Genomic DNA, 57671 nt, shown 5'->3' with positions numbered 1-57671 from the left:
TCCCGGGTTCTTGACGACCAGTTCAAAACCTTCGTCCATCAATTCGATTGGGTGGCTTCCACAAACAACCTTAATTCCCTGCTCAAGCAATCCTTGCGCTTCTGGATTTTCAGCAAGAGGCTTGCTGTCATTGACCGTTACAAAAGCCCCTAATTTATGTAGTAGAGCCGCTGCACTGACTCCACTCTTGGCAAGGCCAAGTACAAGTATTTTTTTATGTTGATATGTTTTAATATCTTTCATTTAGATCCACACCTCAATATAAATTCCTAGGATCGCAAAAAGCAGGCCGACAGTCCAGAATGTGACAACGACACGCCATTCTGACCAGCCAATCAACTCATAGTGATGGTGAAGCGGACTCATCCTGAAAATTCTTTTCCCTGTGGTTTTAAAGGAGATAACCTGAAGGATAACAGATAATGTTTCTATTACGAAAATACCGCCAATGATGATCAGGATTATCTCAAGCTTTGCCAGGATGGCGACAGTTGCGATCGCCCCACCCAAGGCAAGCGAACCCGTGTCTCCCATGAACACTTTCGCCGGATGCGCATTAAATACCAGGAATCCCAAAACAGCGCCCACGACCGCTACCGAAAAAATCGACAGCTCGTATTGAGATTGGCTCCAGGCAAGTACTGCGAATGCACCAAACGCAATGGCAGCAGTACCGGAAACCAGCCCGTCAAGCCCGTCCGTCAGGTTAACAGCATTTGAAAACCCGACCATCCAGAAAATAATAAATAGGGCATATCCCCATCCAAGATCAAAAGATATGTCAGTTAATGGGATGCTGACTTCTGTTGAAAAATCACTCTGCTTGAAGATGAAATAAAAAATAACGGAAATAATAATCTGGCCAAGCAGCTTTTGTTTTGAAGTCAAGCCAAGGTTTCGCTTCATAACAACCTTGATGAAGTCATCCATAAACCCAAGCAGGCCAAATCCTAAAGTAACAAATAACAACAGATACGTTTCCACTGAAGGCTGAGAGAACTTCCCTGTCATCACAAGTGTCGTAATTGTGATAGAGATTAAGATCATCACGCCGCCCATAGTTGGTGTACCTGTTTTTTTCTGATGCGATTTCGGCCCTTCTTCTCTGATGCTCTGACCAAATTTAAGCCTTCTCAAAAAAGGAATAAACACTGGAGAAAGCAGGACAGTGATCAGAAAACCCATTAATATTGTGAAAAAGATAACTTGCTCCAGCATTCTATTCCTCACCTGCCTTATTCTTATTGCTGCCAAGACCATTGATGTTTTCAGCCATCACAGCTATATCATATGTTTCATCAGCTTCATTAAGAAGTGCTTTGTTCAGGAAAATGAATTTAGTTCTTTCCTTGATCTCTTCGTGTTTTGATAAGTAATCATAGTATGAGTTCATAATTTTCTCTAAGCCTTTCAAATTATCTTGTGTGTAAAAAATCGGGAAGTGGTTTGGCGCATATGCCGGCACCTGCTCTCCTTCAGGCCAGACAGCTGCCACAGCGCCATTCGAAATCGCTTCCTGCAGAGTACCTGAATCATTCAATACAGGGACAAACAGCCCTTTAGGCTGCTTGGCGTCAGCGAGACTGCTTACAGTATGAAAGCAGATATTCTCACCCTTTATTCCAGTTGTTCTTGAAAAAAGACTTGAAACATCCTGGTATGTCAGCATATTACCTCTCCTCTATCGCCTCGCGTGCCACAATTCGGTCATCAAAGTCAAATGTTCTGTCACCAATTTGCTGGTATGTTTCGTGGCCCTTGCCAGCAATCAGGATGACATCTCCTGACTTCGCATTTTTCACGGCATGCTGGATAGCTTCCTTCCTATCAATGATTGAAGTATACACTTCACCCTTTACTCCTTCTTCCATATCCTTGATGATTTCTGCCGGATCCTCGCTTCGCGGGTTATCCGATGTGAAGATAGCATCTGTAGAATATTCACAGGCGATTTTCGCCATAAGCGGACGCTTGGTGCGATCACGGTCACCACCACAGCCTACTACACAAAATACCTTTTTCTGGGCAAATTGCTGTATGGTTTTAAGGACATTCTCAAGGCTATCCGGTGTATGGGCATAGTCAACAATCACAGAGAAATCCTGTCCCGCATCGACTACTTCAAACCTTCCCGAAACTCCCTTTACACCTTCCACAGAGGCGATGATATCATCTAAAGATAAGCCGGAGACGACGGCAGCTCCGATGCTGGCGAGTACATTATAGATGCTGAACTTGCCAATCAACTGGATGTTTACCTTTTTCACGCCAAAAGGACTGACCAAATCAAATGATGTACCGCTTGCTGTCATCGCGATGTTGATCGCCTGCAGGTCAGCATGGTTATCAATGCCGTAAGTTAATATATGGGCAGTTGTCAGCATGGCGAATTCGTCACTTGCCGGGTCATCTGCATTCAGGACGGCAAATTTAGGTTTATCATGATTAAAGGCATTTCCGAGCTGTGAAAACAGAAGCCCCTTCGCTTTTCTGTATTCTTCCATAGTCTTGTGGTAGTCCAAATGGTCCTGCGTCAGGTTTGTGAAAACAGCAACATTGTAATCCGTACCATGGACACGGCCATAAACGAGCGCATGCGATGATACCTCCATTACTGCTGACTCAACCTGTTCGTCAACCATCCTCTTGAATGTCTTTTGCAAAGTCAGGCTTTCAGGAGTTGTATTCTTGACTTCAAAGATTTGCTCGCCGATCTTGGTGTACATCGTTCCAATCAGACCGGTCTTCTGGCCGGCATCCTTGAAAATCTGTTCAATAATATGGCTGGTCGTCGTTTTTCCATTGGTACCCGTTATCCCTACCATATGAAGCTTCTGGCTAGGCTGGCCAAAGAAAGCATCAGCAAGCACTGCCATTGCCCGGACAGTGTCCTTGACAACAATTACCGGGACATTCACAGGTAATTCCCGTTCAGCGAGAACAGCTGCAGCTCCATTTTTCACTGCTGAACCTGCAAAATCATGACCATCAACTGTATAACCTTTTATGCATATGAATAAACTTCCAGGAGTCACTCTGCGGTTATCATTTTCAATTGAAGTAATTTCGGGATTTTCTCCCTTGTAATCCACGAACGGGCGCAAGTAACCAATCAATTCGTGTAATTTCATAAATATCAAATCCTCTCAAACAACATGGCGACTCTTATTTTACATGATTAGGCTGAAATTAGCCATTGTGGAGATGAAAAGAACAAGCCCTTTTTACGTGGTAAAGTGCAGAAATATGCGCGAGCCTAAAACAGGCGGCGGATGATAATCCTGCCGCCGCCTGCTCGCTTACACTATTGTTTCTAGCATATCTTCGTTAATCGTTCATATAAACCCTGATAGTTGACCCTTCCTTGATTTTCACTCCTGGTGAAGGAAGCTGTTTAACAACTTTCTCCCCATCACCTGCAATATCTAGTTTGAAGTTGATCAATTGCTGCCTGAGTTCCTGTTTTGTTAAGCCAATCAGGTCAGGGACCTCCACCATCGGCGTATCCATCCACGTCAATTCTTTTTCAATCTGTTCCTTTCGTGGAGGAACCTCCATCGCGCGCAGGCTGTCTTCCATCATATCGCCAACGATAGGAGCTGCCACTACCCCACCGAATTGCACTGTACCTTTTGGGTTATCTACCGCTACATAGATAACAATTTGCGGGTCATCCGCAGGGGCAAAGCCTATGAAAGATACGATATGGTTATTTTCGAGATATCGTCCATCCTTCGCCTTTTGGGCCGTACCAGTTTTGCCGCCAACCCTGTAAGAGTCTACATAAGCATTTTTACCCGAACCCTTAGCTACGACACTTTCAAGCGCATGCCTTATCTCTTTTGAAGTCTCTTCAGAGATTACTCTTCTTTTAGCCTGCGGGGATTTCTTCATGACAACCTCCCCTGTAACAGGGTCAATCAACTCTTTAGCAATATAAGGTGTATAAAGTATTCCACCATTTACTGCCGCTGAAACCGCAGCAACCTGCTGGATCGGTGTGACTGAAACACCCTGCCCAAAAGCAGTTGTTGCCTGTTCGATCGGACCGACTCTGTCCAGGTTGAAGAGGATTCCTTTACCTTCCCCTTGAAGGTCAATGCCTGTTTTCTCACCAAAACCGAAATCCTTCACATATTTGAACAATTTTTCTTTTCCGAGTCTGTCCCCAAGTTCGACAAACCCTGGGTTGCAGGAATTCTCGACAACTTCAAGGAAGGATTGGCTGCCGTGTCCGCCCTTTTTCCAGCAGCGTATCCTTGCCCCGGCTACTTCTACTGAACCGGAATCGTGAAAATGGTCTTTTTCCAAATCGACCTTACCTTCCTGAAGGGCTGCTGCCAGGGTTACGATTTTAAAAGTGGATCCTGGCTCATATGTGCTCCATATCGGCAAGTTACGATTATAGACCTCCGGTGCGACATTACGGAAGTTAGCCGGGTCGAAGTCCGGCCTGCTCGACATTGCCAGGATCTCACCGTTATTTGGATTCATGGCAATGGCAATAATGCCATCAGGATTGTATTTAGCCTGGGCAATATCCAGTTCCCTCTCTATGATGGTCTGTACCCTGCTGTCAATTGTCAGCCTCAGATCCAGCCCGTCCACCGGCGGCTCATAGTCATCCGCCATATTATTCATCCGCTGCTGTTTGGCATCCGCATAAAATTGAACCGAGCCCTTTTGCCCTTGCAATTCCTTATCATAATAGAGCTCAAGCCCCATCAATCCTTGATTATCAATTCCCGCAAAACCGAGGACATGGGATAGATAGCTGCCGTATGGATAATGACGCTTTGAATCCTCGCCGATGTAAACACCTTTGATATCCAGCGCCCTTATTTCCTTTGCCTTCTCATGAGAAATTTTCCTTCCCTCTGGAATTCTCTCAATCATTGCTTTTTTCGTAATATGTTGGTAGGCCTTCTCCTTAGACATATTTAGGGCTTTCGCCAATACTTCTGCAGCTGCTTCAGGATCTTTTACCTGGCGCGGCACTACGTAAACAGTCGGCGCACTAATATTCGTTGCCAGCGCGATCCCGTTCCTGTCCGTGATCTCCCCTCGCTGCGGTTCAAACGGTACATTCCTGCTCCATGAATCCTTTGCTTTTCCCGTCAAGAAATCTCCTAGCATAAATTGCACATAGCCAAGACGGACATCTATGATAAAAAACACCAAAATCCCGATTACCAAAACGAGCGCCAGCCTCTTTCTGACCGTCACATTTGATACACGCATATATTGAACAAACCTCCCCTATAGTCGTTCCAATAGTAGACTAAGATACTCTCAGACACTCGTTCAAATATATGCTTGTACGAATTTAAATATAACAAGAAGTAGAGACAAGCTGAGGTTTGTGCAGGTACAGCGTGAAGGGATGTTTCAGCATAAGTTAGATATGTCAGAAATCTTCGGTGTGCTAAGGTGGGGGGACACTTCTGACAAAATGAAGAGCTTCGGCTGCATTTTTGTCCGAACCCAGTGTGACTTAAGACAAAATGAGGAGCTAAGAATGCTGTTTTGTCCGAACTTGATAACACTTCGGACAAAACAAAAAAACAGAGGAAGGGCTTATCCGCCCACTTCCTCTGTTTCTTCATTATCTTCCTCAGTCTTTAATGATTTCTCAAATTGCTGAAGCGGGGTTTCCAGCTCGACAATCAGGTTCTCCCCTTCATTGATTGGTACTCCTGGCTTAAGGCTTTGCTTTGTGACGTAACCGCTGCCGGCTTTATTCAGCTTAATCTCTGCAATCTGCGCCAGCTTCATGACATCTCTAAGTGACCAGTCTGTCATGTCCGGGTATGTCATGACTCCGGATGATCTGATAAAGACTTTTTCACCTTCGAGTGCCATTATATCAGCCTTAGGCAACTGCTCCTCCACCTGGTTTCCGTCTCCGATAACAACTGTTTCAAACCCTTTGGATTCAAGCAAGCTCTTCGCTTCTGCGGCACTCATACCCGTTACATCCGGTACCGGGCTGGAATCCGCCTTTTCCACAGAGGCAGGTTTAATATTTAAATATTGCAGGCTGCTTTTCATCACTGATTTAAAAATCATGGAGGTTGGAATAGAACCTTTATAATAATGGTCTATTTCCGGCTGCTGGACTGCGACATAGACGATCAATTTTGGATCATCTTTTGGTGCCATTCCAAGGAATGAGAACAGATAATCGCTTGCACCATCTAAATAACTGCCATTTGCTGTTATGTTCGCAGTACCTGTTTTACCGGCAACCTCATACCCATCGATTGCGTATGATTTCCCTGTACCATGCTCACCAGTGACAACAGTCCCTAAAACATCCCTAACTGCCTTGGCAGTTTCAGCAGATATAGGCTGGCCAACAGAATTTGGTGCCTCTTGCTTGATCACATCACCAGTGTTTGGATCGACTATCTTATCAATCACTCGCGGTTTCATCATTTTCCCGTCATTCGCTACTGCTGTGGCTGCCTGTATAAGCTGGATCGGCGTGATTGTGGTTCCCTGTCCATATGAAGTCGTAATTTTCTCAATCGGCCATTTATAGACAATTGTTCCAGATGTCTCGTTAGGAAGGTCAATACCCGTAGGTTGGTCAAAGCCAAAATCAGTCAAATACTCACGGAATTTTTCCGTGCCGATTTTTTCATTTACCAGCTTTGCAACTGCTACGTTAGAAGAACGCTGGATGCCTTCCAAATAAGATATTGTTCCCCAACCACTGCCGTTATGGTCGCGAATTGCTCTTGAATTTTCGGTAACTTTATAAGAACCTGATTTATAGAGTTCATTCGGATTCCATTTATTTTCCTCCACTGCTGCAGCAAGTGTGAAAATCTTCATCGTAGATCCTGGCTCGATCGGTGTTTCGACCACCTCATTATGCCAGCTATTATCCAGCCCTTCCCTTGTCGTCGGGTGGAAGCTCGGTCGCTGGGCCATTGCAAGGATATCTCCGGTCTTCGGATCAGCGACGACCGCAATGATTTTCTTTGGTTTATATTCCTCATCAACACGATCGACGGCATCCTCCACAAATGTTTGGATTTTTTTATCAATCGTTAAAAATATATTGCTTCCATCCTTGGCTGGTGTGACTTTCTTTTCTCCATCAGGTAAAAGAAAACCCCATAAATCACTTTCAAATGATAGAGAGCCGTTCTTGCCAGTCAATTCGTCATTAAGCGTTTTTTCAATGCCCAGCTGACCGGCAGTAACTGTTTTCTTATCTTTTGTTTCTTCCTTCTCTACAAATCCGACTAAATGAGATGAAAATACACCGTTCGGATAGAACCTCTTTGAATCTCGTAAAAAAGTGATCCCAGGAAGTTTCTCCTCTTCGATTTCCCGCTTGGTCTGATGAGAAATATCGCGGCCGGCTTTTCCGAATTCAACCTGCCATGCTTTTTCTTTGGTCAGTCGTTTGTATATCTCCGATTCGCTCATATCTATATACTTTGCCAGCACTGCCGCGGTCTTCGCAGGGTCGCTTACATGCTTCGGCTTCTTCTTATTCGTTGTTACTGAATCGTTTAGGATGGCCACAAGCGTGTAGGCAGTCGTATCCTCCGCAACCACTTCACCTTTGCGGTCAAAGATCGTTCCTCTGGTCGCCTCGATTACTTTTTCATTCGTGTACTTTTGCTGTGCCCTTGCAGCCAGGGCTTGCCCGTGTACTTCTCCCGTAACCTGGATCGTTACGAACCTGAAAATCAAGATAAAAAAGAGCAGGCTGAATATTACGAATAATACCGCTGCTCCCGCATTCATATTTGGCTGTTTCTTAATCATCAGTTTTCAACACCCTTAACATTGTCTTCGTTCAATGTTAAACCGAGCTTCTCTGTTACCTTTTTGATTCTTTCATAGGTACTTAATTCGCTAATCTGGACTTCAAGGTCACCGTTAATCTTTTGCTGCTCCTGAATGCTGCCTTCAATGATTTGAATTTCTTTATTGACTTCGTAAATGGCTGCCTGTTTTGAAACCATGAATGTCGCGCCGAAGCAAACAATTGCCCCAAAAACAAACATCAGGATTTTTTCGCCGGGCGTCAGTATCGAATTGCGTTTTGCCGGCGCTTTTGCCGGTGCCTGAACAGTGCGCTGCTGCTGTTCTTGCTGCAATTTTCTAGCCAGATTGCTCATCATTTTCCCTCCTGAAAATTATATTTTATATTTTTTTTTTTTATTTTTTTACTTTTTCAGCGATGCGCAGCTTTGCGGATCTTGCCCGGTTATTGAATTCCAGCTCTTCCTCTGACGGAAGGATCGGCTTCCTTGTAATCAGCTTCAATTTTGGCTGGTATTCTTCAGGTATGATCGGCAAGCCTGGTGGAAGCGGAGGTGTTTCACTCGCTTTTTTCAAGGTTACCTTGCAAATCCTGTCTTCAAGTGAGTGGAAGGTGATGACGCTGATCCTACCTCCAACGGACAGGAGATCGATTGCCTGCTCAAGCGATTTTTCAAATACACCAAGCTCATCATTAACCGCAATCCTGACTGCCTGAAAAACTCGTTTGGCCGGGTGACCGCCTTTTCTCCTTGCAGGTGCAGGAATCGCATCCTTGATCAATTCGACAAGTTCACCAGTTGTTTCAATGGGTTTACTTTCCCTCGCTGCCTCAATCTTGCGGGTAATTTGCTTTGAAAACTTCTCTTCCCCATACTGGAAAAAGATTTTGACCAATTTTTCATATGGCCATTCATTAATCACATCATAAGCGGACAATGGTGCATCCTGGTCCATCCGCATATCAAGCGGAGCATCATGGTGATAACTGAAGCCACGTTCCGGTGTATCCAGCTGCGGTGAGGAAACTCCCAAATCATACAGAATTCCATCCACTTCTGTTACACCCAATTTTTCAAGCTCTTCCTGTAAATAAAGGAAATTGCTCTTGATAATCGTCAGCCTGTCGCCATAAGCAGCAAGCTTCTCTTTTGCATTCGCAATTGCAATATCGTCCTGGTCAAATGCGTATAGCTTTCCTTTTTCCGAAAGCTTGGACAAAATTAATTCACTGTGGCCTGCGCCACCGAGAGTGCAATCCACATATGTACCGTCAGGCTTGATATCTAGCCCGTCTACTGTTTCTTCCAGTAAAACTGTTGTATGTTTGAACATCATGATCCACCTTTCCAATCGAGGAGCAGGTAATATTATATCAGAATAATGTTACCCTTAAATATCAAATCCAATCATATTTTCCGCAATTTCAGCAAAAGATTCCTCAGATTCTGCGAAATATTCTTCCCAGATGGCTTTGCTCCAAATTTCAATTCGATTGGAAACACCTAAAATCACACATTCTTTCTCAAGCTTGGCGTATTGCATCAGCGGGGAAGGAATATTTACTCTCCCCTGCTTGTCAATTTCACTCTCGGTAGCACCCGAAAAGAAAAAACGGGTAAATGCACGTGCATCTTTTTTAGTCAGCGGAAGTCCTTTAAGCTTTTCTTCAATCACTGACCATTCAGAAACGGGGTAACCAAATAAACATTGGTCAAGTCCACGGGTAAGAATGAACATTTCTCCCAGGTTTTCACGGACCTTGGCAGGGATGATCAATCGGCCTTTGCTATCAACATTATGATGGTATTCACCCATGAACATGCCACTACCCCCACTTTCTAAATACAATGTACCACATTCCCCCACTTTTCACCACCTTATTTTAATTATTCTCCCCACGCCCCTAAAATCCTTCTAGTAATATTCATTTCCATCAATTTCTTTCATTTCAAAAAAGTTGCTTTTACCGTATCTCGTCGTTTCTCTTCATTTTGGGTAATGCAGTGGGGCTCCTTTTACCGTAATCCAGCTTTTCACTTCTTTTATGGCAAATGCAGAGCCGTTGCTTTTACCATAATCCCGCTTTTCATTTCATTTTGGGCAATGGAGAGGCGCAGCTTTTACCATATTTCATCTTTCCACTTCATTTCGGGCAATGCAAAGCCGTTGCTTTTACCGTAATTCACCCTTTCGCTACTTTTCGGGCAGTGTAGAGTTGTTTATCTTTTCAAACAGAAAAGCTCCATCCTCAAAGGATGAAGCTTAAACTTAAAGCTTAATAATTTTATGTGTTCCATCGAATTCATAATCCATCTTTAGTAAATCTGGTATTAAATCCAATCCGAACTTATTTAAATAGTAGAATGGGTTCCAGACTCTTTCCTGAGGTGAACCGCCTGGCCTTAATGCATTTTCTACTCTTGTGAATTTGCGCAGAATATGGTCATGCTTTCGGCAAATTGCCTCTACGATTTTATCCTCCATGAATTCAACCTGCTTAATCAGGATGGATTCGTTCTTCTGGAGCATAGGCATCAATACGGGGTCGATTCCGTTGGATTTTTCACGGATGACTTTATATTGATCTGACAGCATCGTTTTTACATTCTCGAAAAGTTCTTCTACTTCACGATCCTTTAGAGAATCGATAAATTTCAGCTCATGACCATTTGTTCCAGAAATTAAAACCTCTTTCAAATCAAGGTTCAGTTCTTCAAGGTCAGACTCAATCGACCTTTCGAGAAGTGTTATGTTGAGTCTTGGAACAAGCGGCGGCATTTTTAGACTAAAATGTTCGAAAGCAAGTTTCAGCTCAGCCCAATAGGCAATTTCCCCGGGTCCGCCAATGAACGCCAGCGTTGGGAACAGCCACTCCTGCATTAGCGGACGAGTAACGACATTATTGCTCAGCTTTTCAGGATATTCGTTCGCAATCTCCACCAGCTCTTCATATGTGAAGCTGACTTCTCCATTTTTACCTGAAAACCCTCCACTTTGTGGGTCAAACTGGAGCAAAATCCGCTCATTTACTTTTTCATCGTAAAAGAAAAGGTTTGCTGCATTTTCGCTAATATCGATCATATTCGCAAATCCAGCACCAGCTGTCCGTTCCTGCTGGCCAAGAACAGCAGACGTGATTTCACGATGATTTTTGATTTGATTGATGAAATAGTCTTTTTCAAGCCTGCGCAGCTCTTTATTTCCAGAATCTACGATCAGCAAGCCTGAATCTTTGAATAGCTCCATAATGATGGTTGCAAAAAAATCAACGAAGGATTCAGCAGTCCTCAACGATTCAAGAGCAAAGTCCAATACCTCTTTCGTGTGCTTCGTCTCTCCATAGGTTTCGATGATTTCTTCAACCCAGGAATAGCAAAGGTCCCTGTTTATACACACTTCTGAAATCATTTTTTTCTCCAGGTTCTTTTCAGGATAAACCCACTTTTCCTGCTTATTGTCCTTCATGACATACACATGGTTAACTTCCTGATAGTCATGGTCTTCCCCGGCAATCCAGAATACGGGTACGACAGGAACGCCAAGCTCAGCCCCTTTTTGCTCAGCAAGCTTGATAATTGAAATCACTTTATGGATTGTATATAGCGGACCAGTCAGAATACCGGCTTGCTGGCCTCCGATGACAGCAACGCTATTTTCTTTTCTCAGCTTATTGATATTATCAGTGATTTTTTCGGAATTCGCATAACGGGACATAAAGGACTGGATATGGTCTGCAAGTTCCTGCCTCATAAAGCTTCTATTTTTCAATTCATCCAGGCGGTGGATATATGCGTTTTTATCGTTGAAATTATAATGAAAGAAGCTCTGCAGCCCAGGGCTTCCAGTTAGATAATCTGTCGCAAACCGGTTCGCAGCCGGAAGAGAGAGATTCAACATCTCCATTAACTTGTACTTCCTTTCTCGTAAGCAATTTTCACTGTTATGAGTATAGCATTGTTTGAATCGAAAAGAAAAAAACTTTGCCTTTCGAAATTTCTAAAATCAAGATTTTTTTTAATCAAGATTAGGATAAGCTAAAAAAAAATGCTGGACCCTCTATTAGGACGGTCCAACACTAGTTTAAGCAAACAGGAATGTCAGTCGTTTGAACAAACCATATAACACGAGGACGATGTAGGCTGAAAAGAAAAGCAGGAAATTGAAGCGCCAAAAGCCCTTGAAAACCTTCGGCAACAAGATTTCCTCTTTATATTTCCAGTGAATCAAAACAAATATAGCCGCTAGCCCAAATAAGATGATCAGGATCAGCCATAGGTACGATTTGTTCCAGATGGTGATGATCAAAAAATGGACAGACAGTACCAGCAAAAAGGTGCTAAAGTCAAGGGCCATATTGACCGAACGCCGATGGTTGCCTGTAATTTGCTTACTGATAATGAACACAGTGAGGTAGCCAATCATTGGAACTGTGATCAATGTGGCAACAAGTGCGGAGAAGAATCCCGGCATTATGCTCCCTCCCTTTCGTGCTCCTTCCCCTTTATGCAGTGATAGTAGTTATGTATTAATGGAGCTTTTTTATTTTTGCTTCTGGCTAATTCCAGCAAATACCCGAGAATGGCATCATTTTCTGTCTGCCTGCCATTTTCAATATCCTTATACATGGATGAATAGTTATTTGCTGTTTTTTCGCAAACTGCCATAAGATTACTGAAGTACTGTTCCCGATTAGGCAGTTCAAGTACATAAGCGCATTCATCAAACAATTGCTTAAAGATCTCAAAATAAAAAGGATTTTGGATCAGCATTCCATTTTTCACTTTAAGGATTGCCGTCAATGGATTGATCACCGCGTTGACCACCAATTTTTTGACGAGCATCTCTTTGTAGTCACGTTCCATGATAAATGGAAAACTTGTTATTGTAGATAATTCTCCAAGGAAGCCTGAATCTCCTCTAAAAACTGCAGTTCTGGTTACACCCACACCATTGTGCTGAACTGTATATCCGTTCACTCTGACAGCTCCATGTTCAACAGAACCAACCAAAATATCATTTGCTGCCAGCTCCGAGAGCATTTTAATATGGCCATAGCCATTTTGAAGGAAAAGGATGCTTCCTTTGGCCTTATCTTTCAGGTCAGATATTAAACTGGAGAGCTGGTACTGCTTCACCGCAACAACAGTTAAATCTTCGCTCCCCCTCCATTTCTGGATTGGAGCAGCAGCTACCTGTAATGGAGCCTGCTCTATTCCACCTTTTACAAGACGAAGACAGTGTTCGTTAATTAGGTCTGCTTGTTCCTGTGTCCTTGTGTAGACAGAAACCTCATTGTGCAAGCTTAGGTAATAAGAGAATAATAATCCTATTGAGCCGCCGCCGATTATTCCTATTTTCATAAAAACCCCTCATCCTGCCCTTAAAAAATAAAATGAAAGAACATTTGTGCTTTTATAATGAAAATCTATTAAATTTGACACCGATATACAATGACTTTAGTCATATTTTAGCAGAAACAATGGTTTATTAGGAAGAAGGGATTATGGTTATTTGAATTAATTTTGATAGAACCTTCATTTTTCCTCCCCGTAAAAGCAAACGGAGACCCAATAGGATCTCCGTTTACTTTTTTGCAGGTAATTATAAAAATAATTGCAATGTGGATAACTGTATGGGTTAATCCAGCTCCAGCGCCTAGCCCCTCGAGTCGCTTGTCTAGCTGCGGCGCCTAACTCCTCGAGACGCTTGCGCTTTTTGTTTTTATACCGGATATACAGGATGTTTTCTGACGCTGAATTCCATATCTTTTGTTTCGTATAGTTTGAAGCGATCGATCAGTGCATTCCTCAAGTCGTTGGCTGCAACGATGTCGTCAACGATCAACTCAGAGGCTAGCTTATAGATGTCGATGCTTTCTTTATATTCCTGGTGTTTTTCCTGGACAAATGTGATTTTTTCTTTAGGGTCTTCAATTTGATTGATTTTATTGGAGTAGACTGCATTGACAGCAGCTTCCGGACCCATCACCGCGATTTGGGCAGTCGGCAGAGCGATGCAGCAATCCGGCTCAAATGCTGGTCCTGCCATCGCATACAGGCCTGCTCCATATGCCTTACGGACAACTACAGATATTTTCGGTACAGTAGCTGAACTCATCGCAGCAATCAGCTTCGCACCATGGCGGATGATCCCGGCTCTCTCCACTTTCGTACCAATCATGAATCCTGGTACGTCAGCAAGGAACAGCAAAGGGATATGGAAGGCATCACAGAGCGTGATGAATTTAGCAGCCTTATCGGCAGAGTCCACGAACAATACTCCGCCCTTCACCTTTGGCTGGTTGGCAATGATTCCAACTGCCCTTCCATCTATACGGGCAAGCCCTGTGATAATTTCAGGAGCGAACAGCTTTTTGATTTCAAAGAAACTTCCTTCGTCAATCAGCGCATCGATGCCTTCATACATATCAAATGGAGCGTTTTGGTTTACTGGAACAATCTCTTCTAGACTTCTTCCAGCCTTGGGAGCCACTCCCTCAACCAAATCTGTCTTCGACTGGAAATTTGCAGGGAAATAGCTCAAGTAGCGCTTCGCTGATTCAATGGCTTCTTCCTCGCTGTATACGAGCATATCGCCTACACCACTGACAGAGCAATGCATCCGGGCGCCGCCCATTTCCTCAAGCGTTACCTTTTCGCCGATTACCTTTTCCGCCATCCTTGGTGACCCCAGATACATCGAAGCATTCTGGTCAACCATGATCACGATATCGCAGAAAGCAGGAATATATGCTCCGCCTGCTGCAGAAGGCCCGAAAAGAAGGCAGATTTGCGGGATAACTCCAGACAATTTTACCTGATTGTAAAAGATTTTGCCTGCTCCCCGTCTGTTCGGGAACATATCAAGCTGATCGGTAATTCGGGCACCAGCCGAATCGACCAGATACAATAAAGGCACCTTTAATTTTTCAGCTGTTTCCTGGATCCTGATGATCTTTTCAACAGTCCTGGCACCCCATGAGCCGGCTTTTACTGTTGAATCGTTCGCCATGACACAAACTGTTTGCCCGCCGATTTTTCCGATAGCCGTTACAACACCATCTGCCGGAAGGTCACCAGCCTGGAAGTTGGCGAATTTGCCATCTTCCTCATAGACTCCGTCGTCAAATAATAGATTCAAACGCTCACGCACAAATAATTTATTTTGTTCAGCCAGCTTTTCATGATATTTCGGTTGTCCGCCAGCCTCGATTTGTTGGACTTTTTCCTGCAATGAATCAGTTAATGTTTTCGCGGTAGTCATTCTACTCCTCCTTAAAATCTATTATTCTAATACAAGCAGGACATCGCCTTCGTTAACAAAGTCTCCAATGTTCACCTTAACTTCCGCAACGGTTCCTGCGCCCTGGCTTTCAACAGGGATTTCCATCTTCATTGTTTCAAGCATTAGGACTTCCTGCCCCTCTGTTACCGTATCTCCTGCTGCTGCCATCACATTAAGAACTGTTCCTGCCATATTTGCTGTAATTTCTTTCATGTCTTTTCCTCCTCTATTTAGATGCCATTTTTCTTTCTGTTAAATAGGCTGTTGTGTAATTGCCAGATTTGAAGCCTTCTTCACTTAATATCTCGGCAAACAATGGGGCATTGGATTTAATGCCTTCGAGTTTCAGCGTCGCGAAAAATTCCTGTGCAAGCTGTATTGCTTCTTCCCTGGTACTGCCTCCTACAATGCATTTGGCAACCATAGGATCATAAAAAGGGGTTACCGTCGAACCGGATTCATATCCAAAATCAACTCGAACGCCTTCTGCCTCCAGCCATGAAAATTCACTGATCTTACCAGGTGAAGGCAGGAACCTTACAGGATCTTCCGCATATAAACGGAATTCGATCGCCCAACCATTCTTTTTGATTTCATCCTGAAGCAGCGGCAGTTTTTCACCGCGGGCAACGAGGATTTGCCACTTAACAAGATCCAGGCCTGTAATCGTTTCTGTGACTGGATGTTCAACCTGCAGTCTGGTGTTCATTTCAAGGAAATAGAAGTTCTCGTTCTCATCGACAATGAATTCCACCGTTCCTGCGTTGACATAGTTCATTGCCTTAGCAGCTTTAACTGCTGTTTCATACATCTTTTGTCTCGCTTCTTCTTTCAGGAATGGCGAAGGAGCCTCCTCAATCACCTTTTGGTGGCGGCGCTGTACAGAGCAATCACGTTCAAACATATGTACATGGTTGCCATGGGTATCGCCAAAAATTTGCACCTCGACATGACGGGCATTTTTGATGTATTTCTCAATGAATACTTCATCAGAGCCAAAATAAGCCTTTGCCCTGCCCTTCGTTGAATCATAATTCTTAACGAGCGCTTGCTCATTTTCACAGAGCACCATGCCAATGCCGCCCCCGCCGCCGCTAGCCTTCAGCATAACCGGGTAGCCTATTTTCTCTGCAAGCCTGACAGCATCCTCCAGTGTCTTCAGTCCATGGTCACTGCCCGGCACAACTGGAACGCCAGCTGCTTCCATCGTCGATCTGGCGACAATTTTATCACCCATTTTTTCAATTGTATCAGGAGCAGGACCAATAAAAGCTAAGCCAGCTTCCTTCACTTTACGGGCAAACTCTGCATTTTCCGATAAAAAGCCATAACCAGGATGAATGCCGTCGACATTTTCTTCTTTTGCGATTCTTAAAATTTCATCTGCATTGAGATATGATTTTTGAACAGGCGGCTCGCCAATCCGGTAAGCGCTGTCAGCTTCTTTAACAAAAGGCAACTCTTTATCCGCATCAGAATAGACAGCCACTGTTTTTACTCCAAGCTCGCGGCATGTTCGGATAATGCGAAGCGCAATTTCCCCTCTGTTTGCAATTAGTAATTTTTGCACGTTCTTTCCCCTTTCCCGTAAAAAAATACGCTCACTATATAAAATTCTACAATATTCTGTATACTTCCTGCAAAAATTGGAACCGCTTTCTAAAATTCAAATGCAGAATTTTTCATGTTTTTATAATATAATAAAAATAGGCTATAAAAAACAAATATATTCAGCTGCCTTTAAATATGCTACATTTCGGGTATATATATATTGCTGCTTACGAAAGCATGATGTCTTTGAATCTGTCCTCAGCCTTGAAAGACTCATAAAAATCAAGGTTCAGATTTTTATCATCCGGTTATGGAGGAGTAAACTTTCGTTAAGAGCAGTATACAATGAATTATTGGCGGCTTGATTGGGGGATTGTTTTATGGTGAATAAAGTGGAAAAACTGAAAATCAATTATAAGACATTAGAAGAATTCAAGAAGTTCAAAGAGTATGGCCACCAGGAGCTTTCAATGCTTGAGGATTTGGAAGCAAACATTGTTGAAAATGATAGCGATTCTCCTTTCTACGGAATCTATTTCGGCGACAAGCTAGTTGCCCGTATGAGCCTTTACCAGGTCAAGAAGCAGTTTGACCGCTATTTCGAACCTCCTCAGGACTATCTGGAGCTTTGGAAGTTAGAGGTACTTCCAAATTACCAGGGCAAGGGCTATGGCAAAGCACTCGTTGAATTCGCGAAGGGTTTTGGCCTGCCGATCAAAACGAATCCTCGGGTTAAATCACAGGACTTCTGGGAAAAGATGAGCTTTACTCCAGTCCATTATGATGTAGAAAGAGACCGTGGGGAGAATCCGCTTGTCTGGTACCCAGCTGGTGTAACTGAACAGCTTCAATAATTTCAGTACAACTGCGATATTCGCATGAGCAAATGTTGATTTTTTCTATAATCGCACAATAATAGCGCCTGCCATAACCGGCAGGCGCGTTTTCTTGACTATTTTTCTACTTTTTCCAGATTTCCTTTACCCTCAACCTGGAAGTTCATTCTTTGTTGTTGGTCCTCACTTTTAGGGCCAACTCTTTTTTTTGCTCGCTCCATGATGTCAATTAAGGCTCGATAGTCTTCTTCCATAGAACGCAGTTGTGTTTCCAATTTTTCGTTTTCGGCAGACAAGTAATAGATTTGCTTTTCCAGCCCGCGGATTTGATCTTTTTGCACATCCTGGCTGTTAGCTGCTGCCGCTTTTTCATAGAGGTCATCGAGGTATTGTTTTACTGCTTCAATGCTAAGGCCGGATTGCTGTTCCTCTTGTTCTGAAGGACTTGTTGGCACTTCGCTCACAGGTGCCGCAGGCTCCTCTGCTCTCTCCTGTGTCTTTGCCTGTTTTTTCGCTTCCTTCCGCTGTTTTTTCGCCAGCTCAATACCAGATTTATATTGCTTTCTTACATACGAATTCCAGCGGAAACCGCAAGCTGCAGCAGTCCTCGAAAGCTGTTTCCCCACTTCATCAAATGCTTTTAATTGGGTACCGCCTTCCCGGATATTCCGCAATACTACTTCAGCCAGCAATAAGTCTTCATCCTGTGACCAGGCATCCTGACGGGTTAATGGCATCAATAAATCCCTCCTATTGTTTTTTATTCATTCATATGCATCTAATAGGAAAGATAGACTGATATCACCTAATACCCTGCTAAATATTTTTATTTTTTTTATTCATGAATTCGTCCACTTTATTGTGATGGGCTTCATGCTCCCACAGTACAGCACATCTCGCAGCTTCCTCTTCCATCCTTTCTCTCATTGATAAGAGTTCCCATTTTTTATTCAATAAAGTTTTATAGGCTTCTAAAACAGTTGTCTCTTTATTCAAGCTGCCTTCCATAAATGAAAGACAGGCATCTATAGGATGTTCTTTATAAATATGATGGATGAATCCAAGTTCCGCGAGTTGTTCAGCAGTATATATTTTCGCATCAAGCAGCATTTTCATCGCGATATTCTGCGGTAGTTTCTCCAAGAGGATCGAGCCTCCTCCCCAGCCAGTCGTAATGGCGAGGTTTCCCTGGACAAAGCCCGCTTTCACCCCTTCTCTTCCAATCCGGAAGTCGCATGCTGAAGCAATTTCGCACCCGCCTCCTACAGCAGAACCATTTAAAATGGCAATAGTCGGTTTTGGAAGGACAAGGAGCTTGTATAAAATACTAGCCATCCTTGAAAGCATCCCATACGCTTGTGACTCTGTTTTTAAACGATGAAAGGCAGATAAATCGCCTCCAGAACAAAATGCCTGGCCGCCTGCCCCCATAATAGCAAATACTTTAATATCGCTTCCAGCAGCCGTCTCGATTGCTTTTTCAAGTCCAGCCATCACATCATAATTAATGGCATTTCTCCTGTCAGGCCTGTTGATTGTAAATAGCAGTAACCCATCTTTTTCTTTAGAAATTATGTATGGATCCATTGTGTTCCTCCTAAAATTCTCGTCCACTAAATTTTATCAATCTTCTGTAGATTTAAAAAGGGATTGCGTCTCTGAGGTGTTTAAATTCAAGTCTGATAATACCATGATAAGGTTAGCGTTGAATTTTTTTGATGCGGATTTTTCAAGTCTGCTTAAACGAAAAAAAGCACAGGGATGCAGTTGCATCCTGTGCTTTTTCACGAGAAAATTAGTCGTTTACAACTTCTTTCCCTTTGTATGTTCCGCAAGCTTTGCACACACGGTGAGCAAGTTTCATTTCACCGCAGTTAGGGCATGCTACCATACCCGGAACTTGTAATTTAAAATGAGTACGGCGTTTTCTTTTCGCAGTTTTAGACGTTCTTCTAAATGGTACAGCCATTCTTCCCACCTCCTTAAAAGGAATAAGAAAGTTTATGAAGGCCAGTCCTTTTCTGGACCTCCACGCTCTTTTTTAATCGATTAGTCAGAGGAATCCTTAGAGTCCTCAAAGAATTTTGCAAGCCCGGCAAGTCGGGGATCAAGTTTTTCGGATTTCTCCTGTTCCTCGATTACTTCCCAATCCTTACCTGACTGGGGTGCGCCTTCTTGACCAGCGCTATCATCACAGAATACTTGCATTGGAACTTCCACTAGCAAGATCTCCCTGATGATGGGTTCAAGATCAATGACATCGCCTGTTACTTGATGAACTTCCTCATCAGCCTCATAGTCATGGCTGTTTAACATGAAAGTTTCAGTTGTTTCCACATCAATTGGATATTTTACATCAACCAGTGTCCGCGAACAAGGAAGAATTAGATGTCCATCAATCCGGATATGGAATGTCACTCTGGTGGCACTGATATCCGCCCTGCCAGTTAGATGGATGGGAGATACCTCACGGATTGTTGGTTCTGTTTCCTTTATCGAGTCCATTCGGACAAACTCATCGATTAGAAAGTCCTTGTTTCGATGTTTTTGTATCTGACTTATTGTCCATTTCATAGAATCACCCCAAGGCAACAAAGGTAATTATAGACCTTCGCGTATTCATTTGTCAATATTTTTTCTTTACACTATAATTTACATAAATACTTTAAATTAAACTTCAAAGCAATGCAATAACCATCTTAACATGAAGGAGTACAAGAATGAAAGCTGTTGGCGTTGTTGTAGAGTATAATCCTTTCCATAATGGCCATTTATTTCACCTGCAGCAGGCGATGGAACAAACTGATGCAGATCTTTCGATTGCAGCGATGAGCGGGAACTTCCTGCAGCGCGGGGAGCCAGCCCTTGTCTCAAAATGGGCGAGGACAAAGATGGCTCTTGAGGCAGGCGTTGACATCGTTTTTGAGCTTCCTTACCGTTTTGCGACTCAGCATGCGGAAACTTTCGCAGAAGGGGCCGTTTCGATTCTTTCTAGTGCTGGCTGCGACACTCTTTGTTTCGGCAGCGAATCCGGTGATTTGGAAGCATTCACTAATACGGTTGCCTTTCTTGAGGAAAACAATGAAGAATTCCAGAAAAAAATAAAATTTTATACTGGGGAAGGCCATAGTTACCCTAAATCAATCGCTCTTAGCTTCCAATCGCTTGCTCCATCTGAAAGCTTCATCGATATTTCACAGCCGAATAACATTCTCGGACTTCATTACATACAGGCGATCATCAGGCAAGAAAGCTTCATGAAAGCTGAAACGATCACCAGGAAGAATGCCGGCTACCATGACGAGCATTTTGCATCAGCCACAATAGCCAGCGCGACAAGCATACGAAAAGCATTGTTTGGAGCGGCAGGAGAGATTGAAAGTATTAAGCAATACGTACCAGAAACAACATATGCTCAGCTAATAAACTACAGAGATCAATATGGCGGATTCCATTCATGGGAAAATTACTGGCCTTTATTGAAATATAAACTGACCCAGAGCAGTTCTTCAGAATTAAGGGAGTTTTATGAGGTCGAAGAAGGACTGGAGAATAGATTGCTTGCCGCTGCATCTACCTCTCGCTCTTTTCAGCAATTCATGGAATCAATCAAAACCAAGCGATATACATGGACAAGGCTGCAGAGAGTATGCCTGCATATCTTAACTAATACACGCAAAGACACCATGAAAACAAGCCAAAAAACAGTGAATTATTTAAGGTTATTAGGTGCAACGGAAAAAGGCCGTTCCTACCTGAATTCCAAGAAGAAGGATTTCAGTCTGCCGCTCGTTTCAAAACTGTCTGCTTTTTCTGACCCTGACATCGAACTAGATATCAAAGCATCAAGGATTTATGCTCTAGGCCAGAGTGAACATGGCCAGGAACAGCTGCTTGCAGAAGAATTCAGCCGGCCGCCAATCATGTTGAAAAATATCCGTCGATGAACCTTAATGAAATCTTTCAGATAAAAAAAATCAAGCTGGCTTCAGCTTGATTTTTCTTTTAAATTTTCCAGATAGGATACAGCTTCATCGAAAGTATCCACAGGAACTATTCTCATTTTTGTATCAATATCTTCAGCCGCTATAAGTGCTTCTTCGTAGTTCGATCCCTTTGCACCTTTTTCAAACGGAGCAAAGAAGATTTCTGCACCTGCCTTATCTGCAGCTACTACTTTCTGCTGGATTCCCCCGATTCTTCCTACCGTTCCGTCGGGACTCATTGTGCCTGTACCAGCTATTTCATATCCTTTTGTCAAATCTTCCTCTGTCAATTGGTTGTAGATTTCCAAAGAAAACATAAGTCCAGCCGAAGGTCCGCCGATTTCCTCCGATTGTACTGTTACTTCAGGCTCAACGTCAATTTCTTTGTCATCCACCAGCTGGATCCCTACTACCGGTCGATTGCTGCCATCATCCAGTGCCTTTAGTGGAATTTTCACTGAATTTGTTTTCCCATTCCGCTTATAGGAAAGCTCGACCGTATCCCCTGGCTTTTTTGAACTAACATAATCAATGAACTCATCAGATGATTCAAATTCATTCCCATCGACCTTGAAAACCAGATCGCCAGGCATGAGCTTGCCTTCAGCAGGCATTCCATCCATTATCCTTAATACATAAACTCCTTTATAGTTGTAGCCTACTGATTTTCCTGCTTTTTTATAGGCGACCTCAATTGCCGATGTCTTCGAGTTATCCATCATGTGCAGCTGGCGAATATTATATTCTTCATCCGATTCATTCTCCGCCCTTATATCTTCTACTGGAAAGATTTCCTGATATTTGCTCAGCTTGGCAATGACATAGGCATATATATTCGCTCTTCCCATCCTGACTGTCGTCAGCATGAAACTTCCTTCTTCATCATAACCGTCTTCAACCTCGACAATCGGTTCCAGCTCCTTTGCCATTCCCGGTTTTGTAACATAGTAAGGCAAGTAAAAAAGAGCGCTAGCCATTATTAATATAGCTGCCAATATAGACAGACCTATAGACTTTTTTCTGCTCATTCTGTTTGTGGCTCCTTCCATTGTTCAATGCACTTTCTTATCTTATCGATGTGCTTTTTAGCTTCTTCTTCACCGATTGCGATGATTTCATCAATATTAGTGAATGCTTTTGAATTAAACATTTCAACAGGCGGCCTGAGCATTACATCCGACGCGACCTCTCGATTGGCGACTAGCTCCATTTGCATGATATCAATACTCTGCATGATGACATCGAAAATTGAGGTAACATCCTCGTTGATCTTCACGCTGGATACATCCACTGCGATCACAATATCTGCTCCCATCTCCTTAGCGACAGAAACAGGGATCCGGTCAACAACTCCGCCATCAACGAACAATCTTCCGTCCAGCTTTTCCGGAACAAAAATGCCCGGGATTGCGATGCTTGCCCTTACAGCTTCCGCCACAGGTCCTTTTTTAAAGACGACCTTCTCCCCTGACATCAGGTCTGTTGCAACAATGCCAATTGGGATATCCAGCTCCTCGATCATTTTGCCATGGGTGAAAATCCTGATAAGCTCCTTCACCCTTTTGCCGGCGATAAATCCCATTTTAGGGACCGTAAAATCGAGATAATACTTCCGCTTGAATACACGCGATAGTTTATAAAGCCGGTCGACGTCAAGGCCCGCACCGTAAAATGAAGCCACTAGTGCACCCATACTGCTCCCGGCAATCAAATCGATTGGGATGCCTTCATCTCTTAATACTTTTATGACACCCAGATGGGCAAATCCCCGTGCTCCACCTGATCCAAGAGCTAAACCGATCTTTGGACTTGCCAAAGCTTTTTCCTCCCTTAAAACCATGAATTTTTCGATACAGACTAAACTTGGTCTAATTTGGAGTTCAGCGAGTATATTGATTTATATGAGGACAAGGCTGACAACTAATCATTGTTTATGTATTTTTCCGGCTCTATTCCGCAAACTTTTTTGCTGTGACAACAAAATATAAATGAATCTCCAGTATGCGGCCTCATTTAAACACAGCCCGATACATATAAGAATCCTAAAAATAAGAAACAACGCGAATACTGCCAGCTTTCAAAAAGATATAACAAGCTTGAACGACTACTGCATTCGGTCAATAAGAACATATACTCGGATCTTGAATGGAAAACGATCCCTCTGGTGAGTTTCCTTCTATTTTACCATTGATTCATACAGTTTCACAGCAAGACCGCAGGAAGGAGGATTTTAGGTGCTAAAATCAAGAATGAAAACACTTTTCCTTGCAGCCTCCGTCACTTTACTGGCTGCTTCACTCATTTCTTTTCCCCAGCAATCCTTTGATGCATCGATTAGAGGCTTGAATATGTGGTGGGAAATTGTCTTTCCCTCACTCCTTCCTTTTTTCATCGTTTCCGAAATGCTGATTGGATTTGGTGTCGTTCGTTTTATTGGTGTTTTGCTGGAACCTCTGATGAGGCCACTGTTCAAGGTACCAGGTGTTGGCGGTTTTGTCTGGGCGATGGGCATGGCTTCCGGCTTTCCTGCCGGTGCAAAGCTGACGGCCAGAATGCGCCAGGAAGGGCAGCTGTCAAAAATCGAGGCAGAAAGACTAGTATCTTTTACAAATTCATCTAACCCGCTATTCATTTTTGGTGCAGTATCAGTTGGGTTCTTTTATAATGTCCAGCTCGGTGTTATTCTGGCACTGGCCCACTACCTGGGAAACATCAGTGTAGGGTTGGTAATGAGGTTCTACGGCAGGAACGAAGAAAATAGCACAAAGGAAAAGGAAAGAAACCTTACGATCAGGGATGCATTTGCCGCTTTGCACAGGACAAGGATAAAAGACAATCGCCCGATAGGAAAACTGCTGGGTGACGCTGTGACGTCCTCGATTCAGACGTTGTTGATGATTGGCGGATTCATTATCTTATTCTCGGTTATTAATAAACTATTATTCCATCTTCACATCACCGCATTCCTGGCTGAATTCCTTGAAATGCTGCTTGTGATGCTTGGCATGACAGAAAGTTTGAGCCTTCCATTCATTTCAGGCCTATTCGAAATCACTCTCGGCAGCCAGATGACCAGCCAGATCCAGGAAGCCACTTTGATGCATCAGGCAGTTATAACCAGCTTCATTCTTGCATTCAGCGGGTTTAGTGTCCAGGCTCAGGTTGCCAGTATTCTTGCCCAGACAGACATACGCTTCCAGCCTTTCTTCTTTGCAAGAATCCTTCATGGGTTCTTTGCGGCATTCTATGCATTCATTTTATGGAAGCCGGTTTATGAGCGCTACTTTGAGGATGGCCAGCCATCGAATGCCCTGCCGGTAATGGAATACCTAACTTCGGAAGGCAGCCGCCTGGCAGACGCACATCATATGCTCGTCACGGCAGGACCTTTGATTACGATCGCCAGTTTACTCGTTTATGTCTGGTTACTTGGAAATCGCATTTTAAAAGAGAAATAACGGGCATCTCTGCCCGTTATTTCTTCTCTTCATTCCTGAATTTTTTTAGCAAAGCCTCTTCGACCTCAGGCGGAACCAATTCGGAGATTTTCCCATCATACTTTGCAACTTCTTTAACGATACTTGAACTCAAGAATGAATACTGATTGTTTGTCATAATGAAAAAAGTCTCGATTTTATCGCTCAGCACTCTGTTCATGGATGTGATTTGCATTTCATACTCAAAATCCGAAACAGCCCGCAAGCCCCTGATAATGGCATCGGCGTTAACGCTCTCTGCATAATCAACTAGCAAGCCTTGGAATGAATCTACTTTTACATTTGCAATTCCCTTCGTCACCTGTTCAATAAGTTCAATTCTTTCCTCTACCGTAAACAGAGGCTGCTTTGAAGAATTATTCAAAACAACTACATACAGCTCATCGAATACCTTAGCTGCTCTAGTAATGATATCCAAATGTCCCAATGTAATGGGATCGAAACTGCCTGGACAAACTGCCACTCTTGCCACTTAAATTTCCCCCTCAACATCTGCATCGACTTTATAAAGAGTTATTCCGATAATTCCATATTTTTCGCATCTTGACTGTACAAGCACCCCTACCTTATCTGGCAAGGTGATATCAGAAGCATGCTCGCAGACGATCAACCCATCATGATGAATAAGCCTTTCTTTTTCAATCAATTCCAGCAGCTTGACCAGCTGCTGTTTTTTATATGGCGGATCCAAGAATATATAATCGAACTTTAGGTCTCTTTTTTGAATGGCCTTCAAAGCCCTGACAGCATCATTTCGGTATACTTCTGCCTTTTCTTCCAAACCGCAGGATTTAAGGTTTTCATTGATGATATGTATTGCCTTGCCTTCACGGTCGACAAAAATAACTTTATCCAGGCCCCTGCTTAGAGCTTCAATTCCAAGCCCGCCGCTTCCAGCGAATAAATCCAGGCCCAATCCTCCTGTAAAATAAGGCCCGATCATATTGAACAGCGATTCCTTCACTTTATCAGTAGTAGGCCTTGTGGACGTTCCGGGTACCGCTTTCAAAACGCGGCCCTTCAAATCACCTGATACAACTCTCATATTTTATACTCCTCAATCATTTAAGCATTTTCACTTATGTAAATTACTCCCTTATCCTACCACACATATAAAAAATTAACCAAATAAGTGTATATCCCTTCCTAATGTGGAAATAATGATGATTAACAACATCAATTTGAGGATGTTGTTGCCAACCGCGGAGAAGACTTACGTTTCCCCATAAGTTCTTCCTCCGGTTTCTCCTCTCCCTTTGCCTTCTATCCTGTTGACAGGATATAGAAGGACCCTGCAGAAACTGCAGGGCTTTTTTTTTGCCTTAAAAAAGGCTGCAAATAATTATACTTCAAGAAATATCCTTTCATCACTTTCCGAAATTCGCACCTTGAAGATCGCATGAAGCCAGCGCTTTTCCAGGTACCACTCTCCATTCAGGTACTGGAATGGATTTTCAAGAAGCCCGAAGCTTTGGCCATCTAGAATGAATGTTTTATTCTTTAGGTTGAAGGAATATTGGCTGCTGTCAGATGAGAGTTCCACTACCTCAAAATCTGTTCCTATTTTTGCTTTATACCCTAGAGCAGCCATGGTCGGCACTAATGGAAATAGTTGCTCCCCGCCTCTGATCACAACCTCCAGTTCATCCTTTTGATTTCCATTCACGATGACGCTCCTTGCGTCTGTGAAAAGCATTGGAAATCCTGCTTGACCTTTTTGGCTGTTTTCTAAGAAGAACTTTGTGTTCATCCCTTTGATTAATGACAAATACTCATCGAGCGAGCTGACATCAAGATGTCTCTCTTTTGAAAAATAGGTGATAAATGCAGCGGTTTCTTCCGCTGTCAAAGCCTTCGCCAGTTCTCTGACCATCGCTTTGCTTTTGGCACTTTCGGGTTCCTGTTTTGTAACCAGTGACGTGAGCGCCTCAATAGTCCATCCTTCTTTTCCCCTGGCTGATCCAAACTTGGAAGCCAGGAAGGCCGTTGCCAATTGTCGCTCAATTTCCTTGTCGGTCAGCATGTTTCCAACCAGCAAGAGCCCGGTTCCATGGATCGCCCTTTGACCCTCTGTAATGACTACAGATAAATGATTGTCGGAAAAGGTTCCAAGACTGTCAAATTCGTAAATGATCTGTTCCTTCTTACTGATATAATAATTGACACCCTTTTGTCCATTTAGTTTAAAAAGGGGCTTTTCCTGCCAATATAGCGAAGGAGTTGATTGAACCCCTTCAAACACATAATAGCGCAGTAATTCCGTTTGCTTAAAGCCCTTCAATGGGAGCCCGGCAGCCCATGTCCCTTTTCTGTTATATTGGTCTATTATCTCAATTCTCGTCTTGTTGACCGCTGCTTCCTTCAGTACAATCATCCAATCATTCAAAAGAAGCGAAAGCCCAGGACCAGTTTTTAAAATGTACTCAAACTGAAGCTTTTCTCCTTTTGGCAAAAATCCATCCCCACAGGGCTTCTCTTCTGCATCGGTGCATTTAACCTCGGCAGCCTGTGCCGGAATGACGGCCTGGTATTGCCGGTTCGACTCCAAACCATGAAAAATCTGCTTTACTAGAAGCTGGTTCGACTCCACCCTCACCGAAGCAACGATAGAGGCTTCTTCCTTTCGTTCAACTGGTCTGCCTCTCTCTTCCGAAAATGTATTCCATTGCCATAGAACAGCTGTGCAAATAACTATGAATAATCCTGAGATCATCAGGATAGACACCTTTTTCATTGTTTTACTCCCCACTCTCTACTACTATTAAAATAGCAAAAACAACGGAGGAGCGTAAGACAAAGTTTTCACTTTTTTAAGGCTCTTTTCTCAAACTTTGTTGCTATTGACTACAAAATAGGCTTGAATGACCCATGTTTCTTCATAACATTAAAGCATAATATGAGAAAAGAACTTGCACACTAAATTCCGAACTACAAAATGGCTTTTTATCACGTTAAAATCGGCTTTAAGATTTTAACAACTTTCTTTACGAAAACAGCCTTTTTTAAAAAGGATCAAGTCTGACAAACGCTTCAATTTTCTGTTCACAAATGGTAAAGTATGATGGAATGATAAGTTGGAAGGGGTAATTCAGATTGATTCAGCGTTTTATTGAGCTTGGTGAAGGATATTCAGATCTTTACGAATTAATAGAAACTGCCAGGGCAAACCAGCATCGATTGATGCATTTGATGGCGATCCATACAAAAATAAACGAAAAAGATGTAAGCTCCCTTGTCGTTGTACTAAAGCCAACAAACCCTGGGAAATTCCAGCCACTATATGTCTGCAGGGAAGGCATCCCAAACCCCCATGTCCTTAAAAACAAACGCTTTGACATGTTTGCAGAAATGGCTGCTGACCTGGGCAAAACCATCATTGAATTTGATGCCAAGCCATCGACGATGTTCGCCGAAAAAGAATTATACTATCAACACCTCATTGGCATTTTAAGGCTGAACCACTACATTCCGCCGCTGCAGTAGAGAAATAAAAAGGGGATTCTTTTAATTATTTACATTTCTAAAATTAATATTAAACAGGAGTTGATTGGAGTGGAAGGCGCGAAGACTCCTGCGGGATCAGCTGGCCAGATGAGACCCCGCAAGAGCGAAGCGATGAGGAGGCTCAGCGCTAGCCCCGCGGAAAGCGACGCGCCTGGAACGGAAATCAACGGACCAATTTAACAAGCTAATATTAAAAATTAAGAAGGTGCCCAAAAGTTGAATAGCTTTTTTGGACACCCTCTTTTACTTATATGCTTCTATATTCCCATCTTATAATCATATTCTTTTGCTTTGTCAGGGGAAGAGTTTTCGAATTCCATCTTTAAGAATGGTTTATAGGAAGGTTCCACCTTTTTAACAAACGAATATGAATTGATTTTTTCCATCAGCGACTCTGCCTCATCCAAATTGCAATATATTACTGCATATTTCAATTTTTTCGAGACAAAATGAACATTGCCAAATCTTCTGAGCATCTTGGCCTGTTTTAATGAATACAGCCAGACGATGATTCCCTGCCTCTGTCCTATCATATTCTTTTCCCCTTTGGTAAACGTATGCTTTGTACTAGTCTAGCATACAAAAACCAGTTTTTTCAATAATCAATCCTATTTAACCCTGTATCGCGCTCAAACAAAGCTTAATTATAAGAAAAAAGCATGGATAATCCATGCTTTTGGCAACGATTTATGCAGAGCATCCACAGCTTCCTCCGCTGCCGCATCCGCCTCCGCAAGAGCTTTCGAAGAATGGATTCCCGGTAGGAACTTTCACGCTCTCCGAAACGGATCTGCCGATGATCACGCTGACCTCATCAAGCAGGCTTTGCAAATCATTTTCCGCTTTCTTGAATTCGGCGATTACCTCATCCATGTCCAGCTCTCTTTTCACAATCCTGATTTTGCCCATGACTTCCTTATAGTCAGGATGGTACTTTCCGAAACGCTGAACCTCTTCATAACGTTCCTTCATGTCCACAAATTCACGAACCTTCTTCTGTGTCTCCGGATTGTTTTTAACATTATATAAACATTCCCGATAATTCTCGGCAATATCAGATTGTAAAATCATGCTGACTAACTGTTCAGCTTCTTCCAACAATAATACTCTTTCTGATGTAACAGCAAACAATGCTGGCTCACCTCCGAACCTCATTTTACCATGAAACTGCCAGAAAAGCGAAACTTTGCGGACCGGCCAACTGAAAGCCATCATATGCCTGCTTTAAAATAATCAAAGCTTTCCTCATTCAGAAGAAAGCTTTGTCATGATTGGGAATTCATGCTCGAGAACATATGCATCATCATTGAGGCCATCTGGACATTGTTGGAGAATTTTTGAACCTTATGCGGGATCGTTTTTTCAAAATGGTGCAGCGCGGCGATCTCTGCAGAATAAATTTCTCTTGGATCCCTGCTCAGCTTCCTGTACCAGTTTGGCTGGGATCGGACAAACTCGATCAATTCTTTATTCGATCGTAATTGCTCCATAACATCTTTACGCATTTTCAGCCTCCATTCTAATCCTGCCTGAAGGAAAAAGGATGTGCAGGCCCCGAACCTTTAGATGGCTGCTGGCCTCCTTTACTGCCCTGAAACTGGGAAAGCACCCCCTGAATCGCACCAAGCGCCTGGCTTATATTATGGATTTGTCCTTGCACCTGCTCCGGATCCATATTTTTTACAGCACCCATTATCGTCCCTAACCAATCCGTCTTCTTTTCCTTTTCTTCGCTTTTTTCATCCTTTTCATTCATGCTTTTATTCCATTTTGGATCATCATCACCGAGCAGGTACCAATCTTCATACATTTCCTGCCAGGTTGTATTTCCCTTCCTGACCTCCTGCACGAGCTCTGGGTGGTTTTTTACAAATTCCTTGAACTTTTCTACAGAGGGATGCAGTTTCTTTTTGGCCATAGCTTTCACCTCACAGTGTAACAAATGCCTATAATAGCATATGAAACTCACAGGTATTGGTGAAGGACCTTAATGAAAAATTGTTGTTCTAAGAGAACCCTTCTGTTTATTCGTGGTTTCCTGGCAATTTTAATAACTGCTTTATTGTCGCGCACAACTTTAAAACTTCATCTAAGTTTTTTAAAGTGTTAAAATAAATAACAGATTAGAAAATGGCTTTTTTAAAATAATGATTTTCATTCGAAATTAAAGGAACGAAGCCATAAAGAAAGAGGTAATAATATAGTGGAAAAAGAATTGCAAAAGCTTTTAGACGAATGCATCTCGTTATCGGGCGAGCAGGAACTTGAAGCTCTCAGAACGGTGCTCGCCGGGGTTAAAAATAAACTAAGCGGAAAAAACAGTACCTATATCGACGGCCTTCTGCATATGGACAGAAGACTCGATCATGAAACTTGCGAAATTGATATACCGATTACAAATGTGCTCGATAATACCCTTGGCATAGTCCATGGCGGTTTTACTGCCACGATACTCGACACAGCGATGGGCACACTTGCCAATAAACTGCTGCCAGAAGGTTTCGCCGCTGTCACATCTCAAATTAACATCCATTACCTTGCGCCAGGAATCGGTGACAATCTCCATTGTAAAGCTACGCTGATTCATAAAGGAAGAAGCACCGTCGTCCTTGAAGCCGATGTTTTCAGATCCGATGGCAAAAAAATCGCGCATTCATCAGGAAGCTTTTTTGTTGTAAAAAAACAGCATAAATAAGGTGATCAATAATGGTTACAGCAATTGCGATTCCGATTGTCCTGGCCTATTTTTACTGGCTGACGAAGAAAGAAATGCAGGCGAATTTCCAGGAATGGATTGAACTTGAAAATATTCCTGAAGAAGCAATCGTTAGCGGAAGAATCATCGAGGTTACTGAATATAATGAGCGTTTCTATTATCATCGGTTTAATCATATAACACTTTTAAAAATCAACACAGGAATAAAGGAGTTAACTGTAAAAAAAGTGACGCCACTGAGAAAAGGCGCAGTTCCACCTCTATTCCATGAGGGGGATCTGGTACATCTTTACGGCAGCTGGAAACAAGGTTTCTTTTCAATCAACAGGGCCATCAAGCAAAACGAAGGAGCATGACCTCATACGGGTCATGCTCCTTCGTTATACTTAATGAATGAATGTAAAATAGCAATTACTGTGGTTCTTCCCACATTTTCAAGAAGTTCTGGGTATAATGCCTTTGATATACGCCTACACCAAGATGAGTGAATTCTTCGTTCAATAATGCCTCACGGTGGGCTTCACTATTCAGCCAGCCTTCAACAACAGCTGGTCCATCTGTATAGTTAGCTGCAATGTTTTCCCCAGCCAATTGATACAAAATCTCAGCTGCTTTTAGCCTTTCCGATAAATCCCCGTGTTTTTCAGATTCATGTGAAAAATAGTCCTCAATGGCCATATCCTTGCTATGGGCATAGGCAACTTCTGCTGTTTTTTCATTCCATTCAAGCGTTTGAAGCTCATGCCTAGATCTGATTGCATTTGTAATGTCCAGGATTTGTTTTTCGAGACCGGCTTCAATCCTGACCCAATCCCCTTCCGACAATACAGGCGGTTCGATCAGCGTTCCTCTGTAGACCATTTCATATGGCCGCTGTTTGACGATTGTTTCCTTATCCATATAACGGATGCTAGAAACAGAACTAGTGAATTTATCAATATAGAGCTGAACAAAGTACTCCCCCATTTTTATAATGGGACGTGTGTTCATATCCTGCTCGGACAGCTCGAACTTATAGGAGCTTCCATTATATTCAAATGTTACATCAGGTTCTATAACATTCATAGAGAAAATTTCTTCAATCGGCTGGCCAATTTTAAATGGCTGGACATTTACCGAAGGACCAATGCCGTAAGCCGTCACCACCTTGTCATTCAAGACACCAGCCTGGATATATTCTTCGGGGCCATTATTAAAGATCCACCAGTGAAAGCCATAGGCTGAAAGGTCAACTCTTGATGGTTCACCTAAGGTCGCCTTAAGAGAGTCAATATCCTTCCCTAACAAAGAACCAACACCTTGTGAAGGCTGATCAACACCCTCGCTGATACTTTGTTCACTGATGTCCTCTTCGAGGGATTCATCTATTTTAGGAGTGGATTTCTCTTCGATTACCATTTCCTCATTATCTTCCTTGTTATATCCCATGTATAAACCAATAAGTAAAAAAATTGCGGCAAAAACTAATATCCTTGCAATAGTTCTCAGGTAGATCCCCCCTTTTTGACTGTTGCCAGCTACACTAATGTGAGTCAAAAGACACTATAATCTCTCTATCACTATATGAGTGATTTTTGAAATTATTATATCATTTATAGTGTTCGTTTTAATAGAAGTGTTCTATAGGACTCAAAAAAATAATTGAACTTTAACACGATTGACACTATTACTTGCAATATCACTGGTTATCCTACTTTTAACATATCGCTTGCTCGATGTAAAATCAAACAACCACCCTTACTGAAAAGGTGTGGACATTTTCCGGAGAAATGATGGTAAAAGGCACCCATTATGAGTGCCTTAGTCTACTGCATATGGTTTCCAGGCTCTGAAATTTCTGATAGGGCGTTCTGGGCTTGTTCGTCTGTCATTTCGTTTACAGCAAAGTCTCCTAACGCTACGATTCCTACTAATTTTTCACCTTCAACTACAGGCAGCCTTCTTATTTGATGATCCGCCATCAGTTTGGTTGCTTCTTTAGTGGACATATCAGGCGTTGCTGTAACGAGATGGTCACTCATGACACTTTCAACCTTTGATGACGGCGGATGTTTTTCTGCTATCCCTCTAATGACAATGTCCCGGTCGGTAATCATGCCGACGAGTTTATCCTCATCTACGATTGGGATGGAGCCAACATTCCATTCTTTCATTTTAACTGCCACTTCGAATACATTGTCCAACAAAGTACAGGTTTCAACATCACTAGTCATGATATCACGGATTTTACGCACTTTCTTTTCCTCCTTATGAATCAAAGCTTAGCCTACTCACTGTTAGGGTAGCCCGTATAATGCTAATTATGCCCTCAATTACATAATTCTTATTTCTCTGCTTTCCCGTTCATAAGCAGAAGAAGAAAGCAGAAATTCGCTTTTATATTCATTGCAACTTAAGCATATTTTTACTATTATTAAATTTGAGATATAATCTATTTTAGGTGATATTACTGCAGTGTGTTTTTTAGGAGGGAAAAGGATGAAATTCGAAAATACAGGTATTGAAAACCTAAAGGCTGACTTGAACCGTCTTGATGAGGTTATGTTAGAGCATGGTCTGGTACGTGAAGGACAATGGGACTATGAGAGAGTAACCTATGACAAAAAGATTGTGGTTAAAGAAGGAACATTTTATTTGCGTGTCCAGGGCTATGCTCATGAAGGTGATATTGGAGCACACAAAGCCATCGTTCAGTTGATGACTCCTTTGCTGGGAAAACATTACTACCCGCATGGCGTTGAATATGGTGAAGGTGAGCAATTCCCGAAAGCACTTGTCAGCCAGTGCGAAAAGCTTTTAAACGATGTGAAAACTGAAGTAGAAAAGTTTGCAATTTAACATAAAAAGGACGCAATCATTGCGTCTTTTTTATATTAAGTCCCATTATGATGACATCAATCTTCTTCGGCAAGATAGAAGTCAGCAGCACAATCTCCTCTTCTATATTCTTCTGGAGCTCCATTGCAGTATAAAGGATTGAGTACTTCCCTACCACAGTGTCAACGTATACTTTTATTTTCACGTCACCCTGGTCTAGTTCAACAATTACTCCATTATCAGCAAATGAGTTTCTTCGTAACCGGGAAATCCTGTTTTTCAACTTCGACTGGTAAAAAAACTGATTCTCATTTATAATGGCATGCACAATCGCACAGACTGCACGGCATACCTCTCTATATTGCGGAGGCATGATTATTCTTGATTCCTTCATTTCCTCACCCCTCGCTGTTAAGGTTGCTGAACTTGATTTACATCGGGAGAGATAGAGATGGAATACCTTTCTAGCGTTCATCTAAGTGAACTCATTTGCTAAAAATCAACAAAGTTTACAAAAAGACATGGATAAAAGCTGATTTTTGTTGTTTCTTATATTAAATGCGTACTATAATTTAATTGTTAAGGAATTTTTTGCGCTTTTTGCTTAAGTGCCCTTAATACAATGCTTTTTAGAGGTATATACTCTTCAGGAGTATAGAAAGGAGCTTCACTTGTCCGGTATTTTCACTAAACGAACGATCATTATTGCATTAATCACCATCGCAGTTGCAGCAATTCTTTACATTATCCTGCCGGTATCCATCCCGTTGATTGCTGCTTTGATCACCGCTCTTTTTCTCGAGCCTGCAGTAGTTTACTTCCAGAAAAGATTCAAAAGAGGGCGGCACCTTGCAGTCTTGACAATTTTCCTCCTGTTCGTATTGCTCATCATGGTTTCAGGCTATTTCCTGACTACGACGGCAGTCACCGAGGCAATTGACCTGATTGATAATACTCCAGTTTATATAAATGAAATTACAAATGCCTGGTATAAGGCCGAAAATAGCTTTGTTGAGGCTGCCAATGACCTTCCAAGGGAAGTGGTAACCGAAATCAGCAACCGGGCTGAGGACTTTCTCAATAAACTCAAAAATGACATGATTGCATTTATCAATATAGATAATCTGAAGGCATTGCTGACCTACATCCCGAATTTCCTGATCAGCTTCCTGGTCTATTTGATTGCACTGTTTCTTTTCTTGCTGGAGCTGCCATCTTTAAGGCAAGGTGTGTACAGCCATTTGACAGAGAGAACTGCAGATAAGGTCCATTTCATGACTTCACGACTTTCTTACGTTGTATTTGGATTCTTGAAAGCACAATTTCTAGTGAGTGTGATTATTTTTATCGTTGCTCTAATTGGGTTGCTTTTCATCACCCCAGAATATGCAATTGTCATGTCAGCGATTATCTGGCTGATTGATTTCATCCCGCTAATTGGCTCAATCGTCATATTGGCGCCATGGTCAATCTTCCACCTGGCAACGGGCAACATCGCCCTTGGAACCCAGCTGGCTGTGCTGGCTGTCATTTTATTGATCATCAGGCGAACGGTAGAACCTAAAGTGATGGGCAGCCATATTGGCCTTTCCCCACTATCTACACTGATTGCCATGTATCTCGGACTGAAGCTTTTCGGGTTCATGGGCTTTGTAATTGGACCATTGCTCCTGATTGGTTTCAATTCAGCCAAAGAAGCTGGAATCATTAAATTCAAATTCAAGATTTAAGGACGGAAAAACCCCGGGTGGCTTGCACCCGGGGTTTACTGTCTTCTATAGATTTAGAAAAAATCATAGAAGAATGGCTTGAATGCCGGTATTATCTGCTCAAGCACCTTTACTTCATCTATGTTTCCCTTGAGCAGTTCCAATTCATATAATTCAAGTGGACGTTTATAACCGAATAACATGGCTGTCAGTGTATTGATGTTCATGTGCAGCCCGCGCTTGGGAGCTGTTACACAGGTTCCTCCCTCTTTGACAGGGTGAAATTTAACCCCATCCTGCCCTATTATATATGTGCCTGCATTCCATGGGGCAGCAGCGTCATCCAGATGAATGAAGATATTCTCCCCTTCATTCCTGTTGCTGAAGGGATATGTCGATAATGCTTTTTCAGCATTCACAATCCTGCCCATGAAATATGGATAAACTTCTGTCTTGAGCTTAGGCTCCTTCAAGAAATACGGGAAAGGATCATGGATAGATGTAAGTACCTCTACTCGTTCTACCATTGAATCATGCTGGCAAATGAAATTCCACAAGCCTTTTCTTGCTTCATGGGTTAAAGAGACGTATTCCTCAACCTTCATGACATTATCTTTAATCTCGTATATCAGATATCCTGCCGCTTCTTTCTTCGAGTCATAATAAACAGCAGCTGTTTGTTCGCCGTATATGCTCGTGCGCCACCATTCCGAATCCCTTGCGAGCATTGCGCTATGCAATTCTGCATATCGATCATACACCCTCTCGATATCAATGGAGTGTCTTTTCTCTGTATGCCGCTTAATTATTCCCTCCTGTCTTTCTACAGGTTTTAGATCAATTTTCTCAATAGTAATCTTCCTATTGTCAGTTATGATCTCCCACCCAAACCTTCTATAGAAATCAATCTGGAAAGGATGCAGAAAGGAAACTATATTTCCGTCTTGATTCATATCCACCAGCGCCCTTTTCATAAGTGCGTTTACATGCCCTTTACGCCTGTGCTCTGGATAGGTAGCAACACCTGCAATACCCCCCATTTTCCATTCAAGCTGGCCAAGTTTCACCTTCAAAGAAAGAATATGCAATTTGGACGCAAGCTCTTCTCCCTCAAATATCCCAAGCAAGTGATGTTTCTTTAGAGTTTCCAAACGTTTAGGAATATCACTTTCCGGTACTTGATATTGAAAAGCATACATTGATAAATTCATTGACTCCAGATAATGTTCTTCAGATAGAACCTTAATATCCAAACAAATACAACCCCCTTTATACAATCTAATAGATTCGCCTGTTAAGACTGGAATACCTTCTAAAAATAAAAAAACATTGCTATAAGCAATGTTTTAAAGTCTGTTATGTCCCAAGTATCGCCTTGATGACTGAAGTCGTTTCTCCGCCTTTATAAAACACATAAAGTAGCAGGTAAACTGCAACGCCCGTGATACCCGTAAAGAACCAGGTTACACTTGTTACAGGTCCGAGTTTGCGATGACGCTCTAATCTGTTTTTATATCCTGTGTAAAGTGAAATGATTCCAAGGACCGCTCCAATTGTAGCAAGTGTAATATGAAAGATCAGGAATACGGTGTAATAAATCTTGATATCATCGGGTCCCCCAAATGAAGTATTTCCGATAAAGATTGTCCTTGAAGCATAAATGACAAAGAATATGATCGCGAATATTCCAGCCAGCGTCATGGTTCTGCGATGCTGATCAATTTTTCTTTGTTTTATCTGGGCCCAGCCAATTGCCACGGTGATTGCACTTAAAACAATAAATGTTGTGCTGATCGTGGGCAGGATCGGTAAGTTAAACATGTATGTTTACCTCTCAATTCATTATTTCTCCATAAGGTTAATTGTAGGTGACCTGTCCCTTTTTTTCAATATTTGAATGCATATTACTGATAAATTTTCTTTTGGAGTATAAAGACAAATCAGAAAAAATAAAAGCTCCCTTTAAGGAAGCTTTTACAACTCATTTATTTTACCGGCTGAGGGGCGCTGGCAAGATTGATTGCATCCTGTTCAGCCTGGTTGTCTTCCTCATGGCGGAACCATTGGAAGAACGCATATCCGAGGAAAATGCCATATACTATTTCCTGAATAACCTTCATGATTACTCCGCCAAGCTGCTGATCATGAAGGAGCGAAATAGAACTGAAGGTTTCCGGACCGCTAAGATCCAATGACGAGAGCATCGTAGGCGGAACACATAATTTCAATGCCTCACCCCATGCATTCGGGTCGGAAAAAGTTGCATACATTGGTGTATCGGCAAAGATGATCAATGCGCATGCTGGTGTAATTAGTACTCCGTCAGCAAATATATAGCCCATTTTCTTAACGCCGGATAATGTCTGATATTCTTCCAATTTATTGACCAGCGGCCACCACATAAACATCGCTAGTATAAATAGCACCGATGTATAGCCAGCATGGAGCCACATATCCGTTTTTACAAAATCAAAAATCAGTGGTATATGGTAGATCGAGAATATTCCATTGAACATGATCAAAGCAATAAGCGGCTTTGTGAAAAAGCGGAACAAAGGGTCAACTGCCGGCAGCGACAAGAACGATCTCCAAAGCCAGTCAGGCAGGCCAAAAATCAAAAGAGGCGGAACAACAAGGTATAAGACTGCCATCTGGATCATGTGCATGTAAAACGTGATATGTGCCATCAAATCGACAGGCGAACCTTTGATGATATACAGCACGATAATAGCAGATGTAAAGTAAACAGCCTGTTTTCGTGTCGCAGGTACACCTTCCTTGAAACGATCATAGTACTTGAAGACAACCAGATAATAAGCAACTAATAGAGCTGCCATTACCAGAAAATATACCGGACTCCATAGTGCTCTGAACCCAAATATATCTAGTGTAAGCATCGTATTTTCACCCCGTCCTGTTTAAGAACTTTACTTTCATTATACTTCCAAAGGTATGGCACTTCAATAAAACGGCTCTTCCATTAATTGTTAGTATACTTCCATACATAGAAAAAATCGGCTAAAAGCCGATTTTTTCTTAGGTCATATTACCACCAGATAATAGTTGTGAAAGCCAGGACTGTTACTGCTCCTACAACAACGCCGGAATACAGGAACAGAGCAGGTGCTTCGTGTCCCTTATGGCTCATGTGCATGAAATAGTAGAGCTGGAAGATTACCTGGATGACAGCAAGCAGAAGGATGAACGGAACTGTGAACCAGCCTGAGAATCCTTCATATCCAACTGCAACAAAGGCAACAAGTGTCAAGAAAATCATCAATGCAAAGGAAACGATTTGGTATCTCATCTCTTCGGCGCTTTTCTTGCGACGATATTCGACGTCTACTCTTGGGTTCCCTGAACTTGGTTGTTGATTAGCCATCAGTTTATCCCACCATTCCCATTAGATATACAACCGTGAAGATGAATACCCATACAACGTCGATGAAGTGCCAGTAAAGGCTGGCAACATAGAACTTAGGAGCGTTGTACAGATTCAATCCACGCTTGGAGTTACGGACCATCAAGGTAATGATCCAAGCAAGACCGAATGCAACGTGACCACCGTGGAAGCCAACTAGTGTGTAGAAGGCTGACCCGAATGCACTGCTAGTGAAAGTGTGGCCAAACTCGTGTACATAATGATTGAACTCGTAAATCTCAAGCGCAAGGAAAGCCGCGCCTAGAGCTACAGTCAAACCCAACCAAAGCTGCATCTTCTTAAAATTGAAATTCTTCATGTGGTACATAGCATATACACTTGTCAAAGAACTTGTTAAAAGAAGCATTGTCGCCGCAAAAGCCAGCGGTATTTCAAAGATATCCTTGGCAAGTGCATGATCAGCACTTGGGACCTTATCTTTCAGTGCAAGATAGGTTGCGAACAGCGTCGCAAACAATACTGTCTCTCCGCCAAGGAAGAACCAGAAGCCCAAAAACTTGTTCTTTGCTTCGAGGGTTGCTTTTTCAGGCTCCGCAGGCCATGTTTCATAAGTGAATTTTTCTTCAGCTTGCATTATGCCTTTGCCCCCTTATCATTATCATCGTCCATTAAGTCTTCTTTATGAATATGGAATCCATGATCATCTTTAATAGAGCGTACGAACATGGCTCCTAAAGTAACAGCCATACCGAGGATCAATACTAACAGTCCCCAGCTTGTTTCAGCACGGTACATTGCACCGAATGCTGCGATGAAAAGACCAAGTGAAATAACGAAAGGAATGAAAGAATTGTTTGGCATATGGATATCGCCTAGCGGTTCTGCAGGCGTCATGCCATTCTTGCCTTCCATTTTCTCAAGCCAGTAAGCATCTAGTCCGCGTACAAGCGGCAGCTGCTTGAAGTTGTAGAATGGCGGTGGAGATGCAATCGCCCACTCTAGTGTGCGGCCGTCACCCCATGGGTCATTCCCAACTTTTTCGTTTTTAACTTGTGTCATGATGACGTTAATTAATAGAACGATTGTTGCAATAGCCATGAAGATGGCTCCAATTGAACTGATTAAGTTTCCAGTTTCCAGTCCCTGTCCAGGCAGGAAAGTGAAGATACGGCGTGGCATCCCCATCAATCCAAGGAAGTGCTGGATGAAGAACGTCAGGTGGAAACCAATCAGGAATAACCAGAAAGTGACCTTACCCAATGTTTCGTTCAGCATTGTACCGAACATTTTTGGCCAGTACAGGTGTGCACCTGCAAATAGTGCGAATACTACTCCACCAACGATAACGTAATGGAAGTGAGCGACAACGAAATAGCTGTCATGGTACTGATAGTCAGCTGCAGCTGATGCCAGCATGACACCAGTTACACCACCGGCAACGAATGAAGGAATGAAGGCTACTGCCCAAAGCATCGGAGTTGTGAACTTGATGCTTCCACCCCACATTGTGAACATCCAGTTAAAGATCTTGATACCGGTTGGAACGGCAATCGCCATTGTCGCTACCGCGAAAATCGCGTTTGCAATCGGTCCAAGACCAGTTGTGAACATATGGTGAGCCCATACCATGAATCCAAGGAAACCGATCAATACAGTTGCGAATACCATGGATGAGTAACCGAAAAGACGTTTTCTAGAGAAGATAGCAAAAATCTCTGAGAAAATACCGAAAGCCGGTAAAATTAAGATATAAACTTCAGGGTGACCAAAAATCCAGAAAAGGTGTTCCCAGATGATTGTGTTACCGCCATTTGTTACATCAAAGAAATTAGAGCCAAACATACGGTCAAAAATCATTAAGAAAAGACCAACAGTCAGTGGAGGGAATGCAAACAGGATAAGAGCTGATGTTACAAATGTTGCCCAAGTGAACATCGGCATTCTCATATAAGTCATTCCCGGGGCACGCATGTTAATAATCGTTACGAGGAAGTTAATCCCCCCGATTAGTGTACCCGCACCCGAAATCTGCAATCCCAGTGCATAAAAATCGATACCATGTGTTTCAGACGCTATTGCAAGCGAAGCGTAAGAAGTCCAACCGGCATCAGGAGCTCCACCAAGGAACCAAGAAAGGTTAAGGAATACTCCACCAAAGAAGAATAACCAAAATCCTAAAGAGTTCAAGAATGGAAAAGCTACGTCACGCGCACCAATTTGGAGTGGCATGACAGCATTCATAAAAGCAAACACAAGCGGCATCGCTGCAAGGAATATCATAGTAGTTCCATGCATCGTCAGGATTTCATTATAGAAACCTGCGCTTACAAAATCATTGTTAGGTACAGCTAGCTGGATACGGATGAATAACGCTTCAAGTCCGCCAAGGATGAAGAAGAATCCGCCAGCGATTAGATAAAGGATCGCGATTTTTTTATGGTCAACCGTTGTCAGGTAGTCCCATAACGTTGCGCCAAATCCTTTTTTCTGAGCATAGGTACTCACAGTTTTACCTCCCTTTCAAACAAATCCCCTTTTATTTCTGGACTTTCAAGCCCATCAGATATTCTGTTAATGCATCAAGTTCTTCAGATGAAAGCTCAGGATACTTGCCAGTCATTTTGTTTGCTGGCTTGTATGCTTCTGGGTCTTCCAGCCACTTCTTGATATTTTCTTCTGACATATCCATAACACCTGCAACGCGTGAACGGTCACCGAAGTTTGTCAAGTTAGGACCAACACGAGCTGCTTCTGGTGCCGTGTTTGCCGGAGTAACGGCGTGGCATCCGATACAGCTGTTATTGAAGATTTCCTGTCCTTGCTGAGCAGTTGCAGTTTCAGCCTTAGCAGGTTCTTTAACTCCTTGCATACCTGCTACCCACTGATCGAACTCATCACGTGGCAAAGCTTTTACTTTGAAATCCATCAATGCGTGAGAAGGTCCGCAAAGCTCAGCACATTTTCCGTAGAAAAGTCCGCCAGCTTCATCGGCTCCTTTACTGTCAAACTCAAGCCAGAACTTATTGATGTTATCCGTATTTGTATCCATCTTTCCGCCAACGGAAGGGATCCAGAAAGAGTGTTTTACATCAGAGGCCTTAAGATTAAAGTAAACCTTTTCATCAGTTGGGACTACTAAATCCTGGCTTGTGATGATTTCTTCATTTGGATACTCAAATTCCCACCAGTAAAGATTTGCGCGTACGTTAACTACGAGCGCATCAGTCTTTCCTTCAGCGTTTTTCTTTTCCATAGGAGAAACATCTGCAAGCTTGAATGTTGCAGCCACTGTAGGAACAGCAAGAATAAGAAGCAATAAGATCGGAATAACGGTCCATAGGATTTCCAGCTTGTGGCTTCCTTCAACCTGCTTTGGAATTTCATTGTCATTCTTCCTGCGGAATTTCATAATTACATAGATAAAAATGATTGTGACGACAGCAATTACTCCCACCATAATCGCCGTGCTCAACAACATAAGTTCATACTGGGACTGAGCAACTTCACCTGCCGGTCTTAATGTAGACAAGTATGGCTCACCGCAGCCGGACAAGACTAATGCCATCATTGTGAACAGTGACAGCAGACGCCATTTAGCAAGCATCTTCATAGCTTAATTAAACCCCTCTTTCGTAAAAAATCTTATAAATTTTGTTGTGAAAAATATATGGAAAAATCCTCTCTAAACAAAGAGTGAATCTCCTAACGAAGGTTATATAAGTGTGACAATTACCATAGCGACAAACATGACAGTTAAGTATTGTAAAGAATATACAAACATCAGTTTTGCCCATTTCATATCATCTTTAAGCTTTTCAAGGTAGATTCCCAAAACAAGCCATCCAATATTCAGGATTGTTGCCAGAATCATGAATGATATGCCAAGTTCCTGAAGGAAGAAAGGCAGTGGCAATAAAGCGGCAATCCACATATAAATCGACTTTTTCGTCGCTTTGAAACCCTTTACGACAGGCAGCATCGGAATACCAGCTGCACGGTATTCCTCTACTCTTCTCATTGCAAGAGCGTAGAAGTGAGGCGGCTGCCAAACAAACACAATGGCAAAAAGCATCCATGCCATTATATCCAGATTAGCATCCACTGCCGCCCAGCCGATAAGCGGAGGTACTGCTCCAGATATGCTGCCGACAATTGTATTTGAAACATATTGTCGTTTTGACCACAATGTATATAGAACAACATAACTAAAAACTCCAAAAAGACCGATCACAGCAGCCGTGACAGTAGTCGTAAGCAAAAGTGCGGTGCCAATCCCAATCAAAAGGAAGCTCATCAACGCCACTTTTCCAGGCTGGACTCTTCCTGTGACGGTCGGCCTGTCTTTCGTCCGCTCCATTAAATGGTCTATATCCCGGTCGATGTAGTTATTAAGGCTGCATGAACCAGCGACGATCAGCGAAGAACCGATCAAGGTCGCAAGAATCAAATCAATATTATCCAGGAACCGTGCTCCGCTAAAATGAAGAGCTAGCCATAAACCAGTAAAAGTGGTCATGGCATTGGAATTCACAATCCCTACTTTAATGAGCGCAAGAAAGTCTTTCATCATTGTCTTCTCCACGACTGCAGGCTGTCCGTTCTCTAATACAGCTTCTGATAAAGCTTTTGAATTAGACATCCATATCCTCCTTCATCCCTTTTCCTTTAAAATTCCAGAGACGAAATTTTTACAAAAAAAAGAAGAGTATTTGTACTTTATATTCCGGATAGTTTTCACTATTCTCAACGTGTTAAGGCTGTTAAATGTTTGTGTAGAAAAATAAAGCCTACGTTGTATATTAAATCACACTTCACAACTTTTTTGTGAATTTTTTTTGAACAAAATTTGACTAATTTGTGTCTTACCGCCATTATCCATAAACTTCATTTTTATTGCAAGGAATTTTAACTTGTTCTTAATAGATTGTTTGAAGAGCTTCTTTTTTTGAATATACATATTCTTGGATAATATTTTCATGTTTGTAAAAATGCTGGTATGTAATTCCATAATATATAGCACCTTGTTATTGCCAAATGCATTTTACCGATAAAACCGTTTGTTGTCCATCTATAATAGTAAGTATTGAAATATTAACTATTATTGTGTAGTATCTTAAGTATTGTTTTCTATCCTTTTTCGTCAAAATTCGTTATTATAGGGGTAGAATTTTTTCTTTTCTACAAGCTTCTTCTATTATACATGTCAAGTTTATTATTTGACAACTTATCGAACTATGAATAAGCAGGTGATGATCATGAATCGTTCCCTTAAGTGGCTGGCTGTTTTAACCACCATTGGGATGCTTTTTGTTTTGCTCGGAGGAGCTTTGGTTACCAAAACTGAATCCGGAATGGGGTGCGGCAAATCCTGGCCTCTTTGTAACGGGGAATTCGTTCCTACTGATATAACTCCGGAATTGGTAATTGAACTTGCCCACAGATTAGTGTCGGGCAGCGTAGGCATTATGGTGCTTATTTTGTCCATTTGGACTTGGAAGGCTATCGGGCACATACGCGAAACGAAGTTTTTAGCTGTTTTATCTTTTTTCTTCCTTGTTCTTCAGGCATTGATCGGTGCAGCTGCTGTAGTATGGGGCCAATCTGATTTTGTCCTGGCACTGCACTTCGGCATTTCGCTCATTTCTTTTGCCGCTGTCCTTTTATTGACCATGCTTATTTTTGAAGTCGATCAAAAGTTTCAGGCTGAAAAGCTGGTAATCGATAAAAGGATGAGGTTCCATATAATCGGACTAGCTGTTTACAGCTATATCGTCGTTTATACAGGAGCGCTGGTCAGACATATGAATGCAAGCCTTGTATGCAAGGACTGGCCATTGTGTACGAATGGCGGATCCTTCCTCCCTACCAACATTTACGAATGGGTACAGATGGGGCACAGAGCTGCTGCAGGATTCATTTTCATTTGGATTGCATATGTCACCTACATTGCCGTCAAACATTACAAACATGAAAGAGTTCTGTACTGGGGATGGATCATTTCCATGATCCTTGTGTCACTTCAGGTTATTGCCGGCGCTTTGATTATCTACACAAGGCTGAACTTGTACATCGCCCTGGGACACGCTTTCTTCATCTCTGTTCTGTTCGGAGTATTCAGCTACTTTATCCTATTAGTTTCCAGGAGCAAGAAGAATGCCGCCAGAGTGAAAAACCCTAAACCCGTTGAACTTTCTCCGGCAACGGTAAAATAAAAAGCTGCAGCGTATGCTGCAGCTTTTTATTTTCTCAAGGACTAAGACCTGAACCTATACGAATTTTGGTTTACTGCAACTTTTGCAGGTTTAGGCTGAGCTGTCTTGTCCTTTTTGTACTTCTCTTCATATTTAACAAACATCGAAACATTCACCAAAATACCCATCGCTATTGCGAGCTGCAGCAAGGAAGAACCTCCATAGCTCACAAATGGCAGCGGCACTCCTGTCAGCGGTATGACACCGGAAGCTCCCCCAAGATTAACGAATGACTGAATCCCAATCATACTGGCAATCCCAATTGCCAACAAACTGCCAAAGGGATCCTTGCACTTAAGCCCGATATGAATCCCTTTCAGAACGATGAAGGCCAGGCTCAACAGCACAAAGCCTACACCGAAAATCCCCAACTCCTCCGATATAACTGCAATGATGAAATCGGTGTGTGCTTCAGGCAAATACCCAAGCTTTTGATTACTTTCTCCCAATCCAAGTCCTGTCAGTCCGCCGGAACCAATTGCATAATAGGCATTAGCCAGCTGATATCCGGATTTTTGTTCATCATTGAAAGGGTTGCTATATGAGGTAAGACGCTCCAATCGCCGCTCCGAAAATACTTCATCTTTTAGTATTAGCGAAACAGGCACCAATAATATCACTACAATCATTACCAGCTTCAGGATATTTTTAAAATTCATGCCTGAAGACATAATGATCGATGCTGCAATCAGCATGATAATGCCTGCTGTACCGAAGTCAGGCTGAACAGCGATAAGGAAAAACACCATGACCAGAAATAGCAAAGGCGGGAGTACACCTCTATTGAATTCATTTATATATGATTGTTTATTTGCATACACAGCTGATAGATAGATAATGACACTTAATTTAGCAAGCTCCGATGGCTGGATGCTCCTGGCTCCAACTTCTATCCAGCTAAGGGCATTACCCGCTACTTTACCTACCACGAACAGGATGAGTAAGCCTGATAGAGTTACGATCACCATAGGAAGTAAGATCCTGGTGCTTCTCATTGCTTTGTAGGGAAATAAGGCCGCTAAAATAAATACAAACAGAGCTGTTACCAAATTGAATTTTTGTTTGTCATAAAAGAAATCACTGTCTACTCCATGCCAGGTGACCATGCTGGCACTATAAACCATCACAAGGCCGAACAAGCTCAAGAGCGCTACAACAATGATCAATGAATAGTCATAGGATTTCAGTATTTTTTTAAACATCGTCTCTTCCCCATCTTCTAAGTTGTTTAATCTATTCTACTATAAGTTGAAATATCCTGCCTTTGTTAAAGGAAAAGTTATGGAATTCTTAATATATTGTCATCGAAATGTAATGCAGTTTACGAGAAGCCGCCTAAACTGGAAAAACTTAAAACTTATGTAAGTGACATCCGCAAAAGTCTTCACAAAAAAACTCAAACAATCGTTTAGGACTGTTTGAGTTTTTAGGATTTTATTTTTTTAACGAAGCTTCATGCAATATGGAAAGCTCTTGTTCCAATTGGTCGAGAATTTCTTTCCCATCTGATTCTTCGATTAAGCCGAGCCTTACTGCAAAATCTATCTCTCTCGATAATCCAAACATTTGCGTATCTAAAACCTCTTCATAAAGAGGGCATTGAGGCATTGTCAGGTTATCCATTTGCACTTTGATCAGCTTTAAAATTTTATCAGCGTCAGCCTTTAATAAGGCATGGGCTTTTTCCTGATGGTTGATTATCATATCAGACGCCAACTTGATCCCCCCGTTTCCGAGCGATTACCCAATCCTATCTTTAAATTTTACCCTTAAGTGGACAAAAAAGCAAGAATATTAGGGATGCAGAATTTAATGGTTAGCCCGCTATAGAGGAGTTGAAATGACAACTTACAAAAATATCGTTATACTGAATAAATAATATATGTAAAAATGCAGGAGGAAATTATGGAAACAATCATCCCTATCGGAGGAAGAGTCAAATACAAAATCACTTTGGATCCGGGTGTCTGGATTTTCGACGACCGCAAAGTAGATTTGAATACATATTTCAATGAAGGCCAGAAAACCGATGATGCCCTTGAGGAGTATACGAAATCTGTCTCGAAGCATTGGGACCGTGAAATTATGGAGGGTGCCGTTTATCCGCCAACACTGAAAACAGAAGTTAAGTTCGAAAAGGAGAAAGTCCTGACAGGCACTTTCGGCATTCCCTTCAAGCCATTTCTTGTAAATGCTGAACCAGATCAAAATGCTTCTACTGTTGTAATCGAATACGGCGACAATGATCGGATAGCTCTTTCCCTCGAAGAAGCTTCTGGTATCATTCTCGGATTTTCCAAGGACGGCAAACCATTGAAGGAAGACGGACCACTGTATGTATATTACAAGGATGGCTCCAATAAAGATAGCCCCATCAAAAATGTTACCGGGTTCATAGTGGAATAAGCTATAGAGCACTGCCAACGGGCATCATATGGATGCCCGTTTTATAATGGCCTCTTCCCAAATATCAAGTACAGAATATCAATTCAACAGATCGGCTGCGAGCTGGGCAAGAGGTGATCTTTCTCCTTTAACGAGCCGGACGTGACCGGCAATCTGCTGGTCTTTGAATTTTTCCACCACATACGTCAGGCCATTATTATAAGCGTCCAGGTATGGATGGTCAATTTGGTCAGGGTCACCCATCAAGACGATTTTACTGCGTTCCCCAACCCTTGTCAGGATGGTCTTCACTTCATGCTTTGTCAGGTTTTGTGCTTCATCAATAATAATGAATTGATCAGGTATGCTCCTGCCCCTTATATACGTTAATGCTTCTACCTCGATTGAACCCATTCCTGCCAGTATGGCATCAAGCTCTCCAGGTTTTTTTGTATTGAAAAGGAATTCAAGATTATCATAAATAGGCTGCATCCATGGTCTGAGTTTTTCCTGTTTTTCACCTGGCAAGAACCCTAAATCCTTTCCTACTGGCACAATCGGCCTTGCTACAAGCAGTTTTTTAAATATGCCCAAGTCCTCGGTCTGCAGAAGGCCTGATGCCAATGCGAGCAAGGTTTTCCCTGTGCCTGCCCTCCCTGTCAAAGTGATCAGAGGCATGTCTTGCCGTAAAAGCAGTTCCATCGCCATGATCTGCTGAACATTTCTTGGCTTGATTCCCCATATGTGTTTGCCCTCATGTTCAAAAACAAGTTTTTTCACTTTTTTACCTTTTGTATCGACCATGCCTATTGCGGAAGCTGAACTGCCGAGAATATCCTTCATAATCACAAACTGATTTGGGTAAAAAAAGTTTTGCCCCTTTAAATCAGAGATATTCAGTTCTCCTCTTTCATAAAAGTGATTGAGCTCTTCTATTTCCAAATACACTTCTGCATAGCCCGAATACAGATGGTTAATTTCCACAACCCTGTCACTTAAAAAGTCTTCAGCGATCAGCCCGATGGCATCTGCTTTGACACGGACAAGCGCGTCCTTACTAACAAGGATTACCGGACGCCCATCTTCCTTCGTTTCCTCTTCAAGACTCAGGTTTTTAGCTACTGCCAGTATTCGATTGTCATTTGTTTTTTCAACGAAGATTTCCTGCAGTTGATGGAAAGATCGGTGGTTCAGCTCAATCCGAAGCGTTCCACCGCCCTCAAGGTTGATTTTTTCATGCAGCTTACCTGTTTCCCTCATGCCGTCTATAAGCCTTGAAACCTGGCGTGCGTTGCGCCCAATCTCATCCATATATCTTTTCTTTGAATCCACTTCCTCCAGAACTACAGCAGGTATGACAACTTCATTGTCTTGAAAAGAAAAAATCGCGTGCGGATCCTGTAGTAAGACGTTTGTATCCAGTACGTATATTTTACTCAAATTGATGCCTCCCGCCTTATTGATCTCGACTTTGGCCAACTTGGCAGCCTTGGCCGGGACTTTGGTAAAATATATGACTTTTTGAATAAAGATAGAAGATATTTTGCACAATAACCTTTGAGCATTTCTTTTTTACAGCTCCTGTTGGAAACTTTGTTGCCTGTTTATTCCCACTTCGAGGCAATATCCAGTAGGAAGGTTCAGGGAAAAAATACAAGAAAAATATAAGGGAATACTGGCTAGGAAACAGTCTTCCTCATTTTAATTCCTAGTTGTGTGATAAGGACTTTTTACGAATAAATAATCGGAGGGGTTCATTGATGATAAGATTGGTCGCTGCCATTACGTTTGTGCTGCTAATGACTGCGTGCAACGGACAGAACAACGCCAACAATGCTGACGAAGATCATAAGGTCAAGGTCCAGAATAGTGCAATAGAAGATGTTGACCGCCAATCAGGCCAGGAGATATCCCGCCATCTTGTGAGCTTAACCACTCACATCCCGAATGTGGATGATGCCGCTGCTGTGGTAGTCGGACGCTATGCGATAGTGGGAATCGACGTTAAGGATAAGATGGAGAGGTCAGAGGTAGATACTGTTAAATATACTGTGGCGGAAGCATTAAAGAAAGACCCGCACGGTGCCAGGGCAGTCGTTGTTGCGGACCCTGATATCACAGCGAGATTAAGGGAGATATCTGAGGATATACAAAACGGCCAGCCTATCCGGGGTATTATGAACGAGCTTTCTGACATAACCGGAAGAGTTATGCCTGAGGTTCCAGCCGATATGATTGAGCCGCAGACTAAAAGCCCGACTGAGGATCCCAAGAAGAAACTGGACGATGGTGAGAAAAAACAATTGGAAAAGGAACAGGAACAACAATCTAATTACCATAAATAAAAAAAGCTTAGTCATCGACTAAGCTTTTCTCATTGCATCCATTACCTGATTATCCAGGCGTGCCGCAGCGTCTTTATCATATGTCTTGTCGTATTGAGGTTCAGCGACGATTTTTGATCCATAGAACATAACGTCCCTTACTTCGGTGATTTTGATTTCGACTAACGCCAGCTTCAAAGGTACACCTTCAAGCTTTTCCTGCTTGACGCTTGCTGTCCCGCTGATTGAATATGTAGATTCATTTGCGATCAGGTTGATTACTGCTTTGTTATTGCTCTTGATATTCTCGATGATTCTAGAACGGTTATCCACTGCAAAATAAACCGTTTTCTCATCTTTTGCCAACACCCATGAAATCGCACTTACATTCGGGCCGCTGGTTTCATGGTCCACTGTTGCCAAGGTGACAAAACGCTCTTTTTGCATTTCATCAAACAATGGTTTGATTAGTTTAGGTTCCACTTGATTTGCCATATTCACCCTCCTTACACTATCATAATAGTACTACGAATTGTTTAGGCAGGGCAAATCAAATGATTTCCCCTGTTCAGTCTGGAAACAATGATATACTATAATATAATCCAATCTCAACCAGGCTATGTATGATAATTATTGATAAGAGGTGTAAGAATGAGAGTCAAATGTGTACTGTGCGACAAAATCGAGAATATTAACAGCGATACCCTTCAGGCGAAGCGGCTCAGGAACAGGCCGATCCATACATATATGTGTGAACCATGCAATGAACGAATTGCCGAAAAGACGAACAATCGAATCGCCACCGGGAATTTTAAGTTGTATCGTTCCCGGGTTAAAAAGGATGATTGGTGATTGTGATTCGCCTACTGGGTATCGTTTAGCGGGAAATCTGGGGCTGATTCAGACAGCTTTTGGGATTACACCTCAAACCTGTCTGAATACGGAGCTTTATTTTGACAGCTTTTGTGCTTTGCGCCTCAAACCTGTCTGAATCCGGAGCTTTTCTTGACAGCTTTGGGCTCTGCAGCCTGAAACCTGTCACAATAATCACGTTTTCTTGACAGCTTTGGGCTCTGCAGCCTGAAACCTGTCACAATAATCACGTTTTCTTGACAGCTTTGGGCTCTGCAGCCTGAAACCTGTCACAATTACCGCGTTTTCTTGACAAATTTGGGCTTTGCAGCCTGAAACCTGTCACAATAACCACGTTTTCTTGACAGCTTTGGGCTCTGCAGCCTGAAACCTGTCACAATAATCACGTTTTCTTGACAGCTTTGGGCTCTGCAGCCTGAAACCTGTCACAATAACCACGTTTTCTTGACAGCTTCGGGCTCTGCAGCCTGAAACCTGTCACAATAATCACGTTTTCTTGACAACTTTGGGCTCTGCAGCCTGAAACCTGTCACAATAATCACGTTTTCTTGACAACTTTGGGCTCTGCAGCCTGAAACCTGTCACAATAACCACTGCTTTCTCGCCTTCCGTCTAAGCCCTATCTGATCCAAGTATAATTTTCGCAAGTCAACTTACCATGAATCAAACAGCAAAAAATCCGCCCATTTCTGAGCGGATTTTTACTATTCTTCTTCTGGATAGTTAACGTATTTGTCTGGTTCCTGCCGGATCTGGTCAAGCATGACTTCGATCAGGTCGCGTGGGAAACGGTACTCTTTAGAGTTACCTTCCTGTACAACGGTGACATAATACATTAGTGCGTCTCGTTTTAATTCTTTTGATTCAACATTATGTTCATCGGCAAGAATTTGGTCGAATAATTGTGTTGTTTCTTGAGCAGCTGTATCTTCTGGCCGAGCGTCGCTGACGATTTTAATGGTCAGCCAATTATAAATTGCATCTTGGAGTGATTTCATTTCCCCAACTCCTATTTTACATTCGCTTCTGCTTTTTTATGCTGGCGGAGCCTGAGCTTGTAAATGATCAGAATAAGCGCAGCGACCACAAGTCCTTCCGCAATGGGAAGGAAAATAGCAAGGAAGGTTAGGACTGTAGAGCCAAGTAACAGAAATGCGTAGATGATGATACTCTTGAACAATGGCAGCTTCTGTGCAAATCCAAGTTTATAAACAAGGATGCTGAGAGCGGCAATTGTTAGGTAAAGCATCCACATACCAACCGTCGGATTTTCATCTACCCTGAATAATGCTGCAAAAAATGATAATCTCTGGCTTACATCCATACTTCTTCCCCCTACTTAATTAAGCTTCAGCAAATTTCTTCTTTTTAGCCTGTCTTTCGCGCTCATTCTTATCAAGAATCTTTTTGCGGAGTCTGATTGATTCTGGTGTTACTTCGCAATACTCGTCATCGTTCAAGTACTCTAATGATTCTTCTAGTGTCATGATTCTTGGCTTCTTGATGACAGAAGTCTGGTCTTTATTTGCAGAACGGATATTTGTTGCTGCCTTAACCTTAGTGATATTGACTGTGATGTCATTTTCACGAGTGTGTTCCCCGACAATCATGCCTTCATAAATTTCAGTACCTGGCTCAACGAAGATCGTTCCGCGGTCCTCTACCTGCATGATACCATAAGTAGATGACTTTCCGGATTCCATTGAGACGAGAACACCCTGGCGGCGTCCGCCTACCTGGCCCTGAAGCATTGGCTGATAGCTGTCGAATGTATGGTTAATGATACCATATCCTCGAGTCAAAGTTAAAAATTCTGTTGTGTATCCGATAAGTCCGCGTGCCGGCACGTTGAAGATCAATCGAACCTGGCCGCTTCCATTGTTGATCATATCAAGCATTTCACCTTTACGTGCACCGATTGATTCCATGATGGAACCAGTGTGTTCTTCAGGAACATCGATCTGAACGCGTTCAACCGGTTCACATCTCACTCCGTCAATTTCCCTGACGATTACTTCAGGCTTTGATACTTGAAGCTCATAACCTTCACGGCGCATGTTTTCGATTAGGATCGACAAGTGAAGTTCTCCACGTCCTGAAACGATCCATTCATCCGGTGAATCCGTGTTGTCTACTCTTAGACTAACATCCGTTTGCAGCTGTGCGCGAAGTCTTTCTTCAATCTTTCTCGCTGTCAGGTATTTACCTTCACGGCCTGCAAATGGGCTGTTATTGACAAGGAAAGTCATCTGTAATGTTGGCTCATCAATACGTAAAACCGGAAGTGCATCCTGCTGGTCGAATGGGCATACTGTTTCACCGACATTGATATCTTCCATGCCGGATAGAGCAATTAAGTCCCCTGCATGAGCTTCTTGTACTTCCTGGCGCTTCAATCCGAAGAAACCAAAAATCTTTGTTACACGGAATTGTTTTACTGAGCCGTCAAGCTTCATCAATGCTACCTGCTGGCCTACCTTCATCGTACCGCGGAAAACACGGCCAATACCAATTCTTCCCACATAGTCATTGTAGTCTAGAAGGGCAACTTGGAATTGAAGTGGCTCTTCACGGTTATCAACAGGAGCAGGGATATGGTCAATGATGGACTCGTACAATGCCTGCATGTTTTCATCCTGTTTTTCAGGGTCCATGCTTGCTGTTCCATTAATTGCAGATGCATAAACAACTGGGAACTCAAGCTGTTCCTCGTCTGCGCCAAGTTCGATGAACAAATCAAGGACTTCATCTACAACTTCAGCTGGACGAGCAAAATCACGGTCAATCTTGTTAACGACCACGATTGGTGTCAAACGCTGTTCAAGTGCCTTTTTCAATACAAAGCGTGTTTGCGGCATGCAGCCTTCATATGCATCGACAACAAGCAATACGCCGTCTACCATTTTCATGATACGTTCAACTTCGCCGCCAAAGTCAGCGTGTCCAGGAGTATCAAGAATGTTGATTCGAGTATCATTATAGGAAATAGCTGTATTTTTCGCGAGGATCGTAATTCCCCGTTCTCTTTCCAAGTCATTTGAATCCATTGCGCGCTCTTCGACATGCTCATTGATACGGAATGTACCTGATTGCTTCAGTAGCTGGTCGACCAATGTCGTTTTACCATGGTCAACGTGGGCAATGATCGCTATATTTCTAATATCTTCTCTTAATTTCAAAAAAGTCACCCTGCCTTTAATATCATAATTTATCTATTGGCTTTTTACACAACTTACATATTATAACACAATAAGAGTAGAAACCTAAAAGCATTTTATTGTACAATTAAATATATTATTATTTGCACCAAATGTCGAATGGGGGGAAATCACCTTGAAGCAGATAAAATGGCCATTATTATTTTTCGCATTTGCAGCCGCTTCATGCATGATTGGTATTGGAATCGCCATCGGTGAAAGGAGCATTGCCGGTACTCTGGCATGTATTATCACCCTTGTTTTCGTGATGGGATTCGGCTTTAAGAAGAAAAAGCAGATGAGAGAAGCAGGAGAACTTTAGAAATTTTTTCTTTCTTAACAGTAAGACCGGCTGGGGTTTCCAGCCGGTCATTCTAATGGGCGGACCATGATTAAAAAGGTTTCGCCCTTGTTTTCTTCCGTTTTGAATTGTTCAAAGCCGCAGTCTGTAAGGAAGTTGGACCATTCATATTCATCGATAGGAACAGCGGCAAAAACAGCTTTTTGACCGTTCACTTTAAATTCATCAGAGAGCTGGTTCATAATGGCTGAGACAATTCCCTGCCGTCTTTCCTCCGCTTTTACCAATATGGTGCCAAGCCACGGTTTTTGGTTGGATGGAGCGGATTCCAGATGAAAAGACATCGCCACAGGACTTCCTTCCTTTTCCCAGACCCTCCATTCACCTGAATAACGTTCATATTGTTCCATATACTCTTGTAAAGACAAGCCCTTCAACTCAATATTTCTCCATTTTGAACTCGTGGATATTAATTCCTGAAAAAACACAAAGTCCTTATATTTAAATGGCCGACAAGTTAAAATCACCATTTTCCATCCTTAAGGTAATTTTTAAGGATTTCCCTGTGGAGGCCTGGCTTCGATACAAACAAGGAACTCTGCTGGAGCAAATCCAGCTCTCCTCCTCTAAGATCCGTAGCTTCACCGCCAAGTTCCTTAATCATGATGATGCCGGCAGCAATGTCCCAAGGTGCAAGCCTTGGCGTCATATAAGCATCTATTCTCCCAGTAGCGACATACACCATTTCCATGGCCGCCGAACCATAGGAACGCGTTCCTCTTACGTCTTTTACCAGCGGTATGAGCATTTCGTGATCGATCCGTTTATTAGGGGCTACCCAGGTAGCGTTAAGAGCAATAATTGCTTCACTCACCTTTGAATCTGTAAGTTCCGGAATAGCTTTTTCGTTTAAATAAACGCCATTCCCTTTTACGCAATGATAGAGTTCATCGTGGACCACATCATAGATGAGTCCGATCATCCCTTCCCCATCAATATAAATGCCGATAGAAATCGCAAAATTGCGCTGCTGGTGAACAAAATTCATTGTCCCATCGATTGGGTCTATGATCCAGACGACTCCTGATAAAGATGTCACTTCGTCTCCGTACCCTTCTTCGCCCATGATGCGATGGTCAGGATAGGTCCCTTTGATCTTTTCGATAAAATATTGCTCTGTCCCTTTATCAATATCTGTAACCAAGTCATTCGGATTTGATTTTGAGGTTACATTTAATGTCTTCGGAAAAGAAGCCCTGATATTTTCACCGGCTTCCTTGATCCAGCTTTTTGCATATGTATCAATTTCTTTAAGATTATATTCCATTCAGCTTTCCCCCGTTCATATATTTTTACGATCAATCAAGCTTTAGGAATCTATTTAAGCTTATCGGATTTTGTTCAATGTCATCAAGTATTAGGATTACCCGCGGCAACTATATAACATGCAAAATTCCAGGATGTAAAATGACTATTTTTCGCTATGTGTTACTCCGACAAAGGTATTATGATTACCCTATAAATTCATTGCCGCAATAACGCCATCGATTCATCATTCGCCAGCAGTATTGTCTTCTGAGACTTTTAAATCGTTTATTTTATCATCGGTTCCTTCATTCGCTGCACTTTAAAGGGTCGTTATTACATAAGAAACGAACTCCATCAGCTTTCCAGGAGTTCGTCAAGAGTCTTGATCGTTGCAGTTTTCCATTGTTATCATCATACCTTACCTTCTTCTTCCGCAGAAAATTTTATCTCTTACAGAGCTTTTAATCGTAATAATTCTTGTCGAATTCTTTCGAGCTTCTGTTTGCATTCTTTCATTTTTGGTTTATCAGACTCTGACATCGCGTCAAAAAGGGTAGCTAATTCATAATCCATTTCCAAACGAAGTACAGCAGTTCTTTGGAGTTCGCCATTTCTTTTCCTAGTTGAGTTTATCAGTTGTTTCATTAATTTACACTCCTCTATTAATTTCTGATTTTTTATTTATTGTATGAAATTTCAGTTGGCAGTGGTACAAATTTGTGCGTATACCCAGGACTCGGAAAAATGCCTGTCGCTTCTTTTTTCATAAAGATTTTGCTACAATATTTGACAAAGTACTAGGAGGTTTTTATATTGTCATTTACAGGATTTGAACAAGCAGATTTCGATGTTTTCAAAATAGACGGCCTCGATGAACGAATGGAGGCTTTAAAATCCCAGATCCGCCCGAAACTGGAAGACCTCGGCCAACACTTCGCTCCAACGCTCTCAAGCATTGCAGGCGATGAGATGCATTACCATGTCGCTAAACATGCCAGGAGAACGAAGAATCCGCCTAAAGATACGTGGGTAGCGTTCGCCAGCAACTCAAGAGGCTATAAGATGCTCCCCCATCTCCAGATTGGATTATGGGAAACCCATGTGTTTATCTGGTTTGCTGTAATCTACGAAGCACCTGAGAAGGAAGCGATCGGTAAAAAACTCGAAGATAATATCGATTCCATCTACACCAGGACCCCTAAGGATTTCTATTGGTCAATCGACCATATGAAACCAGAAGCGACTCTTCACAGTGAGCTTTCCAAGGAAGAACTTCTTTCCATGTTCAAGCGCCTGCAAACCGTTAAAAAAGCTGAAATCCTATGCGGCCTGAACATCCCCCGCGAGGAAGCTGTCAAACTAAGCGGTGATGAAATGCTTTCTAAAATTGAGTTTGTATTTAAAGAAATATTACCCCTATATAAATTGGCATAAACCTTGAAATGCGTAGGCGACTGCCCATTTCCGACAAGCGCTGGAGGACCTGACCTTGAAGTCGTTCCTTGACTTCAGTGGCAGGGCCGAAATCGAAAAGTATAGCCGACTGTCCAGAAACATAGAAACTGAAGACTCCGACCAAGAAGCGCTTTTTGCTTCTGCCGACGGAGTTGAAGTTTCCGATGTTTCTAGGAGGCGACACTAGACAAATCGAAAAGTGGAGGCGACTGCCCAACTCCGACAAGCGCTGGAGGGCCTGACAGTGAAGTCGTTCTTTGACTTCATTGGCAGGACCGAAATCGAAAAGTATAGCCGACTGTCCAGAAACGCAGAAACTGGAGACTCCGACAAAGAAGCGCTTTTTGCTTCTGCCGGCGGAGTTGAAGTTTCGGAGTTTCTAGGAGGCAACACTAGACAAGCGTCTCGAGCTGCTCAAAGCTAACGCTTCTCGCAAGATACTCCCAGAAGCCTATTCGGGGATGAAAACTGGCTAGGCGCTGGAGCTGGCCAACTATCCAAATG

Annotated in this window: 64 protein-coding genes (1 of these 64 running past the window's edge); 15 read left to right on the top strand and 49 right to left on the bottom strand. The window is 42.4% G+C overall.

The annotated features are described in order from the left end of the window. The 15 genes from murD to J7I80_RS02810 form a co-directional block, all read right to left on the bottom strand. A protein-coding gene (murD, locus tag J7I80_RS02880; RefSeq protein ID WP_214735913.1) for a UDP-N-acetylmuramoyl-L-alanine--D-glutamate ligase crosses the window boundary here: on the bottom strand, positions 1-243 show its 5' portion. 1110 nt of this gene lie to the left of the window's left edge; the window shows 243 of its 1353 coding nt (coding positions 1-243); the start codon lies at positions 241-243; its stop codon lies off the left edge, out of view. Then, positions 244-1218 carry a phospho-N-acetylmuramoyl-pentapeptide-transferase gene (gene mraY, locus J7I80_RS02875; RefSeq protein ID WP_192470264.1) on the bottom strand — a complete coding sequence of 325 codons (975 nt, stop codon included), beginning with the start codon at positions 1216-1218 and terminating at the stop codon, positions 244-246. A gap of 1 nt (position 1219) precedes the next feature. Beyond that, a complete protein-coding gene (locus tag J7I80_RS02870) occupies positions 1220-1669 on the bottom strand; it encodes a hypothetical protein (protein WP_214735912.1) in 450 nt (149 codons plus the stop codon). A gap of 1 nt (position 1670) precedes the next feature. Then, the gene (locus tag J7I80_RS02865; protein ID WP_214735911.1) at positions 1671-3131 is read right to left on the bottom strand and encodes a UDP-N-acetylmuramoyl-L-alanyl-D-glutamate--2,6-diaminopimelate ligase; all 1461 of its coding nucleotides are present in this window, start codon (positions 3129-3131) and stop codon (positions 1671-1673) included. 196 nt (positions 3132-3327) lie between these two features. Beyond that, positions 3328-5241, bottom strand: coding sequence for a stage V sporulation protein D (locus J7I80_RS02860; protein WP_214735910.1), 1914 nt, complete (start codon positions 5239-5241; stop codon positions 3328-3330). A 336-nt stretch (positions 5242-5577) separates the two neighbouring features. Beyond that, positions 5578-7788 (bottom strand): penicillin-binding protein, encoded by a 2211-nt coding sequence (locus J7I80_RS02855; RefSeq protein WP_214735909.1) that lies wholly within the window; start codon positions 7786-7788, stop codon positions 5578-5580. Then, the gene (gene ftsL / locus J7I80_RS02850; RefSeq protein WP_214735908.1) at positions 7788-8144 is read right to left on the bottom strand and encodes a cell division protein FtsL; all 357 of its coding nucleotides are present in this window, start codon (positions 8142-8144) and stop codon (positions 7788-7790) included. Before ftsL ends, J7I80_RS02855 begins: the two co-directional genes overlap by 1 nt. Positions 8145-8184: 40 nt before the next feature. Beyond that, entirely contained in the window at positions 8185-9123 is a 939-nt protein-coding gene (gene rsmH / locus J7I80_RS02845) for a 16S rRNA (cytosine(1402)-N(4))-methyltransferase RsmH (RefSeq protein WP_214735907.1), read from the bottom strand. Between the two features lie 57 nt (positions 9124-9180). Beyond that, positions 9181-9612, bottom strand: coding sequence for a division/cell wall cluster transcriptional repressor MraZ (gene mraZ / locus J7I80_RS02840; RefSeq protein WP_102262102.1), 432 nt, complete (start codon positions 9610-9612; stop codon positions 9181-9183). A gap of 447 nt (positions 9613-10059) precedes the next feature. After that, the gene (gene bshC / locus J7I80_RS02835) at positions 10060-11694 is read right to left on the bottom strand and encodes a bacillithiol biosynthesis cysteine-adding enzyme BshC (protein WP_214735906.1); all 1635 of its coding nucleotides are present in this window, start codon (positions 11692-11694) and stop codon (positions 10060-10062) included. Positions 11695-11871: 177 nt separating this feature from the next. Continuing rightward, positions 11872-12261 (bottom strand): DUF3397 domain-containing protein, encoded by a 390-nt coding sequence (locus J7I80_RS02830; protein WP_214735905.1) that lies wholly within the window; start codon positions 12259-12261, stop codon positions 11872-11874. Next, on the bottom strand, positions 12261-13151 hold the full coding sequence (locus J7I80_RS02825; protein ID WP_214735904.1) for a 2-dehydropantoate 2-reductase: 891 nt from the start codon (positions 13149-13151) through the stop codon (positions 12261-12263). The genes J7I80_RS02830 and J7I80_RS02825 overlap by 1 nt, the downstream gene beginning before the upstream one ends. Before the next feature lie 361 nt (positions 13152-13512). Further along, positions 13513-15054: an acyl-CoA carboxylase subunit beta gene (locus tag J7I80_RS02820; protein ID WP_214735903.1), complete on the bottom strand. Its 1542-nt coding sequence runs from the start codon at positions 15052-15054 to the stop codon at positions 13513-13515. A 21-nt stretch (positions 15055-15075) separates the two neighbouring features. Beyond that, entirely contained in the window at positions 15076-15288 is a 213-nt protein-coding gene (locus J7I80_RS02815) for an acetyl-CoA carboxylase biotin carboxyl carrier protein subunit (RefSeq protein ID WP_214735902.1), read from the bottom strand. 13 nt (positions 15289-15301) lie between these two features. After that, entirely contained in the window at positions 15302-16645 is a 1344-nt protein-coding gene (locus J7I80_RS02810) for an acetyl-CoA carboxylase biotin carboxylase subunit (protein WP_214735901.1), read from the bottom strand. A gap of 361 nt (positions 16646-17006) precedes the next feature. Between J7I80_RS02810 and J7I80_RS02805 the strand changes: the two genes are divergently transcribed. Then, positions 17007-17480, top strand: coding sequence for an N-acetyltransferase (locus tag J7I80_RS02805; protein ID WP_214735900.1), 474 nt, complete (start codon positions 17007-17009; stop codon positions 17478-17480). Between the two features lie 98 nt (positions 17481-17578). Here J7I80_RS02805 and J7I80_RS02800 read toward each other — a convergent pair whose 3' ends face one another. The 4 genes from J7I80_RS02800 to J7I80_RS02785 all read right to left on the bottom strand — a co-directional run bounded on the left by J7I80_RS02800 (position 17579) and on the right by J7I80_RS02785 (position 20036). Further along, a complete protein-coding gene (locus tag J7I80_RS02800) occupies positions 17579-18199 on the bottom strand; it encodes an RsfA family transcriptional regulator (protein WP_214735899.1) in 621 nt (206 codons plus the stop codon). A 79-nt stretch (positions 18200-18278) separates the two neighbouring features. Then, complete coding sequence (locus tag J7I80_RS02795) at positions 18279-19049, bottom strand: enoyl-CoA hydratase/isomerase family protein (protein ID WP_214735898.1); 771 nt, start codon at positions 19047-19049, stop codon at positions 18279-18281. 208 nt (positions 19050-19257) lie between these two features. Further along, positions 19258-19431: a 50S ribosomal protein L32 gene (rpmF, locus tag J7I80_RS02790; RefSeq protein WP_023615018.1), complete on the bottom strand. Its 174-nt coding sequence runs from the start codon at positions 19429-19431 to the stop codon at positions 19258-19260. Between the two features lie 80 nt (positions 19432-19511). After that, the gene (locus tag J7I80_RS02785; protein WP_023615019.1) at positions 19512-20036 is read right to left on the bottom strand and encodes a YceD family protein; all 525 of its coding nucleotides are present in this window, start codon (positions 20034-20036) and stop codon (positions 19512-19514) included. A gap of 146 nt (positions 20037-20182) precedes the next feature. On the opposite strand from J7I80_RS02785, the gene J7I80_RS02780 reads away from it, so the two are divergent. Further along, positions 20183-21409: a nucleotidyltransferase gene (locus tag J7I80_RS02780; protein ID WP_214735897.1), complete on the top strand. Its 1227-nt coding sequence runs from the start codon at positions 20183-20185 to the stop codon at positions 21407-21409. A gap of 41 nt (positions 21410-21450) precedes the next feature. On the opposite strand, the gene J7I80_RS02775 is transcribed toward J7I80_RS02780, so the two are convergent. Continuing rightward, positions 21451-22476, bottom strand: a complete 1026-nt coding sequence (locus J7I80_RS02775) for a SepM family pheromone-processing serine protease (protein ID WP_214735896.1) — start codon at positions 22474-22476, stop codon at positions 21451-21453. Beyond that, positions 22473-23288 (bottom strand): patatin-like phospholipase family protein, encoded by an 816-nt coding sequence (locus tag J7I80_RS02770; protein ID WP_214735895.1) that lies wholly within the window; start codon positions 23286-23288, stop codon positions 22473-22475. Before J7I80_RS02770 ends, J7I80_RS02775 begins: the two co-directional genes overlap by 4 nt. Positions 23289-23682: 394 nt before the next feature. On the opposite strand from J7I80_RS02770, the gene ylbJ reads away from it, so the two are divergent. Next, complete coding sequence (gene ylbJ, locus J7I80_RS02765) at positions 23683-24906, top strand: sporulation integral membrane protein YlbJ (RefSeq protein ID WP_214735894.1); 1224 nt, start codon at positions 23683-23685, stop codon at positions 24904-24906. A 16-nt stretch (positions 24907-24922) separates the two neighbouring features. Here the strand turns inward: ylbJ and coaD are convergent, their stop codons facing one another. The 3 genes from coaD to J7I80_RS02750 form a co-directional block, all read right to left on the bottom strand. Next, on the bottom strand, positions 24923-25417 hold the full coding sequence (coaD, locus tag J7I80_RS02760; RefSeq protein WP_214735893.1) for a pantetheine-phosphate adenylyltransferase: 495 nt from the start codon (positions 25415-25417) through the stop codon (positions 24923-24925). Next, positions 25418-25990 (bottom strand): 16S rRNA (guanine(966)-N(2))-methyltransferase RsmD, encoded by a 573-nt coding sequence (rsmD, locus tag J7I80_RS02755; protein WP_214735892.1) that lies wholly within the window; start codon positions 25988-25990, stop codon positions 25418-25420. It abuts the gene before it with no gap. A 297-nt stretch (positions 25991-26287) separates the two neighbouring features. Beyond that, positions 26288-27679: a stalk domain-containing protein gene (locus J7I80_RS02750; protein ID WP_214735891.1), complete on the bottom strand. Its 1392-nt coding sequence runs from the start codon at positions 27677-27679 to the stop codon at positions 26288-26290. A gap of 359 nt (positions 27680-28038) precedes the next feature. On the opposite strand from J7I80_RS02750, the gene J7I80_RS02745 reads away from it, so the two are divergent. Next, positions 28039-28428, top strand: coding sequence for a DUF7147 family protein (locus tag J7I80_RS02745; protein ID WP_214735890.1), 390 nt, complete (start codon positions 28039-28041; stop codon positions 28426-28428). 278 nt (positions 28429-28706) lie between these two features. Here the strand turns inward: J7I80_RS02745 and J7I80_RS02740 are convergent, their stop codons facing one another. From J7I80_RS02740 to ylbD, 4 genes are all read right to left on the bottom strand, one after another. Next, the gene (locus tag J7I80_RS02740; protein ID WP_167831850.1) at positions 28707-28982 is read right to left on the bottom strand and encodes a YlbG family protein; all 276 of its coding nucleotides are present in this window, start codon (positions 28980-28982) and stop codon (positions 28707-28709) included. Positions 28983-29136: 154 nt separating this feature from the next. Beyond that, the gene (locus J7I80_RS02735; protein WP_214735965.1) at positions 29137-29604 is read right to left on the bottom strand and encodes a YlbF/YmcA family competence regulator; all 468 of its coding nucleotides are present in this window, start codon (positions 29602-29604) and stop codon (positions 29137-29139) included. Positions 29605-29714: 110 nt separating this feature from the next. Continuing rightward, positions 29715-29954, bottom strand: a complete 240-nt coding sequence (locus J7I80_RS02730) for a YlbE-like family protein (protein WP_214735889.1) — start codon at positions 29952-29954, stop codon at positions 29715-29717. A 14-nt stretch (positions 29955-29968) separates the two neighbouring features. Then, positions 29969-30367, bottom strand: coding sequence for a YlbD family protein (gene ylbD, locus J7I80_RS02725; protein ID WP_214735888.1), 399 nt, complete (start codon positions 30365-30367; stop codon positions 29969-29971). A 285-nt stretch (positions 30368-30652) separates the two neighbouring features. Between ylbD and J7I80_RS02720 the strand changes: the two genes are divergently transcribed. Both J7I80_RS02720 and J7I80_RS02715 read left to right on the top strand, forming a co-directional pair. Then, positions 30653-31144, top strand: a complete 492-nt coding sequence (locus J7I80_RS02720) for a PaaI family thioesterase (RefSeq protein WP_214735887.1) — start codon at positions 30653-30655, stop codon at positions 31142-31144. An 11-nt stretch (positions 31145-31155) separates the two neighbouring features. Then, a complete protein-coding gene (locus J7I80_RS02715) occupies positions 31156-31521 on the top strand; it encodes a hypothetical protein (RefSeq protein WP_214735886.1) in 366 nt (121 codons plus the stop codon). A 55-nt stretch (positions 31522-31576) separates the two neighbouring features. Here the strand turns inward: J7I80_RS02715 and J7I80_RS02710 are convergent, their stop codons facing one another. Beyond that, a complete protein-coding gene (locus tag J7I80_RS02710) occupies positions 31577-32653 on the bottom strand; it encodes a CAP domain-containing protein (protein WP_483297683.1) in 1077 nt (358 codons plus the stop codon). Between the two features lie 317 nt (positions 32654-32970). Continuing rightward, positions 32971-33399 (bottom strand): CBS domain-containing protein, encoded by a 429-nt coding sequence (locus J7I80_RS02705; RefSeq protein WP_214735884.1) that lies wholly within the window; start codon positions 33397-33399, stop codon positions 32971-32973. A gap of 244 nt (positions 33400-33643) precedes the next feature. Between J7I80_RS02705 and J7I80_RS02700 the strand changes: the two genes are divergently transcribed. Next, complete coding sequence (locus J7I80_RS02700) at positions 33644-34003, top strand: YugN family protein (RefSeq protein ID WP_214735883.1); 360 nt, start codon at positions 33644-33646, stop codon at positions 34001-34003. 16 nt (positions 34004-34019) lie between these two features. On the opposite strand, the gene J7I80_RS02695 is transcribed toward J7I80_RS02700, so the two are convergent. Next, a complete protein-coding gene (locus tag J7I80_RS02695; RefSeq protein ID WP_214735882.1) occupies positions 34020-34376 on the bottom strand; it encodes an Asp23/Gls24 family envelope stress response protein in 357 nt (118 codons plus the stop codon). Between the two features lie 277 nt (positions 34377-34653). On the opposite strand from J7I80_RS02695, the gene ytvI reads away from it, so the two are divergent. Beyond that, on the top strand, positions 34654-35712 hold the full coding sequence (gene ytvI, locus J7I80_RS02690) for a sporulation integral membrane protein YtvI (protein ID WP_214735881.1): 1059 nt from the start codon (positions 34654-34656) through the stop codon (positions 35710-35712). Positions 35713-35765: 53 nt separating this feature from the next. Here the strand turns inward: ytvI and J7I80_RS02685 are convergent, their stop codons facing one another. The 8 genes from J7I80_RS02685 to cyoE all read right to left on the bottom strand — a co-directional run bounded on the left by J7I80_RS02685 (position 35766) and on the right by cyoE (position 43712). After that, entirely contained in the window at positions 35766-36944 is a 1179-nt protein-coding gene (locus tag J7I80_RS02685; RefSeq protein ID WP_214735880.1) for a GNAT family N-acetyltransferase, read from the bottom strand. A 103-nt stretch (positions 36945-37047) separates the two neighbouring features. Further along, positions 37048-37512, bottom strand: coding sequence for a DUF420 domain-containing protein (locus tag J7I80_RS02680; RefSeq protein ID WP_214735879.1), 465 nt, complete (start codon positions 37510-37512; stop codon positions 37048-37050). Between the two features lie 164 nt (positions 37513-37676). Then, positions 37677-38588: a cytochrome c oxidase assembly factor CtaG gene (gene ctaG / locus J7I80_RS02675; protein WP_214735878.1), complete on the bottom strand. Its 912-nt coding sequence runs from the start codon at positions 38586-38588 to the stop codon at positions 37677-37679. Positions 38589-38737: 149 nt separating this feature from the next. Beyond that, complete coding sequence (ctaF, locus tag J7I80_RS02670) at positions 38738-39073, bottom strand: cytochrome c oxidase subunit IVB (protein ID WP_102262072.1); 336 nt, start codon at positions 39071-39073, stop codon at positions 38738-38740. A 4-nt stretch (positions 39074-39077) separates the two neighbouring features. Then, positions 39078-39707 carry a cytochrome (ubi)quinol oxidase subunit III gene (locus tag J7I80_RS02665; RefSeq protein WP_214735877.1) on the bottom strand — a complete coding sequence of 210 codons (630 nt, stop codon included), beginning with the start codon at positions 39705-39707 and terminating at the stop codon, positions 39078-39080. Beyond that, positions 39707-41578 carry a cytochrome c oxidase subunit I gene (ctaD, locus tag J7I80_RS02660; protein ID WP_214735876.1) on the bottom strand — a complete coding sequence of 624 codons (1872 nt, stop codon included), beginning with the start codon at positions 41576-41578 and terminating at the stop codon, positions 39707-39709. Before ctaD ends, J7I80_RS02665 begins: the two co-directional genes overlap by 1 nt. A 31-nt stretch (positions 41579-41609) precedes the next feature. After that, positions 41610-42683, bottom strand: a complete 1074-nt coding sequence (gene coxB / locus J7I80_RS02655; RefSeq protein ID WP_214735875.1) for a cytochrome c oxidase subunit II — start codon at positions 42681-42683, stop codon at positions 41610-41612. A 102-nt stretch (positions 42684-42785) separates the two neighbouring features. Next, the gene (gene cyoE / locus J7I80_RS02650) at positions 42786-43712 is read right to left on the bottom strand and encodes a heme o synthase (RefSeq protein ID WP_214735874.1); all 927 of its coding nucleotides are present in this window, start codon (positions 43710-43712) and stop codon (positions 42786-42788) included. 616 nt (positions 43713-44328) lie between these two features. Between cyoE and J7I80_RS02645 the strand changes: the two genes are divergently transcribed. Next, the gene (locus J7I80_RS02645; protein ID WP_214735873.1) at positions 44329-45285 is read left to right on the top strand and encodes a COX15/CtaA family protein; all 957 of its coding nucleotides are present in this window, start codon (positions 44329-44331) and stop codon (positions 45283-45285) included. Between the two features lie 41 nt (positions 45286-45326). Here J7I80_RS02645 and J7I80_RS02640 read toward each other — a convergent pair whose 3' ends face one another. Further along, entirely contained in the window at positions 45327-46526 is a 1200-nt protein-coding gene (locus J7I80_RS02640) for an FtsW/RodA/SpoVE family cell cycle protein (RefSeq protein ID WP_214735872.1), read from the bottom strand. Between the two features lie 232 nt (positions 46527-46758). Continuing rightward, a complete protein-coding gene (locus J7I80_RS02635) occupies positions 46759-47040 on the bottom strand; it encodes an Fpa/YlaN family protein (protein ID WP_214735871.1) in 282 nt (93 codons plus the stop codon). A gap of 189 nt (positions 47041-47229) precedes the next feature. Here J7I80_RS02635 and J7I80_RS02630 point away from each other — a divergent pair, with 189 nt between their 5' ends. Beyond that, positions 47230-47730 carry a peptidyl-prolyl cis-trans isomerase gene (locus J7I80_RS02630; RefSeq protein ID WP_214735870.1) on the top strand — a complete coding sequence of 167 codons (501 nt, stop codon included), beginning with the start codon at positions 47230-47232 and terminating at the stop codon, positions 47728-47730. Between the two features lie 78 nt (positions 47731-47808). Here J7I80_RS02630 and J7I80_RS02625 read toward each other — a convergent pair whose 3' ends face one another. Continuing rightward, positions 47809-49149 carry a PhoH family protein gene (locus J7I80_RS02625; protein ID WP_214735869.1) on the bottom strand — a complete coding sequence of 447 codons (1341 nt, stop codon included), beginning with the start codon at positions 49147-49149 and terminating at the stop codon, positions 47809-47811. A gap of 320 nt (positions 49150-49469) precedes the next feature. On the opposite strand from J7I80_RS02625, the gene J7I80_RS02620 reads away from it, so the two are divergent. After that, positions 49470-50054 carry a YhcN/YlaJ family sporulation lipoprotein gene (locus tag J7I80_RS02620; RefSeq protein ID WP_214735964.1) on the top strand — a complete coding sequence of 195 codons (585 nt, stop codon included), beginning with the start codon at positions 49470-49472 and terminating at the stop codon, positions 50052-50054. 18 nt (positions 50055-50072) lie between these two features. Here J7I80_RS02620 and J7I80_RS02615 read toward each other — a convergent pair whose 3' ends face one another. Then, a complete protein-coding gene (locus J7I80_RS02615) occupies positions 50073-50528 on the bottom strand; it encodes a pyridoxamine 5'-phosphate oxidase family protein (protein ID WP_214735868.1) in 456 nt (151 codons plus the stop codon). A 156-nt stretch (positions 50529-50684) separates the two neighbouring features. On the opposite strand from J7I80_RS02615, the gene J7I80_RS02610 reads away from it, so the two are divergent. After that, on the top strand, positions 50685-50885 hold the full coding sequence (locus tag J7I80_RS02610; RefSeq protein ID WP_214735867.1) for a YlaI family protein: 201 nt from the start codon (positions 50685-50687) through the stop codon (positions 50883-50885). 725 nt (positions 50886-51610) lie between these two features. Here the strand turns inward: J7I80_RS02610 and J7I80_RS02605 are convergent. Genes J7I80_RS02605 through typA form a run of 3 tightly spaced genes read right to left on the bottom strand, consistent with a single transcriptional unit; the run spans position 51611 to position 54085 of the window. Then, on the bottom strand, positions 51611-51904 hold the full coding sequence (locus tag J7I80_RS02605) for a hypothetical protein (protein ID WP_214735866.1): 294 nt from the start codon (positions 51902-51904) through the stop codon (positions 51611-51613). An 11-nt stretch (positions 51905-51915) separates the two neighbouring features. Beyond that, the gene (locus J7I80_RS02600) at positions 51916-52230 is read right to left on the bottom strand and encodes a YlaH-like family protein (RefSeq protein ID WP_214735865.1); all 315 of its coding nucleotides are present in this window, start codon (positions 52228-52230) and stop codon (positions 51916-51918) included. A 19-nt stretch (positions 52231-52249) separates the two neighbouring features. After that, the gene (typA, locus tag J7I80_RS02595; protein ID WP_214735864.1) at positions 52250-54085 is read right to left on the bottom strand and encodes a translational GTPase TypA; all 1836 of its coding nucleotides are present in this window, start codon (positions 54083-54085) and stop codon (positions 52250-52252) included. A gap of 154 nt (positions 54086-54239) precedes the next feature. Here typA and J7I80_RS02590 point away from each other — a divergent pair, with 154 nt between their 5' ends. Continuing rightward, positions 54240-54425 carry a YlaF family protein gene (locus tag J7I80_RS02590; protein WP_214735863.1) on the top strand — a complete coding sequence of 62 codons (186 nt, stop codon included), beginning with the start codon at positions 54240-54242 and terminating at the stop codon, positions 54423-54425. A gap of 47 nt (positions 54426-54472) precedes the next feature. On the opposite strand, the gene J7I80_RS02585 is transcribed toward J7I80_RS02590, so the two are convergent. The 3 genes from J7I80_RS02585 to J7I80_RS02575 form a co-directional block, all read right to left on the bottom strand. Next, positions 54473-54814: a GNAT family N-acetyltransferase gene (locus J7I80_RS02585; RefSeq protein WP_483297682.1), complete on the bottom strand. Its 342-nt coding sequence runs from the start codon at positions 54812-54814 to the stop codon at positions 54473-54475. A 113-nt stretch (positions 54815-54927) separates the two neighbouring features. Further along, positions 54928-55731 carry an inositol monophosphatase family protein gene (locus tag J7I80_RS02580; RefSeq protein WP_214735861.1) on the bottom strand — a complete coding sequence of 268 codons (804 nt, stop codon included), beginning with the start codon at positions 55729-55731 and terminating at the stop codon, positions 54928-54930. 431 nt (positions 55732-56162) lie between these two features. Further along, positions 56163-56357, bottom strand: coding sequence for a hypothetical protein (locus J7I80_RS02575; RefSeq protein ID WP_192470210.1), 195 nt, complete (start codon positions 56355-56357; stop codon positions 56163-56165). A gap of 168 nt (positions 56358-56525) precedes the next feature. Between J7I80_RS02575 and J7I80_RS02570 the strand changes: the two genes are divergently transcribed. Together J7I80_RS02570 and J7I80_RS02565 are read left to right on the top strand one after the other, a co-directional pair. Beyond that, positions 56526-57146, top strand: coding sequence for a YktB family protein (locus tag J7I80_RS02570; protein WP_214735860.1), 621 nt, complete (start codon positions 56526-56528; stop codon positions 57144-57146). A gap of 265 nt (positions 57147-57411) precedes the next feature. After that, on the top strand, positions 57412-57591 hold the full coding sequence (locus J7I80_RS02565) for a hypothetical protein (protein WP_214735859.1): 180 nt from the start codon (positions 57412-57414) through the stop codon (positions 57589-57591). Positions 57592-57671: the final 80 nt, after the last annotated feature.

This window comes from Bacillus sp. ISL-41, assembly GCF_018613235.1.
GTDB lineage: Bacteria > Bacillota > Bacilli > Bacillales > Cytobacillaceae > Mesobacillus.
This window is presented reverse-complemented; position numbering and strand designations above follow the sequence as displayed.

Bases quoted from the DNA above. Each gene is read 5' to 3' on its own strand.
- J7I80_RS02800 (WP_214735899.1), bottom strand. From the start codon at position 18,199: ATGCCATTAACCCGTCAGGATGCCTGGTCACAGGATGAAGACTTATTG.
- J7I80_RS02870 (WP_214735912.1), bottom strand. From the start codon at position 1,669: ATGCTGACATACCAGGATGTTTCAAGTCTTTTTTCAAGAACAACTGGA.
- mraY (WP_192470264.1), bottom strand. From the start codon at position 1,218: ATGCTGGAGCAAGTTATCTTTTTCACAATATTAATGGGTTTTCTGATC.
- J7I80_RS02680 (WP_214735879.1), bottom strand. From the start codon at position 37,512: ATGTTTAACTTACCGATCCTGCCCACGATCAGCACAACATTTATTGTT.
- J7I80_RS02830 (WP_214735905.1), bottom strand. From the start codon at position 12,261: ATGCCGGGATTCTTCTCCGCACTTGTTGCCACATTGATCACAGTTCCA.
- J7I80_RS02600 (WP_214735865.1), bottom strand. From the start codon at position 52,230: ATGGATGTAAGCCAGAGATTATCATTTTTTGCAGCATTATTCAGGGTA.
- J7I80_RS02795 (WP_214735898.1), bottom strand. From the start codon at position 19,049: ATGGATCCATACATAATTTCTAAAGAAAAAGATGGGTTACTGCTATTT.
- J7I80_RS02825 (WP_214735904.1), bottom strand. From the start codon at position 13,151: ATGAAAATAGGAATAATCGGCGGCGGCTCAATAGGATTATTATTCTCT.
- J7I80_RS02815 (WP_214735902.1), bottom strand. From the start codon at position 15,288: ATGAAAGAAATTACAGCAAATATGGCAGGAACAGTTCTTAATGTGATG.
- J7I80_RS02580 (WP_214735861.1), bottom strand. From the start codon at position 55,731: ATGGAATATAATCTTAAAGAAATTGATACATATGCAAAAAGCTGGATC.
- J7I80_RS02805 (WP_214735900.1), top strand. From the start codon at position 17,007: ATGGTGAATAAAGTGGAAAAACTGAAAATCAATTATAAGACATTAGAA.
- J7I80_RS02735 (WP_214735965.1), bottom strand. From the start codon at position 29,604: ATGAGGTTCGGAGGTGAGCCAGCATTGTTTGCTGTTACATCAGAAAGA.
- J7I80_RS02645 (WP_214735873.1), top strand. From the start codon at position 44,329: ATGAATCGTTCCCTTAAGTGGCTGGCTGTTTTAACCACCATTGGGATG.
- ctaG (WP_214735878.1), bottom strand. From the start codon at position 38,588: ATGCTTACACTAGATATATTTGGGTTCAGAGCACTATGGAGTCCGGTA.
- J7I80_RS02615 (WP_214735868.1), bottom strand. From the start codon at position 50,528: ATGGCAAATCAAGTGGAACCTAAACTAATCAAACCATTGTTTGATGAA.
- rsmH (WP_214735907.1), bottom strand. From the start codon at position 9,123: ATGTTCAAACATACAACAGTTTTACTGGAAGAAACAGTAGACGGGCTA.
- mraZ (WP_102262102.1), bottom strand. From the start codon at position 9,612: ATGTTCATGGGTGAATACCATCATAATGTTGATAGCAAAGGCCGATTG.
- J7I80_RS02620 (WP_214735964.1), top strand. From the start codon at position 49,470: ATGATAAGATTGGTCGCTGCCATTACGTTTGTGCTGCTAATGACTGCG.
- J7I80_RS02575 (WP_192470210.1), bottom strand. From the start codon at position 56,357: ATGAAACAACTGATAAACTCAACTAGGAAAAGAAATGGCGAACTCCAA.
- J7I80_RS02775 (WP_214735896.1), bottom strand. From the start codon at position 22,476: ATGAGCAGAAAAAAGTCTATAGGTCTGTCTATATTGGCAGCTATATTA.
- J7I80_RS02610 (WP_214735867.1), top strand. From the start codon at position 50,685: ATGAGAGTCAAATGTGTACTGTGCGACAAAATCGAGAATATTAACAGC.
- J7I80_RS02780 (WP_214735897.1), top strand. From the start codon at position 20,183: ATGAAAGCTGTTGGCGTTGTTGTAGAGTATAATCCTTTCCATAATGGC.
- J7I80_RS02585 (WP_483297682.1), bottom strand. From the start codon at position 54,814: ATGGAACAATATGAACGTTATTCAGGTGAATGGAGGGTCTGGGAAAAG.
- J7I80_RS02715 (WP_214735886.1), top strand. From the start codon at position 31,156: ATGGTTACAGCAATTGCGATTCCGATTGTCCTGGCCTATTTTTACTGG.
- J7I80_RS02740 (WP_167831850.1), bottom strand. From the start codon at position 28,982: ATGATAGGACAGAGGCAGGGAATCATCGTCTGGCTGTATTCATTAAAA.
- J7I80_RS02770 (WP_214735895.1), bottom strand. From the start codon at position 23,288: ATGGTTTTAAGGGAGGAAAAAGCTTTGGCAAGTCCAAAGATCGGTTTA.
- J7I80_RS02865 (WP_214735911.1), bottom strand. From the start codon at position 3,131: ATGAAATTACACGAATTGATTGGTTACTTGCGCCCGTTCGTGGATTAC.
- rpmF (WP_023615018.1), bottom strand. From the start codon at position 19,431: ATGGCTGTACCATTTAGAAGAACGTCTAAAACTGCGAAAAGAAAACGC.
- J7I80_RS02665 (WP_214735877.1), bottom strand. From the start codon at position 39,707: ATGCAAGCTGAAGAAAAATTCACTTATGAAACATGGCCTGCGGAGCCT.
- J7I80_RS02695 (WP_214735882.1), bottom strand. From the start codon at position 34,376: ATGAAGGAATCAAGAATAATCATGCCTCCGCAATATAGAGAGGTATGC.
- ylbD (WP_214735888.1), bottom strand. From the start codon at position 30,367: ATGGCCAAAAAGAAACTGCATCCCTCTGTAGAAAAGTTCAAGGAATTT.
- bshC (WP_214735906.1), bottom strand. From the start codon at position 11,694: ATGGAGATGTTGAATCTCTCTCTTCCGGCTGCGAACCGGTTTGCGACA.
- rsmD (WP_214735892.1), bottom strand. From the start codon at position 25,990: ATGAGAGTTGTATCAGGTGATTTGAAGGGCCGCGTTTTGAAAGCGGTA.
- J7I80_RS02855 (WP_214735909.1), bottom strand. From the start codon at position 7,788: ATGATTAAGAAACAGCCAAATATGAATGCGGGAGCAGCGGTATTATTC.
- J7I80_RS02820 (WP_214735903.1), bottom strand. From the start codon at position 15,054: ATGACTACCGCGAAAACATTAACTGATTCATTGCAGGAAAAAGTCCAA.
- J7I80_RS02605 (WP_214735866.1), bottom strand. From the start codon at position 51,904: ATGAAATCACTCCAAGATGCAATTTATAATTGGCTGACCATTAAAATC.
- cyoE (WP_214735874.1), bottom strand. From the start codon at position 43,712: ATGTCTAATTCAAAAGCTTTATCAGAAGCTGTATTAGAGAACGGACAG.
- J7I80_RS02785 (WP_023615019.1), bottom strand. From the start codon at position 20,036: ATGAAATGGACAATAAGTCAGATACAAAAACATCGAAACAAGGACTTT.
- J7I80_RS02730 (WP_214735889.1), bottom strand. From the start codon at position 29,954: ATGCGTAAAGATGTTATGGAGCAATTACGATCGAATAAAGAATTGATC.
- ftsL (WP_214735908.1), bottom strand. From the start codon at position 8,144: ATGAGCAATCTGGCTAGAAAATTGCAGCAAGAACAGCAGCAGCGCACT.
- J7I80_RS02700 (WP_214735883.1), top strand. From the start codon at position 33,644: ATGAAATTCGAAAATACAGGTATTGAAAACCTAAAGGCTGACTTGAAC.
- ctaF (WP_102262072.1), bottom strand. From the start codon at position 39,073: ATGGCTAATCAACAACCAAGTTCAGGGAACCCAAGAGTAGACGTCGAA.
- J7I80_RS02750 (WP_214735891.1), bottom strand. From the start codon at position 27,679: ATGAAAAAGGTGTCTATCCTGATGATCTCAGGATTATTCATAGTTATT.
- coxB (WP_214735875.1), bottom strand. From the start codon at position 42,683: ATGAAGATGCTTGCTAAATGGCGTCTGCTGTCACTGTTCACAATGATG.
- J7I80_RS02860 (WP_214735910.1), bottom strand. From the start codon at position 5,241: ATGCGTGTATCAAATGTGACGGTCAGAAAGAGGCTGGCGCTCGTTTTG.
- J7I80_RS02630 (WP_214735870.1), top strand. From the start codon at position 47,230: ATGGAAACAATCATCCCTATCGGAGGAAGAGTCAAATACAAAATCACT.
- J7I80_RS02640 (WP_214735872.1), bottom strand. From the start codon at position 46,526: ATGTTTAAAAAAATACTGAAATCCTATGACTATTCATTGATCATTGTT.